This is a genomic window from Streptomyces sp. NPDC096205, assembly GCF_044763135.1.
Taxonomy (GTDB): Bacteria; Actinomycetota; Actinomycetes; order Streptomycetales; family Streptomycetaceae; genus Streptomyces.
The window spans coordinates 1,435,927-1,493,597 of the sequence record NZ_JBIWFS010000001.1 but is presented as its reverse complement, the minus strand read 5'-3'; the positions used below and the strand labels follow the sequence as shown (position 1 = coordinate 1,493,597).

Sequence of the window (57,671 nt, the reverse complement as noted above, 5' to 3'; positions counted from 1 at the left end):
CCTTGGGAAGGGAGAGGATGCCGGCCCGTACGACCTCGGCGAGGACCGAGGCGTTGTAGAGCACCAGGCCCGTGACGACCGCATACAGCGGCCGGTCGTCGGTGCCGACGTCCGTGGAACGGGCGTAGAACTCGTTGGCGAACAGCATCAGCAGCAGGACCGGGATGGCCCGGAAGAACTCGACGACCGCGCCGGCCGGAATGCGGACCCAGCGGTGGTCGGACATGCGTGCGATGCCGAAGATCGCGCCCAGAGGAAGGGCGATGACCATGGCGAGCGCGGCGGCCTTGAGGGTGTTGGTGAGGCCGGGCAGGAGATACGTCGTCCACGCCTCGGACTGGGTGAACGGTTTCCACAGGGCCCACTCCAGCTGGTTCTTGTCGTCCATGACCTGCCAGACGAACCACAGCACCAGGGCGAGTACGGCGAAGAAGGCGATGGACCATAGGAGGTTGCGCCGCTTGGCCTTGGGGCCCGGAGTGTCGTAGAGGACCGAGCTCATCGCTTCACCGCCAGTCGCTTGCTGAGCCAGCCGAGGATCAGGCCGGTGGGAAGGGTCAGGACCACGAATCCGAAGGCGAAGATGGCGCCGATCAGGAGGGTCTGCGCCTCTTTCTCGATCATGCCCTTCATCAGGTAAGCCGCCTCGGCCACACCGATCGTCGCCGCCACCGTGGTGTTCTTGGTCAGCGCGATCAGGACGTTGGCGAGCGGGCCGATGACCGAGCGGAACGCCTGCGGCAGCACGACCAGTCGGAGTACCTGGCTGAAACTCAGTCCGATCGCGCGGGCGGCTTCGGCCTGGCCCACGGGCACCGTATTGATACCGGAGCGCAGTGCCTCGCAGACGAACGCGGCGGTGTAGACGACGAGCCCGAGAACCGCCAGGCGGAAGTCCCGGACCTCGAAGTTGTCCGGCGCCCCCATGCCCACCCGGAAGATGTCCGCGAGACCGAGCGAGGTAAAGACGATGATCACCGTCAGCGGGATGTTGCGGACGATGTTCACGTACACCGCGCCGAAGCCGCGCATCAGCGGGACCGGGCTGACCCGCATCGCGGCCAGCAGAGTGCCCCAGATCAGAGAGCCTAGGCCGGAGAAGACGGTGAGCTGCACCGTCACCCAGAACGCGCCCAACAGGCTCGGGTCGTCGTAGTCAGAAAGAAAGTCGAACACTGTCTCCCGCGCTTCCGGGGTGTAGGGGTGTACGGGTGCGGCGCCCCTGGAGGCGCCGCACCAGTCAGTGACCTCAGCTCTTGATGTCGCCGATCTTCGGAGCGGGCTCGTTCTTGTATTCGGCCGGACCGAAGTTGTCCTTCACGGCCTTGTCCCAGGAACCGTCGCTGACCATCTTCTCGAGGGCCTTGTTGATCTTGTCGACGGTCGCCGTGTCACCCTTCTTCACGCCGATGCCGTAGTTCTCGTTGCTCAGCTTCAGGCCGGCGAGCTTGAACTGACCCTTGTACTGGTCCTGCGAGGCGAAGCCGGCCAGGATCGAGTCGTCGGTGGTCACCGCGTCGACGGCGCCGCTCTGCAGGCCCGCGATGCACTCCGAGTAGGTGCCGTACTCCTTGAGCTGGGCCTTCGGCGCGATGTCCTTCTTGACGTTCTGCGCCGAGGTCGAGCCGGTCACCGAGCACAGCTTCTTGCCGTTGAGGTCGGTGCCCTTGGTGATGTCCGAGTCCTTCTTCACCAGCAGGTCCTGGTGGGCCAGCAGGTACGGACCGGCGAAGTCGACCTTCTGCTTGCGCTCGTCGGTGATCGAGTAGGTCGCGGCGATGAACTTGACGTCACCGCGGGCCAGCGCGTTCTCGCGGTCGGCGCTCTTGGTCTCGACGAACTCGATCTGGTCGGGCTTGTAGCCGAGCTCCTTGGCGACGTAGGTCGCCACGTCGACGTCGAAGCCGGAGAACTTGCCGCCCGGCTCCTTCAGGCCCAGACCGGGCTGGTCGTACTTGATGCCGACCTTGATCGTGTCGCCGCCACCGGAGCCCGAGCCGCTGTCCTTGTCGTCGTCGCCCCCACAGGCCGTCGCGGTCAGGGAGAGGACGAGCGCAGCCGCGGCCGCGGCGGAGACCTTGCGGAGCTTCATGGTGAACATCCTTCGTGTGGTGAGGAGATGCCGTGTTGCCGGATGACGTAGTGCGTCGCGGGAGCGACGTGGCGTCAGTGGTGCAGGATCTTCGACAGGAAGTCCTTGGCGCGGTCACTGCGGGGGTTGCTGAAGAACTGGTCGGGCGCAGCCTCTTCGACGATGCGTCCGTCCGCCATGAACACCACGCGGTTTGCGGCCGATCGTGCGAATCCCATCTCATGGGTGACGACAATCATGGTCATGCCGTCCCGGGCCAGCTGCTGCATGACCTCCAGGACCTCGTTGATCATCTCCGGGTCGAGCGCCGACGTCGGCTCGTCGAAGAGCATGACCTTGGGGTCCATGGCCAGCGCGCGGGCGATGGCGACGCGCTGCTGCTGGCCGCCGGAGAGCTGAGCGGGGTACTTGTCCGCCTGGGTGGCCACGCCGACGCGGTCCAGCAGGGCGCGGGCCTTCTCCTCAGCCTTCTTCTTGTCCGACTTACGGACTTTCATCTGGCCGAGCATGACGTTCTCGAGCACGGTCTTGTGCGCGAAGAGGTTGAAGGACTGGAACACCATGCCGACGTCCGCGCGCAGCCGCGCGAGCGCCTTGCCCTCGGCGGGCAGCGGCCTGCCGTCAATGGTGATGTCGCCGGAGTCGATCGTCTCCAGCCGGTTGATGGTGCGGCACAGGGTGGACTTCCCGGACCCGGAGGGCCCGATGACCACGACGACCTCGCCGCGCGCGATCGTCAGATCGATGTCCTGGAGTACGTGCAACGCGCCGAAGTGCTTGTTGACGCTCTTCAGGACGACCAGTTCGCCACTCGCGGCCACATCTTCCTTGGCCACCGATACTTCGGTCATCGCTCTCTGGCTCCGTCCTCCTCGGTTTCGGAGGACAGTAGTAACCCTACGCGACCAGCGTCATTACATCTGAGGGGAATCTGAGCATCACGATCCGGTTGCAATCGGACACGTGTCGTAGCACTTGCGACCTGGACGCGTATCGGCCGGATAACGGAAGCTCCGCGCAACCGGAACCCTCTTGACGCCGTCCTCATCCATCGGCGTGACTGCCTGGGTGCACGCACGCGCGTGCACGCATTTTTGTCGGACGACACCGTACGCGCGATGAACCGAAGGAGGCCGGGATGAGACTGCTTCTCGTCGAGGACGACAACCACGTCGCCGCCGCCCTGTCCGCGGTGCTGGCGCGGCACGGCTTCGACGTGACACACGCGCGTAGCGGCGAGGAAGCCCTCCAGGCGCTGGTCCCCGGCGGCCCGGGCTTCGGCGTCGTGCTGCTCGACCTCGGCCTGCCCGACCAGGACGGATACGAGGTCTGCGGCAAGATCCGCAAACGCACCAGCACCCCCGTCATCATGGTCACCGCCCGCTCCGACGTTCGCTCCCGCATCCATGGCCTCAACCTGGGGGCCGACGACTACGTCGTCAAGCCGTACGACACCGGAGAACTGCTCGCCCGCATCCACGCGGTCAGCCGGCGCACGGTGCACGAGGACGCGGCCGGAGCCGGCGAGGCCGTGCTGCGCCTGGGTTCCGTACACATCGAGCTGCCCACGCGGAGGGTCAGCGTGGACGGTTCGGTTGTCCAACTGACCCGCAAGGAGTTCGATCTGCTCGCCCTTTTGGCCCAACGGCCCGGAGTGGTCTTCCGCCGGGAGCAGATCATCAGCGAGGTGTGGCGCACCAGCTGGGAGGGGACCGGACGCACCCTGGAGGTGCATGTGGCGTCCCTGCGCGCCAAGCTGCGCATGCCCGCGCTGATCGAGACCGTGCGCGGCGTCGGCTACCGGCTCGTCGCCCCCGCCGCCTAGCGAGCCAGGGTGCGCACTCGACTCCTGCCGCTGCTCATCGTCCTGATGGCTGCCGTGCTCCTGGCGCTCGGCGTGCCGCTCGCCGTCAGCGTGGCCGCGGCGCAGCAGCAGAAGGTCATCGTCGACCGCATCGACGACACCGCGCGGTTCGCCGCCCTCGCGCAGTACGTCACCCCCGCGACGGCCGGCCCCGGCACCACGTCCCCGGACGAGCGCACTCTCAGCACGGAACTGACGAGCTACCACGAGGTCTACGGCATCCGTGCCGGGGTCTTCTACCGCAACGGCACGCCCATGGCGCAGGCGCCGGGCGACTGGCTGCTCCCCGAGAAGGGGGAGGTCCGCAGGGCGTTCGCCGAGGCGCTGCTCAGCCGGCGCAGCCAGGACCCGAAGCAGATCTGGCCCTGGCAGCGACGGACCCTGGTCGTCGCCTCGCCGGTCATCCGGGACGGCGACGTCGTCGCGGTCGTCGTCACCGACTCGCCCACCGGCGCCATGCGCTCGCGCATCCTGCAGGGCTGGCTGGTCGTCGCGGCGGGCGAGGTCGCCGCGATGCTGCTCGCCGTCGGCGCGGCGCTGCGGCTCACGGGGTGGGTGCTCAGGCCCGTACGGATTCTCGACGCCACCACGCACGCCGTCGCCAGCGGCCGCCTGAAGTCCCGCGTCGCGGTGGCGAGCGGGCCGCCGGAACTCAGACGGCTGGCCCGGTCGTTCAACGAGATGGCGGACAACGTCGAGGACGTGCTGGAGCAGCAGCGCGCCTTCGTCGCCGACGCCTCGCACCAGCTGCGCAACCCCCTTGCGGCGCTGCTGCTGCGCATCGAGCTGCTCGCCCTCGAACTGCCCGAGGGCAACGCGGAGATCGCCTCCGTCCAGGCCGAGGGCCGCCGGCTGGCCCAGGTCCTGGACGACCTGCTCGACCTCGCGCTCGCCGAGCACGCCGAGGCCGACCTGGCCCTGACCGACATCGGCGCGCTCACCGCCGAGCGCGTCGCCGCGTGGTCCCCGACGGCCGAGGCGAAGGGCGTACGGCTGGTGGGGGACTGCCCGCCCACCACCGCGTGGGCCGACCCGGTCGCGCTCTCCAGCGCCCTCGACGCGGTGATCGACAACGCGGTGAAGTTCACCCCTGAGGACGAATGCGTGCGCGTCTGCGTCGCGTCCAACGGCGACACTTCGACCATCGTCGTCGCCGACCGCGGGCCGGGCCTCACCGACGAGGAACTCATCCGCGTCGGCGATCGTTTCTGGCGTAGCGGGCGACACCAGAACATCAAGGGCTCAGGGCTGGGCCTGTCCATCTCCCGGGCTCTGCTGGCGGCCGGGGGCGGCTCCATCGCGTACGACCATCACGAGCCGCACGGCCTACGGGTGACGGTGACAGTGCCTCGGTCGGGGCCTGCGCGGTAGGGCTCCCCTGCAGGGCTGGGGCGGTGCACAGGCGCACCCCGGGACAGCCACGTGCGGCTACGGCTTGACCGACCGGTAGTAGCGGCGAGCACCCTCGTGGAGCTGCACCGGATCGGTGTAGATCGCCGTGCGCAGGTCCACGAGCTGGGCGGAGTGGACGTCCGCGCCGATCCTGTCGCGGCTGCGGATGACGGTCCGGGTCAGCCACTCGGTGAGCCGCGCGTCGACGTCCGCGCGCGTGACGAGCAGGTTGGAGACCGCCATCGTGGGCACCGGCGTGCCGTGCTGGACCGCCGGATAGGCGGACTCCGGCATGACCGTGGGCCGGTAGTAGCGGGTGGCGCCGCCCCGGCTCTGCAACCTGGCCACAAAGGCGGCGTCCAGCGGGACGAACCGGAGCTCGAAGTCGTCGGCGAGCTCGGTCAGGCCGTCCGTGGGCAGGCCGCCGGACCAGAAGAAAGCGTCGATCTCGCCCCTCTTGAGCCTCTCGGGGCCGGTGTCGATGCCATCGGGCAGCGGGGTGATGTCCTTGCGCGGGTCGATGCCGGCCGTCTCGAGCACCTGGGTGGCGATCAGCCGCACCCCGGAGTCGGGCAGCCCTATGGCGACCCGCTTGCCCTTCAGGTCCTCCACGGACTCCACGTCAGACGCGCGCGGGACGACGATGTGCACATAGTCGTCGTACAGCCGAGCGACGCCGCGCAGCTGGCCGGCGCCCGGGCCCCCGTCCTCGCGGTACGTCTCCACCGCGTCGGCCGCGGCGATGGTGAAGTCGGCCGTGCCGGTCGCCACCCGCGCCACGTTCTTCTGCGAGCCGTTGCTGAGCTGGAGCCGCACGTCCAGCTCCGGCATGTCCCGCTTGAACGCCTTGCGCAGGAGGCTGCCGTACTTCTGGTAGACCCCGTGCGGCGTCCCCGTGCTGAACGTGATCGTCCCGCTCGGCGGCTCCTCGCCCAGCGGCAGCAGCCACCACAGCAGCAACCCCAGCACCACGAACAGGGCACCCGCGCCTTGCAGCGCACGCCGCCTGCCGAGGCGGGAGAAGAGCTTGGACATGCGCGAGATCCTGCCAGCAGGCACGCGCTGCTGACCAGGGCCACCGGGCAACAGGGGGCCTGTCAGTGGTGGTCGTTAGAGTCGGGGCATGAGTTCTTCCGCTGCCGATCTCGTCCGTGAGTTCCACCTGGCCTTCGGCCTGGACGCCCGCACCACGCCCACCGAGGTCGCGCCGGACCTCGCGGCGCACCGCGGTGAGCTGCTCGCCGAGGAGGCGGCGGAGGTCGCCGAGGTGTCGGTAGCCGGCCCGCTGGACAAGCTCGCGCACGAGCTGGCGGACGTCGTGTACGTCGCCTACGGCACGGCGCTCGTGCACGGCATCGACCTCGACGCGGTGATCGCCGAGATCCACCGCTCCAACATGACCAAGCTCGGCCCCGACGGCCAGGTCGCCCGCCGGGCCGACGGCAAGGTCCTCAAGGGTGAGCACTACGAGGTCCCGGACGTCTCGGCCGTGCTGCGCCGCCAGGGCTGGATACCCGCCGAGCGGGCCTGAGCCACCCGCGCCCGAACACCGGGGCGAGGCTCCTCCGGGACCGCCTACCCTTGAACGCATGACCAGCAGCAGCGACCGGAGCCCGGCAGTGGACGTTCACGGACCCAAGACCTACGAAGTGCGCACCTACGGGTGCCAGATGAACGTCCATGACTCCGAGCGGTTGTCCGGACTGCTCGAAGATGCCGGGTATGTGCGTGCCCCGGAGGGCTCGGACGGCGACGCCGACGTCGTGGTCTTCAACACCTGCGCCGTCCGCGAGAACGCCGACAACAAGCTGTACGGCAACCTCGGCCACCTCGCCCCGAAGAAGGCCGCCCGCCCCGGCATGCAGATCGCGGTCGGCGGCTGCCTGGCGCAGAAGGACCGCGACACCATCGTGAAGAGGGCGCCCTGGGTGGACGTCGTCTTCGGCACGCACAACATCGGCAAGCTGCCGGTGCTGCTGGAGCGCGCCCGCGTTCAGGAGGAGGCGCAGGTCGAGATCGCCGAGTCCCTGGAGGCGTTCCCCTCGACGCTGCCCACCCGGCGCGAGAGCGCGTACGCCGCCTGGGTCTCCATCTCCGTCGGCTGCAACAACACCTGCACCTTCTGCATCGTCCCGGCGCTGCGCGGCAAGGAGGAGGACCGCCGCCCCGGCGACATCCTCGCGGAGATCGAGGCGCTGGTCGGCGAGGGCGTCTCCGAGATCACCCTGCTCGGCCAGAACGTCAACGCCTACGGCTCCGACCTCGGCGACCGTGAGGCCTTCAGCAAGCTGCTGCGCGCCTGCGGCGAGATCGAGGGCCTGGAGCGGGTCCGCTTCACCTCGCCGCACCCGCGCGACTTCACCGACGACGTGATCGCCGCCATGGCCGAGACGCCGAACGTGATGCCGCAGCTGCACATGCCGCTGCAGTCCGGCTCGGACACCGTCCTGAAGGCGATGCGCCGCTCCTACCGGCAGGAGCGCTTCCTCGGGATCATCGACAAGGTCCGCGCCGCCATCCCGCACGCCGCGATCTCCACCGACATCATCGTGGGCTTCCCCGGCGAGACCGAGGAGGACTTCGAGCAGACCATGCACGTGGTCCGCGAGGCCCGGTTCGCCAACGCGTTCACCTTCCAGTACTCCAAGCGCCCCGGCACCCCCGCCGCGACCATGGAGAACCAGATCCCCAAGGAGGTCGTCCAGGCGCGCTACGAGCGCCTCGTCGCCCTCCAGGAGGAGATCTCCTGGGAGGAGAACAAGAAGCAGGTCGGCCGCACCCTGGATGTGATGGTCGCCGAGGGTGAGGGCCGCAAGGACGGCGCCACCCACCGCCTGTCCGGCCGCGCCCCCGACAACCGCCTGGTCCACTTCACCAAGCCGGAGCAGGAGGTCCGCCCCGGTGACGTGGTCACCGTCGAGGTGACGTACGCCGCCCCGCACCACCTCCTCGCCGAGGGGCAGGTCCTGGAAGTGCGCCGTACGCGCGCGGGCGACGCCTGGGCCAAGCGCAACGCCCAGGAGCAGGAGAGGAAGGCCGGCGTCATGCTCGGCCTGCCCAGGATCGGCGCCCCGGCTCCGCTGCCGGTGGCCACGGGAAGCGGCTGCGGCTGCGACTGACCGCCTGGCACCATACGGGAGCATCGCGTGCTGCCGTTCAGGGTCACGTACACCGAAGAGGCCGCCCAGGTCCGCGACAGCCTGTCCGCCAAGCGGCGTGAGGTGCTGGAGCGCGGCCTGGCGATATTGGTGACCGACCCGCGGCACAAGCTCTCCCGCTCCGTCCGCGGCGACTAGGCAACCTGCGCGATCGCGCTGTCCCGCAACCTCTTCGTCGAGTACGCGATCAGCGACGGCAAGCCGGTGGTGCTCGTCCTCACGGTCATCGACCTCACCGACGTGCTGATCGAGGAGTGACGCCCCGGGCGCCTTGGGGGGTTACGCTGCCGATCATGCTTGTCGCCGCCGCCGTCTGCCCCTGTCCTCCGCTGCTGGTCCCCGAGGTCGCCGCGGGTGCCGCCCCCGAGCTGGACCCCGCGCGCACCGCGTGCGCGGACGCCCTGGGGCTGCTCGCCGCAGCCCGGCCCGACCTGCTCGTCGTCGTCGCACCGGCTGACGAGACCGGGCCGGTGCCGTACGCGCAGGGCACACCGGGCTCCTTCAGCGGGTTCGGCGTCGATCGCCAGGTGACCCTGGGGCCTGTGGCCGAGGGCGGGGTGGCCGTCGGCACGCTTCCGCCGTCGCTGGCCGTCGCCGGGTGGCTGCTGGAGCGGGCCGGATGGGCGGATGCCCCGATCGAGGGACTCGCGGTAGGGGAACCTCTGACGGCCGAGCGGTGTATTCAGATCGGAAGCGAAATCGCCGCCCGGGCCGAGCGGGTGGCACTGCTGGTGATGGGCGACGCCAGCGCGTGCCGTACGGTCAAAGCGCCCGGCTACCTCGACGAGCGGGCCGAGCCGTTCGACGTGCAGGTCGCACGGGCACTGGGGGCGGCAGACCTCGCGGCCCTCAAGGGGCTGGACGCCGGCCTAGCCCATGAGCTGAAGGTGTCCGGCCGGGCCCCCTGGCAGGTCCTGGCAGGCGCCGCCGAGGGCGCCGACCTGTCGGGCACCCTGCTGTACGAGGACGCGCCGTACGGCGTGGGGTACCTGGTCGCGACCTGGTCGTAGGGCGGCACCGCGCGCAGAGGCGGCGCTGCACGGAGCGGCCTCCGTAGAGCGGCGCTGCACAAAGCGGTGCTGCGCAGAAACGGCGGCGGCATGAACGGTGCTGCACACATAGCGGTACGGCACACAGCGGTGCAGAAAAACGGCGGACGGCCGGGAGGCGCTGCTCCGCGGCCGTCCGCCGGTAGGTGCGTCGGTGCGTCGGTCAGGTCGCCGGCGGCGGGGAGTCCGGCGGGGTGGCGGGGCGGTCGGCGGCCCCGGTGTCGTCCTTGTGCGCGAGTCGGTCCATGGCCTCCTTGGCCTTGCCCGTGCCCGACTGGATCCTGTCGCTGTACTTGCCCTTGGTCTTCTCGTCGACGACCTTCGCCGCCTTGTCCAGACCGTGCTGGATCTTGTCCCCGTGCTGCTGCGCGAGGCCCGAGACCTTTTCCTTCGCCGGGGAGAGCTTGCCCTTCAAGTTGTCCAGGAGACCCATGGTCCACCTTCCGTCGCGGGGCGGGTTATGTGCGGGCGCCCTCGCCGGCCTCGTTGTCGGCCGCCTCGTCGGCGGACTGCTGCTTGGGGATCCCGACGCCGTCGTCGGCGCTGTCCGTGCCGGTTGCAGGCGCCGACGCCTTCGTCGCCGCCCCGGCGTCGGCCGTGGCCTCGGCCGGCTCCGTCGCAGTCGGCGTCACCGTCGTCGTCTCCGACGTCTTCGTAGCCCCGGAAGCTTCCTCCGCCTCGTCCGCGTCGGCCCCGGTCGCCGGTGCGGCGGCCTGGGCCTCGACGGTCGACGCCTCCTCCGTGGCCTTGGACCTGCGGAGAAGTCGCGCAAAAACGCCCATATCAACTCCATACGTTACTCGTGCGGGGGAAATCCCGCGTTACCCGGAGCGTCCGATTGCGTCGCCCGGGTCACCGCCTTTCGGGAAACGGGCGGCAAGAACCTCGCATCGGGCAACGACCTCGCAAGGCCACCGTCACGTAACTCGTTCGGGGTCACCGCGGGAGGTTTGCGAGACTGGTGCGGTGAGCAGCGCAGCCCCCGCCCCCCGAGTCATCGCCGTCGTCGGACCCACCGCGGCCGGAAAATCAGATCTGGGCGTCTTTCTCGCCCAGCAGCTCGGCGGCGAGGTCGTCAACGCCGACTCCATGCAGTTGTACCGAGGGATGGACATCGGTACCGCCAAGCTGACGCCCGAGGAACGCGGCGGCGTCCCGCACCACCTCCTCGACATCTGGGACGTCACCGTCACGGCGTCCGTCGCCGAGTACCAGCGGCTGGCGCGCGAACGCATCGACGCGCTCCTCGCCGAGGGTCGCTGGCCGATCCTGGTCGGCGGCTCCGGGCTCTACGTCCGTGGCGCCGTCGACCACCTGGAGTTCCCCGGGACCGACCCCGAGGTCAGGGCCCGGCTGGAGGAGGAACTCGCGCTGCGCGGCTCCGGGGCGCTGCACGCCCGCCTCGCCGCCGCCGATCCGGAGGCCGCGCGGGCGATCCTGCCCAGCAACGGACGCCGTATCGTCCGCGCGCTCGAGGTGATCGAGATCACCGGCCGGCCGTTCACCGCCAACCTCCCCGGCCATGACTCCGTCTACGACACCGTCCAGATCGGCGTCGATGTGGCGCGCCCCGAGCTGGACGAGCGCATCGCACGCCGGGTGGACCGGATGTGGGAGGCGGGGCTCGTGGAGGAGGTGCGCGCGCTGGAGGCGCAGGGGTTGCGAGAGGGGCGTACGGCCTCGCGCGCGCTCGGCTACCAGCAGGTTCTCGCGTCTCTCGCGGGCGAGTGCACCCTGGAGGAGGCGCGCGCCGAGACGGTCCGTGCCACCAAGCGCTTCGCGCGCCGTCAGGATTCATGGTTCAGGCGGGACCCGCGGGTGCATTGGCTCAGTGGGGCTGCGGCGGATCTCACAGAACTTCCGCACCGGGCACTGGCGTTGGTCGAACGACCGGTTACAGCCTGATCACGTCATGGCATCGGGACGCTCCGGCCGTCATCGGGGCCTCCGGCGCCGTGCCATCATCGAGCTTCGATCGACCAAGTGGAGTCCGAGTTGGGAGGGCGCGTGGCGATGGAGGCCGGCCCTCGCGACACCGCACAAGACACCGAATCCGTCACCGCCGACAGCGCCGGGGCGGAGCCCGAGGAGCAGCGTCTCAACTCCGACGGGCCCGACGAGACGCCCGACGGTGTGACCGACGACGGCCCCGAGCCCGAGGAGATGTTCGCGGGCGGGCCCGAGGTCGAGGTCGAGCTGCGGCCCCAGCGGCGGCTGCGGATCTGGCAGCTCGCGCCCATCGTCGGCCTAGCCGCGCTCGGCTCGCTGATGTTCGCCTTCCCGCTGGCCTTCGACTTCGGCGACAGCGGCGCCGTGATCGCCATGCTGGGACTGCTGATCTCCTCCTGTGCCGCGGGCTGGGGCATGATGGCCGCCCGCCGCGTCGGCTACACCTGGCCCGGCCTGCCGCAGCGCGGCTCCGGCCGACGGGCCGATTGGCGGGTCGTGCTCGCCTACGTCGTCGTGGTCCTCTCCGTGGTGGTGCTGGCGGTGTGGCGGGTCGCGCGGCTGCGCTGACGCCGATCACCAGCTGATGCCGGTCATCAGCTGATGCCGGTCATCGGCTAACGCCGGTCACCAGGTGATACGGCCCGCCCCGGTGTCGTACCCACCCCGTACGATCGAGGAATGAGCACGCGGATCGCCTTCCTCAAGGGGCACGGAACCGAGAACGACTTCGTGATCGTCCCGGACCCCGAGAACGCCATCGACCTCACCCCGGCCACCGTGGCCGCGCTGTGCGACCGCCGCGCGGGCATCGGCGGTGACGGACTGCTGCACGTGGTGCGCTCCGCCGCGCACCCCGAGGCGCGGTCGATGGCCGACGAGGCCGAGTGGTTCATGGACTACCGCAACGGCGACGGCTCGGTCGCCGAGATGTGCGGCAACGGCGTGCGGGTGTTCGCCCGCTACCTCCAGCGCGCCGGACATGTCACCGAAGGGGACCTCGCGGTCGCCACGCGTGGGGGCGTGAAGACCGTGCACATCGCCAAGGACGGAGACATCACCGTCGGCATGGGCAGGGCGCGCCTCCCCGAAGGGGATGTCACGGTGAGCGTCGGCGAGCGCAGCTGGCCTGCGCGGAACGTGAACATGGGCAACCCGCACGCGGTCGCCTTCGTCGACGACCTCGCCCACGCGGGGCACCTGTACGCACCGCCGCCCTTCGAGCCGGCCTCCGCCTACCCGGACGGGGTGAACGTGGAGTTCGTCGTCGACCGCGGCCCCCGGCATGTGGCGATGCGCGTGCACGAGCGCGGCTCCGGTGAGACCCGCTCCTGCGGCACGGGCGCGTGCGCGGTCGCCGTCGCCACGGCCCGCCGCGACGGCACCGACCCGGCCGTCACCGGCACGCCCGTGACCTACACCGTGGACGTCCCCGGCGGCCGTCTGGTCATCACCGAGAACCCCGACGGCTCCGTCGAGATGACCGGGCCCGCGGTGATCGTCGCCGAGGGCGAGATCGACCCGGAGTGGCTGACCGCCGCCGCGGGCTGATCGCTGCCGCGGGCCGAGCGCGCCGAAGCGGAGTGCGCGCTGCGGCGTGTCAACGTGCGATGCGGAGTGCGTGATTCGGTGTGTCAACGGGCGCGGGTTGTCGGCGTTTGCCGACGCCCGCTTGCCCGCGTCCCCTCCGTGCACCTATGCCCCAGCGGCCCGACACGCCGGAATCCGGGGGAGTGACTGAACGCCGGTTCGACACGGCGTTCGCCGCGCCTTATGCGACCCCCAAACCGTAAACCTCCTCAGCTTCGCTCGAATGGGTGATCCGTTTCACGCTCGGCGAGAGGCGGTCAGCCGGGCGTGATGGGCTCGGTAGCATCAAGCACCGGCCCGGACGGGGACGGTCACCCTTTCCCTGAGCCGTGTCCGCCGCGAGGCACCCCGTCCGCCGGTCCACGCAGCCGGAGGTGCCCATGAGTGCGGAGGCCACGAATCCTGCGACCCCAGGCCCGGTGACCGGAGCCCTGACAGGGCTGCCGACGACCCCGTCGGCGCCCCGCAAGAGGGCCCGCCCCCGGATCGACCTGCGTCGCCTGGGCCGCGCCGCGCTGCTCGGCCCCACCGGCCGTGACCGGCTGCCCGACGCGATCAGCCATGTCGTCGACGCGCACCGCGCCCACCATCCCGACGCCGACATCGAGCCGCTGCGCCGCGCCTACGTCCTCGCCGAGTCCTCGCACCGCGGCCAGATGCGCAAGAGCGGCGAGCCGTACATCACGCACCCGCTCGCGGTCACCCTGATCCTCGCCGAACTCGGCGCGGAGACCACGACGTTGACCGCCTCCCTCCTGCACGACACCGTCGAGGACACCGAGGTGACGCTCGATCAGGTCGGCACGGAGTTCGGCGAGGAGGTGCGCTATCTCGTCGACGGCGTCACCAAGTTGGAGAAGGTGGACTACGGCGCCGCCGCCGAGCCGGAGACTTTCCGCAAGATGCTCGTCGCGACCGGCAACGACGTCCGCGTCATGTCGATCAAACTCGCCGACCGGCTGCACAACATGCGCACCCTCGGCGTGATGCGCCCCGAGAAACAGGCGCGCATCGCCAAGGTCACCCGCGACGTGCTGATCCCGCTCGCCGAACGCCTCGGCGTACAGGCGCTCAAGACCGAGCTGGAGGACCTGGTCTTCGCGATCCTGCACCCCGAGGAGTACGAGCACACGCGCGAGCTGATCGTCGAGAACACCGCCCGCGCGGACGACCCCCTCGCCGAGATCGCCGAAGAGATGCGCACCGTGCTGCGCGAGGCCGACATCACCGCCGAAGTCCTCATCAGGCCCCGCCACTTCGTCTCGGTCCACCGCGTCGCCCGCAAACGGGGTCAGCTGCGCGGCGCCGACTTCGGACGGCTTCTGGTGCTGGTGAACGAGGACGCCGACTGCTACGGCGTCCTGGGCGAACTGCACACCTGTATGACGCCCATGGTCTCGGAGTTCAAGGACTTCATCGCCGTACCGAAGTTCAACCTCTACCAGTCCCTGCACACGGCTGTGGCCCGCTCCGACGGTCAGGTCGCCGAAGTCCTCATCCGTACGCACCAGATGCACAAGGTCGCCGAGGCCGGAGTCGTCGCCCTGGGCAATCCGTACGCGCCCGCCTCCGACGACCCCGCCGAGGGCGAGCGCGCCGACCCGACGCGCCCCGGCTGGCTCTCCCGCCTGCTGGACTGGCAGGAGGCCGCCCCCGACCCCGACACTTTCTGGTCGACGCTGCGCGAGGACCTCGCCCAGGACCGTGAGATCACCGTCTTCCGCCCCGACGGCGGCACCCTAGGCCTGCCCGAGGGAGCGACCTGTGTGGACGCGGCCTACGCGCAGTACGGCGAGGACGCGCACGCGTGCATCGGCGCACGCGTCAACGGGCGCCTGGCCACGCTGAGCACCGTCCTGCGCGACGGGGACACCGTGCAGCTCCTCATGGGCCAGGACCCCGCCTCCGAGCCGTCCAGGGAGTGGCTGGACCACGCCCACACGCCCGCCGCCCGGATCGCCATCCAGCGCTGGATCGCCACCCACCCGACGGCCGCCGAGCCGGAGACGTCCCTCACCGGGAGGCACGGGGCCGCCGCCGACCCCGCCGTACGGGTGCCGGCGCCGGAGCGGTCGTACCGGCCGGAGTCGGACAGGGCTGAGGGAGGGCGACCTGTCACCGCTGCCGAGGAAGGCCGAGCCCTTCCTGACGCCGACGCGCCGGGTGCCCCCGATGTCCTCGTGGCCCGACCTCGCGTACGGTCCTCCGGTGCCGCGGCCGTCGTCGTCGAGAGACCCGGAGCGGCCGTGCGGCTCGCCCGGTGCTGTACGCCCGTACCGCCCGACGAGGTCACCGGGTTCGCCGTACGCGGGGGAGTGGTGACCGTGCACCGGGTGGAGTGCCCGGCGGTGGCGCGTATGACAGGCGCGGGGCGCGCGGAGGTCGCCGTGCGCTGGGGGGACAGCACCGGGTGCCGGGTGACGCTGTTCGCCGAATCGTTCGTCCGCCCCCATCTGCTGGCCGATCTCACCGAGGCCATGGCTCTCGAAGGCGCCGAGATCGTCTCCGCGACGGTCGAACCGCCGAGCCAGCAGCGCGTCCGGCACACGTACACCCTCACACTGCCCGACGCCGCCGGGCTGCCCGCGCTGATGCGGGCGATGCGCAATGTGCCGGGCGTGTACGACGTGAACCGGGCGCAGGCGGATGGGGCGTGAGTGACTTGAGGGGCCGGAGAGGCTGACTCGCTGCGCGACCCCGCCCAGGGTTCCCGCAGGGACCTTGTTCGGGTGGTCGAGGGGCTGAGGCACGCCTGCGCGGCCCGCCCAGGGTTCCCGCAGGGACCTCGTTCGGGTGGTCGAGGGGCTGACACGTCTGCGCGGCCCCGCTCAGGGTTCTCGCGGGGACCTCGTTCGGGTGATCGAGGGGCTGAGGCACACCTGCGCGGCCCTGCCCAGGGTTCCCGCAGGGACCCCGTTCGGGTGGACCCGGCGCGCGTCGTCGCGGCGCGGCACGCGCGCGCTGGTAGCGGTGGTGCATGCTGCTCACTCCCCGCGCCAAGTCCCCTGCGCCCCCGCGGGCCGGGGCTACCCGCGCCCGGCGGTTGAAAGCCGCCTTGCTGGCCTCCGCCGTCTCCGTCTGCCTCGTCGCCGCGAGCGCCCCGCCGACCCCGCTGGGTGTCGGCGACCGTCTCTTCCCGCACCTCGGCAATCCCGGGTACGACGTGGCGGCGTACGACCTGTCCTTCACCTACGCCGGCTCCAACCGCAAGCCGCTCCAGGCCGTCACCACCATCGACGCCTGGACCACGGAGTCCCTCGAGCGCCTGAACCTCGACTTCGCGCACGGCGAGGTCGAATCGGTCGAGGTCGACGGCGAGCCCGCCGACTTCGCGACCGCCGGGGAGGACCTGGTGGTCACGCCCGCGGAACCGCTGGACGAGGGCGACTGGACGCGGATCACTGTGCGGCACACCAGCGACCCGGTCTACGACGAGAAGCGCGAGGGCGGCTGGGTGCGCACCTCCGACGGCCTCGCGATGGCGAACCAGGCCGACGTCGCCCACCTGGTCTTCCCGTGCAACGACCATCCCTCCGACAAGGCCATGTTCACCATCCGCGTCTCCGCGCCCGACGGCTACACGGCCGTCGCCAACGGTCTGCAGATCGGTGTGGACCGCGCGCGCGGGACGACGACCTGGACGTACCGCACCCGTCACCCCATGGCGACCGAGCTGGCACAGGTCTCCATCGGCCGCTCCACCGTGCTGCACCGCACCGGCCCGCACGAGCTGCCCCTGCGTGACGTGGTCCCCACCGAGCACCGCGAGACGCTCGAACCGTGGCTGGAGAAGACCCCCGCGCACATCGCATGGATGGAGGAGAAGGTCGGGCGCTATCCCTTCGAGACGTACGGCCTGCTCATGGCCGACGCGTCGACCGGCTTCGAGCTGGAGACCCAGACGCTCTCCCTCTTCGAGCGGGGCCTGTTCACCGAGCCCGCCTATCCCAAGTGGTACGTCGAGTCGATCATGGTGCACGAGCTGGCGCACCAGTGGTTCGGCGACAGCGTCACCCCGCGTACCTGGTCCGACCTGTGGCTGAACGAGGGACATGCCACCTGGTACGAGGCCCTGTACGCGGAGGAGACGGCCGACCGGCCGATCGAGGCCCGGATGAAGGCCGCGTACGGCGCCTCCGACCGCTGGCGCGCCTCCGGCGGACCCCCGGCCGCCCCCAAGGAGCCCCGGCCGGGCAGCAAGATCAGCATCTTCCGGCCGAACGTCTATGACGGCGCCGCCCTCGTGCTGTTCGCGCTGCGCCAGGAGATCGGCCACCGCGCCTTCGAGCGCCTGGAACGGACCTGGGTGACCGTCCACAAGGACGGCACGGCCGGCACGGCCGACTTCGTCGACCTCGCCTCCGACATCTCCGGACGCGACCTCGGCGGCTTCTTCCAGGACTGGCTGTACGCCGAGAAGACGCCGCCGATGCCGGGGCACCCGGACTGGAAGTCCGCGGCGCCTACCGGGACCCGGAAATAGCCGGGAATCCGTAAGGTCGGGAATCCGTGAGCGCGGGGGAACAGTCGGGAATCCGGAAGCGCGGGGGAACGGTCGGAATCCGGAAGCGCGGGGGAACAGTCGGAATCCGGAAGCGCGGAGGAACAGTCGGGAATCCGGAAGCGGGGGCGGCCGAGAATCAGGAGGCGGAGACAGCCGTGGAATAACGCCGTGACGAGACGTGGCGTCCCGTGCGACCATCTTCGGACGGACACGGCGCCGGGTCCCGGAATCTCCGGGGAGTCCGCGGGAATCTCCCGGGGTACTCGTACGTTGTGACCAGTGAAGAACCCCCATCGACGTAAGGATCCAATGACCTCCTCTTCTTCCCCTTCCCAGGACAACAAGCGCCTCGCGCACAGCTACCCCGAGGGTCTTCGGGCCGATGCCCTGATGGAAGAGGACGTCGCCTGGAGCCACGAGATCGACGGAGAGCGGGACGGCGACCAGTTCGACCGCTCCGAGCGCGCGGCTCTGCGCCGTGTGGTGGGCCTCTCCACCGAGCTCGAGGACGTCACCGAGGTCGAGTACCGACAGCTTCGCCTGGAGCAGGTCGTCCTCGTCGGCGTCTGGACCTCGGGAACCCTTCAGGACGCGGAGAACTCCCTCGCGGAGCTCGCCGCGCTGGCCGAGACGGCCGGTGCCCACGTCCTCGACGGTGTCTACCAGCGCCGCGACAAGCCCGACCCGGCCACCTTCATCGGTTCCGGCAAGGCCCTGGAGCTGCGCGACATCGTCATCGAGTCCGGCGCGGACACCGTGATCTGCGACGGTGAGCTCAGCCCCGGCCAGCTCATCGCCCTCGAAGACGTCGTCAAGGTCAAGGTCATCGACCGTACGGCCCTGATTCTCGACATCTTCGCCCAGCACGCCAAGTCCCGAGAGGGCAAGGCGCAGGTCGCGCTCGCGCAGATGCAGTACATGCTGCCGAGGCTGCGAGGCTGGGGTCAGTCGCTGTCCCGTCAGATGGGCGGCGGCAAGGGCGGCGGCCTCGCCACCCGTGGTCCCGGTGAGACCAAGATCGAGACGGACCGGCGCCGGATCCGCGAGAAGATGGCGAAGATGCGCCGGGAGATCGCGGACATGAAGACCGGCCGTGAGATCAAGCGCCAGGAGCGCAAGCGCCACAAGGTGCCGTCCGTCGCCATCGCGGGCTACACCAACGCCGGCAAGTCCTCGCTGCTCAACCGCCTCACGGGCGCGGGCGTCCTGGTCGAGAACGCCCTGTTCGCGACCCTGGACCCGACCGTCCGCCGGGCCGAGACCCCGAGCGGCCGGCTCTACACGCTGGCCGACACCGTCGGTTTCGTCCGGCACCTGCCCCACCACCTGGTCGAGGCGTTCCGCTCCACGATGGAGGAGGTCGGCGAGTCCGACCTGATCCTGCACGTGGTGGACGGCTCGCACCCGGTCCCGGAGGAGCAGCTCGCGGCCGTGCGTGAGGTGATCAGGGACGTCGGCGCCACCGACGTACCCGAGATCGTCGTGATCAACAAGGCCGACGCGGCCGACCCGCTGACCCTTCAGCGGCTCATGCGGAACGAGAAGCGCTCCATCGCGGTCTCGGCCCGCACCGGCCAGGGCATCGCCGAGCTGCTCGCGCTGATCGACGCCGAGCTGCCGCGGCCCGCGGTGGAGATCGAGGCGCTCGTGCCGTACACCCACGGCAAGCTGGTCGCCCGTGCGCACGACGAGGGCGAGGTGATCTCCGAGGAGCACACCGCGGAGGGCACCCTGCTCAAGGTGCGGGTGCACGAGGAACTGGCGGCGGAACTCACGCCGTACGTTCCGGCCGCGCTCGCCTGAGCCGGGCCAGGCACCGGCCTGAGCCGGACCGGTCGCTCGCCCGAGCGACCAGGCAGTACGACGGAAGGCCCGTCCCCTCACCGGGGGCGGGCCTTCCGTGTGCTCAGGGGGTCACTGCGCGGCGGCGTACTTCTCGCTCACCTCGTTGAAGACGCCCTCGGCGACCTCACCGAGGCGCGGGCCGGCCAGCCAGCCGCCGGTGATCGGGCCGATGGAGGTGTTGGACACCAGCGCCGGCTTGCCGTCCGAGCCCTCGGCGACCCAGCCGCCGCCGGAGGAACCGCCGGTCATGGTGCAGCCGATGCGGTACATCGTCGGGTCGGAGGCGTTCAGCGACAGCCGACCGGGCTTGTCCTCGCACTGGTGCATCGACTGGCCGTCGAACGGCGGCGCCGCCGGGTAGCCGGTGGCGGTGAGGCTGTCGATCTTCGGCACGGCCGGCGCGTTGAAGTCGACCGGCAGCGCCGAACCGACCGTCTCCTCCAGGGACTTGCCCGAGCCGCCCTCTTCCGGCGTCACATGGATCACCGCGAAGTCGTAGCTGGCACCGTCACCGCCGGTCGCGCCGCCCTGCTCGATCCACTGGTCGGAGGTCTGCACCCAGTCGCCCCACCAGACGCCGTACGGAGCGACCTGCTCCTTCGTGGCGTTCTCCAGCTCGGCGGCCGACAGGCCCGAGTCGTTGTACGACGGCACGAACGCGATGTTGCGGTACCAGCCGCCCTTCTTGCCCGCGTGGACACAGTGGCCGGCCGTCCACACCATGTTCGACTTGCCAGGGTGGGCCGGGTCCGTCACGACCGTCGCCGAGCAGACCATCGTGCCCTCGGGGGAGTCGAAGAAGACCTTGCCCGCCACGGGGACGCTCTCGTGGTACGGCGTCGACACCGCCTGCGCGTCCACCGGCTCCGGCTCCGGGTCGGTCACGCCCTGGTCACCGGAGATGTCGTTCTCGTCGACACCCTTGTCCGGGTCCTCGGCGTCCCGCATCCGGTCCGGGTCCCACAGGTCCTCGATGATCGGGTTGACGAAGTCCTCGGCCTCGCGGAGCCAGTCGTCCTTGTTCCAGTTCTTCCAGGCGCCGTTGCGCCACTTGTCGATGTCGATCCCGTGTTCCTTGAGACGCTCCTTGATGTCGTCCGGGATCTTGATCTTGTCGTCGCCGGCCACGGCGCTGGCCGAGGCCTCGCTGCCCGCCGCCTCGTCACCCGTCTCACAGGCCGTGGCAGTCAGCGTGAGCGCCGACACGAGTGCGACGGCGGCCGCGGCACGGACGGGGCCGCGGCGCGTGCTCCCCCCTCGGCGAGCGGTGAACGACGGCCGTATGGAACGCATGTGCTGACTCCCCCTGCTGTGGACGAACGTGGCGCTGCACGCCAGGACGCCCCGCACCGGCGGGGCGTCCTGGAACGGCACCCCACACTATGCGGTCGCTGTGGGGGACTTCCGACGGAACGGCAACGGTTCGGATACAAGCGGCCTGACCTGGGCGGGACTTCGGGGTGACGCCTCTCGGTGCCGCAGTGCTCGTCTCGATATGTGGCGGCTGGGAGTCGGGGAGTGGCGGGCATGGGAAGGCGGAGTTGGGGCGTATTGAGGGGTGCATCCGGGGGATCGGCGGAGGCGTGCATGGGGGCTCCGCCAACTGGTGTGCGCGGACGGGGTGGCGCGCTGTAGTGCCCTCACCGCAGGGATCTCGGGACAACCCGTAACCCGGTCGCCGGAGCGGGGTTGGTAGCGGTGGGCGGGCGATTCGAACGCCGTCGGGCGGCGGGAACGATGAACGGGTTTCGAGCATCGGCATGTGCGTGCCGGTCGCCGGACACCGGGTGCCGGGTGCCGGGTGCCGATTGCCGGGTGCCGGACGCCGGATGTCAGGTGCCCGGGTGGCGGGATCGGGAGGCCGGCGGCCGGACAACGACCGTCCAGGAGCCGGGCGTCGGACGTCGGTGAGCTGGGCTCGAGTTCGGCCGGCTCGTGGGGGAGTTCGGGGCCGGGTGTCGCCAATGGCGGGCCACCAGGCCTTGCTGTGGGGCGGGGGAGCGCGAGCGATGGCTCGGCTTCTGACAGTGGGAGGACGGAGAAGAGTGACCGTGACCGAGGAGACTTCGCGCAGCCGGACGGTGCGCGAATCGGCGGCGCGTACTTATGCGCACGCACTGCCGATCGTGCCGGTCCGGGCACGCGGACTGACCATCGAGGGCGCCGACGGCCGCCGCTACCTGGACTGCCTCTCGGGCGCCGGCACACTCGCCCTCGGCCACAACCACCCCGTCGTACTCGAAGCCATCCGCACAGTCCTCGACTCAGGCGCACCCCTGCACGTCCCTGACCTGAGCACCCCCGTCGAGGACGCCTTCGTCACCGAACTCCTCCGCACCTTGCCCCCCGACCTGGCCGCACATGCCCGCGTACGCTTCTGCGGCCCCTCCCGTACGAGCGCCCTGGAGGGGGCCCGCCGACTCGTACGGTCCGCGACCGGCGGCACGGAGGTACTCACCCTCGGCCCCGCCCGAACGGAAGGCGGTTCGCCGGCCGCTGCCGGGAGCCCGCCCGATCTCGAACTCGCCGAGAGAGAGGGCGAATCGCGTGCCGAAGCCGTCGAGGCCGCTGGCTGCAGCCCTCAGCCCGTCACGGTCTGGCCCGAGTCCGTCCATCCGGCAGGTGTGATCGTCGAGGCCGTCCGGAACGACGACCGGGTCGGCCCCACCCCCGACAGCTGGATGAGGGAAGTCCGCAGACTCACCGCCGACCGGGCCGTCCCGCTGATCGCCGACGAGACCGAGACCGGAGTCGGCCGCACCGGCGCCTTCTGGGCCGTGGAGCACAGTGGTGTCACACCCGATGTGATGGTCCTGTCCAAGGCCATCGGCGGCAGCCTGCCACTGTCCTTGATCGTCCACCACGCCGACCTGGCACCCGACGCCCCGGTGAGCACGGTCCGCGGCAACCAACTGGCCATGGCCGCCGGCACGGCCACCCTCAGGCACGTGCGCGAGAACGGCCTCGCCGAACGGGCAGCCATCTTGGGACGCCGCGTATTGCTTCAACTCGTGGAGTTGTCACGAGAGTTCCCGTGCATCGGTGATGTCCGGGGAAGAGGGCTCCTGACGGGCATCGAGTTCGTCCCACCGGAGTCGGACGCGGCCCTGGCCGCAACCCACGCAACCCCCGTATCCCCTGCCCCCGGCCCCAGCTCCGCCTCAACCGGGGTTCCCTTCCGTTCAACCGCCTCAGAACTGGCCGCCGGCGTCCAGCGCGAGTGCTTGCAGCGAGGCCTGATCGTCGGTCTCGGCGGCACGGACTCGAACGTCGTGCGGCTGCTCCCGCCTCTGACCATCAGCGACGAACAGGCCGAGGCCGTGATCGACCGACTCTCCGAAGCGGTGGCGGCAGCGGCCCGTGACCATCGGGCCGTGTAACCCACCCCAGCCCTGCCGGAACCGCCGTGCCACCCCACCGACGTGCCACCCCGCCGAAGGCATCACCCTGAGGAACCGCGTTGAACACCACCCCTGCTTCTGATCACACCTTCCCTCCCTCTCCCTCGATTCCGGTTTCCGGCTCTACTGAGCCCCGTCCCGATGTGCAGGACCTGACAGTCCCTCGGCAGTACTCCGGCGCTGCCGAGCCGGCTCATTGGCGGCCCGCGACACCCGAGCCCCGCGAACCCGCCGACATCGCCGAGCCCCTTGACCACCCCGACTCCCACATGGCCGCCCAGGCCGCCGCCACGGAGAACCTCCTGCGCTGCTGGGTTCGTGAGACCCGCCTTCCCGCTCCCTCGGACGGCGTCATCCGCATCCCCCTCCCCGCCACCGGCGTGACCCTCCTGGCCCCAGTGCGCTACTGGTCGCCAACCGGCTGGCACCGCTTCGGCCCACCTTCCCTTCTCGGCGTCCCCGCTCATGCGCCGACGATCGACCCGGTCACACTCGCCGCACTTCTCGCGCGGGAGGCGGAGAGCGCGGCGAGCTCGGAGAGCGGGCTTGCTTTGACCGGCGCAGCTGGTCGCGCGGCGGCAGTCAGTGCGTCGGCCTCCAGCGGTTCAGGGGGCGGGCAGTTGGAAGCTGCAGGGGGCGCGCCTGACAGGCCGGCACCTGGTATGTCGGCACCGTGCGGGGCGGCGCCGGAGAAGTCCGCACTCGGCATGTCGGTACCCGGCGGGGCGGCGCCCGACAGGTCCGCGCCGGTCGGTTCGACTCCCAACGACTGTGCATCAGGCCCGTCCACAGCCCACCGGTCCGGTGCCTCCCCTATCTCTGGCCCCTCCGGCACCAGCGAAGCAGCCGACTTGGTCGCCCGCGTCGCCGATTCCGTCCGCCGTACCGCCGCCTTCATCAGTGACCGGCGGAGCCGACCCACTGACGGGCCGGACCTCTTCCTCTCCGCCGAACAGGCACTCGTGCTCGGTCACCCGCTGCACCCCACTCCGAAGAGCCGCGAAGGTCTCACCGAGACCGAAGCGCTCCTCTACTCACCTGAGTTGCGCGGCTCCTTCCCTCTGCACTGGATCGCCGTCTCTCCTTCCGTTCTGGCCACCGACTCCGCCTGGACCGAGCGCGGCCGGCCCATCCCCGCGGCACAACTCACCGCGCGTCTCGCCGGCCCGGGACTGCCACTGCCCGATGGCCACGCCGCGCTGCCCCTGCACCCCTGGCAGATGCGAGAGGTCCGCAACCGTCCCGAGACCGCGCCCCTGTTCGACGCCGGACTCCTCAAGGACCTCGGCACCCACGGTGCTCCCTGGCATCCCACCTCCTCCGTTCGTACCGTCCACCGCACCGCCGCTCCGGCCATGCTCAAGCTGTCGCTGGGCCTGCGGATCACCAACTCCCGCCGCGAGAACCTGCGCAAGGAACTCCACCGAGGCGTGGAGGTCCACCGTCTGCTGCGCAGCGGCCTCGCCCGCCGATGGCACGCCGCCCATCCCGGCTTCGACATCGTCCGGGACCCGGCATGGCTCGCCGTGGACGGACCGGACGGTCACCCCGTGCCCGGACTGGACGTGGTGATCCGGCACAACCCGTTCACCGCTTCGGACGACGTGAACTGCGTCGCCGGACTCGTCGCTCCCCGCCCCTGGGCAGAGTCTTGCGCCGCAGGCAACCGCAGGGGACCCGGCAGCGACAGGGGAGCCGGCAGCTCGGTGGTGCGGTCGCGGCTCGCCGCATTGGTCACCCGGCTCTCCGCTCGGACCGGCCGGCCGCGAGGCGCGGTCGCCGCCGAGTGGTTCCTGCGCTACCTCGAACACGTCGTCCGTCCGGTGCTGTGGCTGGACGCGGAGGCCGGCATCGCCCTGGAGGCGCACCAGCAGAACACACTGCTTCTGCTGGACCCCGACGGCTGGCCCAGCGGCGGGCGTTACCGCGACAACCAGGGCTACTACTTCCGAGCCTCCCGACGCGACGACCTCGACGCCCAGCTTCCCGGCATCGGGGAGCACAGCGACACCTTCGTTTCCGACGAAGTCACCGACGAGCGCTTCGCCTACTACCTCGGCATCAACAACGTGCTCGGTCTCGTGGGCGCGTTCGGATCCCAGTGTCTCGCGGATGAACGGCTGCTGCTCGCCGCTTTCCGCCGCTTCCTCGAAAGCGTCGCCACCGGCCCCGCCCGGTTGCGCACCTCTCTGCCGGCCCGACTGCTCGACTCAACCGACCTGTGCTGTAAGGCCAACCTGCTGACACGGCTGCACGGTCTCGACGAACTCGTCGGCCCGGTGGACACCCAGTCGGTCTACGTCACCATCACCAACCCCCTTCGCTCCTGATGGCCCCTTCGTCATCTGCTGTCACCTACTCCCTTCGCTTTGAGGAACGTGCCTCAGCCCGCCTCCCGAGAGGAGCGTCGTCGTGCCTCCCACCGACCCGAGCGCCGACTCCGGCCACCCGGCCGTCACCGAGCTCACTGACCTCACTGACCTCACCGAGCTCACGGATCTCGATGAGCGAACCGAGAGGCCCGAGCAGGTCCTGGGCGGGGACGTCGAGGACACTCTGGACCTACGGCTTCCGGACGACTTCCTCGCGTGCCTCTCCGGAGAGGCGGGAGGAGCCGGTGCGGCAGGCATTCCCGAGGCGGCCGCGGGGCGGGGCGTCGGCGAGCCGGTCGCGGACCGGGCGGACCTGCTCGACGGGGTCGGTGCATGGGGACCGGCTGTCACCCCCGCGGGCGAGTTCCAGCTGATCCCCGTGCGCCTCGAACGCGACCTGCCGCTCATCGTGCGTTGGATGAACGACCCCGCCGTCGCGGCCTTCTGGGAGCTGTCCGGCCCCCCTCAGGTGGCCGAGGAACACCTGAGGGGCCAGCTCACCGGCGACGGGCGCAGCGTTCCCTGTCTCGGCCTACTGAACGGCAGCCCTATGAGCTACTGGGAGATCTACCGGGCAGACCTCGACCCGCTGGCTCGCCACTACCCGGCCCGACCTCATGACACTGGAGTCCACGTGCTCATCGGCGGTGTCGCCGACCGCGGCCGCGGGCTCGGCAGCACGCTCCTGAGATCCGTCGCCGACCTCGTCCTCGACAGCCGGCCCGCCTGCGCACGTGTCGTAGCGGAACCTGACCTTCGCAACACCCCCTCCGTCTCCGCTTTCCTCACCGCAGGATTCCGGTTCGCCGCCGAGGTCGACCTTCCCGGGAAGCGAGCCGCCCTGATGGTCCGCGACCGGTCCCTGCGTCATCTGCTGTAGCCCTGCGCCACAGCGCCGTCACTTTTGGTACACCGCTCGCGGGGTTGCGGTTCCCATTCACTGAGGACGATTTCCGCCCCTTCCATCCGCGGCGTGCGACGGGGGCCCACGGCGTCTGCGCGGGTGTCTGTCATTCGTCATCGGCGCGGCAAGCGAGCCGACCCTCATCAGCACCAAAGGCACTCCGCCGATCACCAGCACGACACGAGTCGCCGCTTGCCCGCACCGGGCGAGTAGAACTGACCCCACCCCCTCACCCACAAGAGACCCACAGCCTTGATCCCACCCCTCGCATCACCCACGATCACCCGTTTGTCAGTGCCGAGCCGTAGGGTGGTCGCGCTATGACGAAGCCCTCACTCCCCGAACTCCTGCATGCCGCCGTCTCCGCTGTCGGCGGCACGGAGCGCCCCGGCCAGGTGACCATGGCCGAAGCTGTCGCGGAAGCGATCGACGACGGCGCGCATCTGCTCGTCCAGGCCGGCACCGGCACCGGAAAGTCGCTGGGCTACCTCGTGCCCGCGCTCGCGCACGGAGAGAGAGTCGTCGTCGCGACGGCGACGCTGGCCCTGCAGCGCCAGCTCGTGGAGCGGGACCTGCCGCGGACGGTGGACGCGCTGCACCCGCTGCTGCGCCGCCGGCCGGAGTTCGCGATGCTGAAGGGCCGGTCGAACTATCTGTGCCTGCACCGCCTCCACGAGGGCGTGCCGCAGGACGAGGAGGAGGGCCTCTTCGACCAGTTCGAGGCCGCCGCACCCACCAGCAAGCTGGGCCAGGACCTGCTGCGGCTGCGTGACTGGGCGGACGAGACCGAGTCCGGTGACCGGGACGATCTGACGCCGGGCGTGTCGGACCGGGCCTGGTCCCAGGTGTCGGTCTCCTCGCGGGAGTGCCTCGGTGCCACGAAGTGCGCCTACGGCGCCGAGTGCTTCGCGGAGACGGCGCGGGAGCGGGCCAAGCTGGCGGAGGTCGTCGTCACCAACCACGCCCTGCTGGCCATCGACGCCATCGAGGGCGCCCCGGTCCTGCCCCAGCACGAGGTGCTGATCGTGGACGAGGCGCACGAGCTGGTGTCGCGCGTCACCGGCGTCGCGACGGGTGAGCTGACCCCCGGCCAGGTCAACCGCGCGGTGCGGCGCGCCGCGAAGCTGGTCAACGAGAAGGCCGCCGACCAGCTCCAGACGGCCGCCGAGGGCTTCGAGCGGCTGATGGAGCTGGCCCTGCCCGGCCGCCTGGAGGAGATCCCCGAGGACCTCGGCTACGCGCTGATGGCGCTGCGGGACGCCTGCCGCACGGTCATCTCCGGAATCGGCGCGACACGTGACAAGTCCGTGCAGGACGAGGATGCGGTCCGTAAGCAGGCCCTGGCGTCCGTGGAGTCGGTGCACGACGTCGCCGAGCGGATCACGAACGGCTCGGAGTGGGACGTCGTCTGGTACGAGCGGCACGACCGCTTCGGTGCCTCCCTGCGCGTGGCGCCGATGTCCGTCTCGGGCCTGCTGCGCGAGAAGCTGTTCGCGGACCGCTCGGTGGTCCTCACGTCCGCGACGCTGAAGCTGGGCGGCGACTTCAACGGCGTAGGGGCGTCCCTGGGGCTCGCCCCGGAGGGCACCGAGGGCGATGATTTCCCGCAGTGGAAGGGCGTCGATGTCGGGTCGCCGTTCGACTACCCCAAGCAGGGCATCCTGTACGTCGCCAAGCATCTGTCGCGTCCCGCGCGGGACGGCGAGCGCACGGACATGCTCGACGAGCTGACGGAGCTCATCCAGGCGGCCGGCGGGCGCACTCTGGGTCTGTTCTCCTCCATGCGGGCCGCCCAGCTCGCGGCGGAGGAGCTGCGCATGCGCATCCCCGAGTTCCCGATCCTGCTCCAGGGCGAGGAGACCCTGGGCGAGCTGATCAAGAACTTCGCGGCCGACCCGAAGACGTGTCTGTTCGGCACGCTGTCCCTGTGGCAGGGCGTCGACGTCCCCGGCCCCAGCTGTCAGCTGGTGGTGATGGACAAGATCCCGTTCCCGCGCCCGGACGACCCGTTGATGAGCGCCCGCCAGAAGGCGGTGGAGGACGCGGGGGGCAACGGCTTCATGGCGGTCGCGGCGACGCATGCAGCCCTGCTCATGGCTCAGGGAGCCGGTCGTCTCGTGCGGGCGACGGGCGACCGCGGCGTGGTCGCCGTACTCGATCAGCGGCTGGCCACGGCCCGCTACGGCAGCTATCTGAAGGCGTCACTGCCCGACTTCTGGTACACCACGGACCGTAACCAGGTGCGGAGGTCGCTGGCGGCGATCGACGCCGTGGCGAAGCAGGCGGAGGAGAAGTGATCGGTGGGTGGCCTGTCCCGGCGCCGGGACAGGCCACCCACCGATCGAAATGCGCCGGTCGTCGGGCCTGGACAGGGCCCGGACAGCACAGGGCCCCGGAACCGGCGCAGGGGTTCCGGGGCCCGGTCAGGGAGGCGGGTGGTCGGCGGTCCCGCCGGTGGGAGGGTCAGACGCGGCGGAGGACGGCCACGACCTTGCCGAGGATGGTTGCGTCGTCGCCGGGGATGGGCTCGTAGGCCGAGTTGTGCGGGAGGAGCCAGACATGGCCGTCCTCGCGCTTGAAGCGCTTGACGGTGGCCTCGCCGTCGAGCATGGCGGCGACGATGTCGCCGTTCTCGGCGACGGGCTGGCGGCGGACCGTGACCCAGTCGCCGTCGCAGATCGCGGCCTCGATCATGGAGTCGCCGACGACCTTCAGGACGAACAGCTCGCCGTCACCGACGAGCTGCCGCGGCAGCGGGAAGACGTCCTCCACCGACTCCTCGGCGAGGATCGGCCCACCGGCGGCGATCCGGCCGACCAGCGGCACGTACGACGCGGCGGGCTTGCCCGCGGTGTCCGTGGGCTGCACGGTGGCGGCCTGGTCCGAGCCGCGCACCTCGTACGCGCGCGGGCGGTGCGGGTCGCGGCGCAGGAAGCCCTTGCGCTCCAGAGCCATCAGCTGGTGTGCGACCGAGGACGTGCTGGACAGGCCGACCGCCTGGCCGATCTCGCGCATCGACGGCGGGTAGCCGCGGCGCTGCACCGAGTCCCTGATGACCTCGATCACCCGGCGCTGCCGGTCGGTCAGACCGGAGCTGTCCGCCCTGATTCCTGGAGGTCGCCCCGGCAAGGAGCGCTTGTGCCCCTCGGGATTCACGGATTCGTTCATCGCATGCACCGGCTCGAGTCGGCCCTGGGAGCGGTCCTGGGCGGTGATGGTGGCGCTGTCTGTGGTGGTGGTCACGTCGGCCCCTCTCGATTGTCTCCCTGCCCGGACAACGGTAGTTGCTTTCGAAAGGTTGCGCCAAACACACGTTCGAGTGAAAAAACGCGTTTCGCCTGACGTGATCATGTGTCCGGGTGTATGGCTGACGTGCCGTCTAGCGGGCAAAAGGGTGCATTGCTGTACTCTTCACCGCTGGGTCCGCCGCGCGGGTGTTGCCCCAGTCTGCCATCCGTCGCTCCGGTGATCGGGCACCGGCCCTCGCCCTGTGCGGGAGTCTTACATCTCCTCCCTGCGGCGCCCACGCTATCCCTGCCGGCCGCCTTCCTGGGTGCGAGGGCGCCATTCCGGGTGTCCCGGGCGTGCCGTGCGGGCCGTCGGGCGCGGGGTCACCGGGTGTGGCGCGGGCGTCCGTGTGCTGTGGGAGGCTGCGACACGCGGCCTCGCGTGCATGTATGCGCCAATCCCCACATCTAGTGGTTGGATTGCAGCAGCAGCCCACAAGTTGTGTTCCCCCGGGTCTTCAGGCCCTCCGGCATCGCCTATGCTTGTGGCTGCTTCGAGGGGCCCAAGAGGCTCCTGAGGCTATTGAGTCTGCTGTGAGGAGGGTTGGGAGTTCATGCACTGCCCCTTCTGCAGGCACCCCGACAGCCGGGTCGTCGACAGCCGTACGACCGACGACGGCACGTCGATCCGCAGGCGCCGCCAGTGCCCTGACTGCTCCCGTCGTTTCACGACCGTGGAGACGTGCTCGCTCATGGTGGTGAAGCGGTCCGGAGTCACCGAGCCCTTCAGTCGTACGAAGGTCATCAACGGCGTGCGCAAGGCGTGCCAGGGGCGACCTGTCACGGAGGATGCGCTCGCCCAGCTCGGCCAGCGGGTCGAGGAGGCGGTGCGGGCCACCGGAAGCGCCGAGCTGACCACCCATGACGTGGGGCTGGCCATACTCGGTCCGCTACAGGAGCTCGACCTCGTCGCCTATCTGCGGTTCGCCTCGGTCTACCGGGCGTTCGACTCGCTCGACGACTTCGAGGCGGCCATTGCGGAGCTGCGGCAGACGACCTGCCCCGTCGCGGACGAAGAGGACCGCGAGAGCGCCGGCGCGGGGAGCCAGGAAGACGAACGCGGGAGCGGGGAGACCGTGCAGGTCCCCGAGCCCGCGGGTGCCGCCGACTGACGGGCGGGCCGGATCCGGACGCGGCAGTCCGGACCGGCCGGGCCACGGCGGCCAGATGAAGACCTGTTGCGGGCGGCACGCGGGTGCCCGCAACACCAGACAGAACACCGTGCCACGGGAACATTCGGGGCACTTCAGGGCGTTTACGCCCGTACCAGGGAGGCGGCATGACAGAGACGGCGAGCGGTCCGGCACGAGGTTCCCGAGCAAAGGGCGCCAAGGCCACCAAGGGACTGCGCATCGAGCGCATCCACACCACCCCCGGCGTGCACCCGTACGACGAGGTCCAGTGGGAGCGCCGTGACGTCGTCATGACCAACTGGCGCGACGGCTCGGTCAATTTCGAGCAGCGTGGCGTCGAGTTCCCCGACTTCTGGTCGGTGAACGCGGTCAACATCGTCACCAGCAAGTACTTCCGTGGTGCCGTCGGCACCCCGCAGCGCGAGACCGGCCTCAAGCAGCTGATCGACCGCATCGTGAAGACCTACCGGAAGGCCGGCGAGGACTACAACTACTTCTCCTCGCCCGCCGACGCCGAGATCTTCGAGCACGAGCTGGCTTACGCCCTCCTGCACCAGATCTTCAGCTTCAACAGCCCCGTCTGGTTCAACGTCGGCACGCCCCAGCCCCAGCAGGTCTCCGCCTGCTTCATCCTGTCCGTCGACGACTCCATGGAGTCGATCCTCGACTGGTACAAGGAAGAGGGCATGATCTTCAAGGGCGGCTCCGGCGCCGGCCTGAACCTCTCCCGGATCCGCTCCTCCAAGGAGCTGCTGTCCTCCGGCGGCAACGCCTCCGGCCCCGTCTCCTTCATGCGTGGTGCCGACGCCTCCGCAGGAACGATCAAGTCCGGTGGCGCCACCCGCCGCGCGGCCAAGATGGTCATCCTCGACGTCGACCACCCCGACATCGAGGACTTCATCGAGACCAAGGTCAAGGAAGAGGAGAAGATCCGCGCCCTGCGCGACGCGGGCTTCGACATGGACCTGGGCGGCGACGACATCACGTCCGTCCAGTACCAGAACGCCAACAACTCGGTCCGCGTGAACGACGAGTTCATGAAGGCGGTCGAGGAGGGCGGCAAGTTCGGTCTGCGCGCCCGTATGACCGGCGAGGTCATCGAAGAGGTCGACGCCAAGTCCCTCTTCCGCAAGATGGCCGAGGCCGCCTGGGCCTGCGCCGACCCGGGCATCCAGTACGACGACACGATCAACCACTGGCACACCTGCCCGGAGTCCGGCCGTATCAACGGCTCGAACCCCTGCAGCGAGTACATGCACCTGGACAACACGTCCTGCAACCTCGCCTCGCTGAACCTGATGAAGTTCCTGAAGGACGACGGCAAGGGCAACCAGTCCTTCGACGCCGAGCGCTTCGCCAAGGTCGTCGAGCTCGTCATCACCGCGATGGACATCTCCATCTGCTTCGCGGACTTCCCGACCCAGAAGATCGGCGAGAACACGCGCGCGTTCCGCCAGCTCGGCATCGGCTACGCCAACCTCGGCGCCCTGCTGATGGCGACGGGTCACGCCTACGACTCCAACGGCGGCCGCGCCCTCGCCGGTGCCGTCACCTCCCTGATGACCGGCACGGCCTACCGCCGATCCGCCGAGCTCGCCTCGGTCGTCGGCCCGTACGACGGCTACGCCCGCAACGCCGACGCCCACAAGCGCGTCATGAAGCAGCACGCCGACGCCAACGACAAGGCCGTCCGCATGGACGACCTGGACACCCCGATCTGGGCCGCCGCCACGGAGGCCTGGAACGACGTGCTGCGCCTCGGCGAGAAGAACGGTTTCCGTAACTCGCAGGCCTCCGTCATCGCCCCGACCGGCACCATCGGTCTGGCGATGTCCTGCGACACCACCGGCCTCGAGCCCGACCTCGCCCTGGTCAAGTTCAAGAAGCTGGTCGGCGGCGGCTCGATGCAGATCGTCAACGGCACCGTCCCGCAGGCCCTGCGCCGCCTGGGCTACCAGGAGGAGCAGATCGAGGCGATCGTCGCCCACATCGCCGAGAACGGCAATGTGATCGACGCCCCCGGCCTCAAGCCGGAGCACTACGAGGTGTTCGACTGCGCCATGGGCGATCGCTCCATCTCCGCGATGGGCCACGTCCGCATGATGGCTGCGATCCAGCCGTGGATCTCCGGTGCGCTCTCCAAGACGGTCAACCTGCCGGAGTCGGCGACCGTCGAGGACGTCGAAGAGGTCTACTTCGAGGCCTGGAAGATGGGCATCAAGGCCCTCGCCATCTACCGCGACAACTGCAAGGTCGGCCAGCCGCTCTCCGCGAAGACCAAGGAGAAGGAGAAGGTCGAGGAGAAGGCGGTCGAGCCGACCAAGGTCGAGAAGGTCGTCGAGTACCGCCCGGTCCGCAAGCGCCTCCCGAAGGGACGTCCCGGCATCACCACGTCCTTCACCGTCGGTGGCGCCGAGGGCTACATGACCGCCAACTCCTACCCGGACGACGGTCTCGGCGAGGTCTTCCTGAAGATGTCCAAGCAGGGCTCGACCCTCGCGGGCATGATGGACGCCTTCTCCATCGCGGTCTCCGTCGGCCTCCAGTACGGTGTTCCGCTGGAGACGTACGTCTCGAAGTTCACCAACATGCGCTTCGAGCCGGCCGGCATGACGGACGACCCGGATGTGCGGATGGCCCAGTCGATCGTCGACTACATCTTCCGCCGCCTGGCGCTCGACTTCCTGCCCTTCGAGACCCGCTCCGCCCTTGGCATCCACTCCGCCGAGGAGCGTCAGCGTCACCTCGAGACGGGCTCCTACGAGCCGCTGGACGACGAGGACGTCGACGTCGAGGGCCTCGCCCAGTCGGCACCGCGCGCCCAGGAGCTCAAGGCCGTCGCCACCCCCAAGGCCGAGGTCGAGGCGGCCAAGCCCGCCCCGAAGCAGGCCCACACCAGCGCCGAGCTGGTGGAGATGCAGCTGGGCATCCAGGCCGACGCCCCGCTGTGCTTCTCCTGCGGCACCAAGATGCAGCGGGCCGGCTCCTGCTACATCTGCGAGGGCTGCGGCTCGACCAGCGGCTGCAGCTGAACCGCTGAGCTCTGAGTGAGAGGGGCGCCGGCTTCCGTGCCGGCGCCCCTCTTCGCCGTACGGGGCCGGCGCTCGGCCACACGCGTGTGCGCCTTCCATGTGCCCACGCGCGTGTGGCCGTTGTTTTTCGTACGAGCACACGCGCGTGCGTGCGTGAGTCTGGCCAAGTCCATTCGTGCGTAGGCCGCCGCCCTCCTGAGCCGACCGGCGCCTTCGGTGCTAGCCCGATCCGCCTGGGCTCACCGGTTCTCGGTGTCCGCACCCGCGCGCGCCGACCCCGCCGTAGGCTCCGCGCATGCCTGCCTCACATCGATACGACGGTGACGTCCGCGCGCTCGGCGGCGCGGACCGCGCTGCCGCACTGGACGCGCTCGTCGGTGACCTGTGCTCGCCGGATCCGCGCGTCCGGGACGACGGGGCGTACTTCACCGCAGCGCGCTGGATACCCGTACTGGAACAGGCCGAGCGGCGGGAGTTGGGCGACCGTGTGGTCGCGTACTTCGCGCATACGGCCGTACAGGCGCGCGCGTTCGCCCCGCTGGTGCTGGCACGGATCACCGAGGCCGGCGGCTGGCGTGAGGAGTGGTGGCGGCCCTTCGCGCAGTGGTACCCGGCCGAGCGGGACCTGCGCGGATACGACGTCGACCTGGGCTGGCTGCACGCGGTCGCGCACGGCGCCGATCTGCTGGCCGCACTGGCCCGGCAACCCGCCCAGGACCCCGTGCGCCTGGCGAACCTCGCGGTCGACCGGCTGCTGGCGCCGACAGAGCACCTCTTCGACGCCCAGGAGGACGACCGCCTCGCCTACGCGCTCGCGAAGATCCTCAGCCACCCGGACCTCGATCCGGAGGAGTCCACCGCGTGGCTGGGACCCGTCGAGAAGGCCTTCCGGACGGGCGAGCCGGGGCCGGTCCCGCCCTGGGCCTCCAACACCATGCGGACCCTGCGGATGCTCTACATCCTTACCGATCGGGGTCTGCGCACTCGCAACACCGACGAACCACTCCACACGGTCACCCACCGCGAGAGCGTTCTCGACGCCCTCGCGGGGACACTCGCCGTCGTCGCGCCGTACTCGGGGTGAGGATCAGGGGCGGCCGAGCGCGCCCATGGTCTGCGCGAAGGCCGCGGGGTCGTCCTCGAAGCCGCGCACGCCGGGCTGGAAGTCCCAGTTGCCCGCCGCGTCGCGGACGAACTCCGCTACCGTCGCCACCGTCGCTCCCAGGACGCCGCCGAAGTCGTCCTGGGCCAGGTCGGTGTACCCCTCGCGGATACGCAGGCCCGGGTTGGCGACGCTGACGAAGGTCCGCCCCGCCGGACGCTGCTGGACGATGACACCGACCACCACGCGCGCGTAGCGGGCATCCAGCCGGTCGAGCTCCAGCGTCATGACCTCGTCCCAGCCGAAGCCCTTGCCGTCCTTGCTGTCCCGGTTGAGGTGGATCGTGCCGTCGGGGGAGCGGCTGTCGAAGTGCACGAGGTAGTCGGGATCGCCGTACGGGGCGCTCTTGAGGTAGGTGCCCGCCACTATGTCCAGGTCGGTGGGAGGCTGCCCGGCCGGGCTCGGGTCCCACCTCAGGGCCACCTCGACCTTGTGGATGCCCTTGATGAGGTCGTTCACCAGTTTCCCCTTCCCCCTGTGTCCGTGACTCAACTTCCGCGCAGCGGAGGCCGGTTGCCATCCTGCCACGCGCGAGCGTGCCGCTGCCGGGTGGCTGTCCACGCGAGGGCGGCCCTCGCCACGTTCCCTGGCCTTACGATGGCGCGGTGCTGGTCAAGTGGATTCGCTGCACCGTGGTGGACCGCCGCGGTTTCGAGCGGGGGCAGCGGAAGTGGGCGGGGCTGCCCGGCGAACCGGGCTTTCGCGGACAGGGCGGAGGCTGGAGCCGGGGACGGCCGTCGGTGGCCCATGTCTTCGCCTTCTGGGAGAGCCGGGCGTTCTACGACTCCTTCATGGCGCGCTCCCACGACCGGTTGGCGGCCGCCCAGGCCGGCACCTACAAGGACGCCCAGGTCAGGCTGTTCGAGTACCGCTTCGACGTGAAGACCGGGTTCGAACCGCGCTTCACCGACGCGGACCTGATCCGGGTCGCCCTCTGCCGTGTCCACGAGAACCGCGTCGAGAACTTCACCCTGATGCAGGAGAAGGTCTGGAACCCCGCGATGGCCGGCTCGCCCGGCATGATCCGCGGTCTGTTCGCCGAGGCCCCGGGGAACGAGTTCATGGTCATGTCGATGTGGCGGTCGGCCGCCGAGCACGGAAAGTACCGCACCGAGCGGGTGGAACGGCTGGCTCTGCGGGCCCAGACGGAGGCCGACATAGCGGCTCTGACCGGGGACATCGTGGAACTGGAGCCCACCTGGACGGTGTGATCCGCCCACATGTGATCCGCGCGCACTGTGTGTTCGTTGATGTGTGGACCGTGTGACCTACGCCGTATGGAGCCCGTACAGGTGCTCGGCCGGGCCTCGGCCGATCTAGGGTTTTGGCATGGCACGACCACGGCGCATCGTCCTTGTCCGGCACGGCGAGTCAACCGGCAACGTTGATGACACCGTGTACGAGCGCGAACCCGACCACGCGCTCGCGCTGACCGAGCACGGCTGGCAGCAGGCAGAGGAGACGGGAAAGGACCTGCGGGAACTGTTCGGGCGCGAACGTGTCAGCGTCTATGTGTCCCCCTATCGCCGTACGCACGAGACCCTGCGCGCCTTCCACCTCGACCCCGAGCTCATACGCGTACGCGAGGAGCCCCGGCTGCGCGAGCAGGACTGGGGAAACTGGCAGGACCGCGACGACGTACGACTGCAGAAGGCCTACCGGGACGCCTACGGGCACTTCTTCTACCGCTTCGCCCAGGGCGAGAGCGGCGCCGACGTCTACGACCGGGTCGGCGGATTCCTGGAGAGCCTGTTCCGCAGCTTCGAGGCGCCCGACCACCCGCCGAACGTCCTCCTGGTGACCCACGGCCTCGCCATGCGGCTGTTCTGCATGCGCTGGTTCCACTGGACGGTCGCGGATTTCGAGTCGCTGTCCAATCCCGGGAACGGCGAGATGCGGATGCTCGTTCTCGGTGACGACGGGAAGTACACGCTCGACCGGCCATTCGAACGCTGGCGAGATCCGGAACCGTACGGGATCACTGGATAGAGTGGCAGGGCGATGACCGCTGATACCTCTCCTTACGGGCGCCTCGAGCGCGCCCTGGCAAGCCTGCGCGGACTGGCGGTGGGAGACGCGCTGGGCTCACAGTTCTTCGTGCCGGTGAACTATCCGCTGCTCAAGCAGCGCGAGCTGCCGGCCGGCCCGTGGCAGTGGACGGACGACACGGAGATGGCCTGCTCCGTGGTGGCCGTGCTCGCCGCCCACCACCGCATCGACCAGGACGCCCTGGCGCTGTCCTTCGCCGAGCATCATGACTTCGACCGGGGGTACGGCCCGGCCGTCAACCGGCTGCTGCGACTGGTCCGTGAGGGCGGCGACTGGCGCGAGCTGTCCGCCGCGCTCTTCCAGGGCCAGGGCTCGTGGGGCAACGGCGCGGCGATGCGCATCGCGCCGCTCGGTGCCTGGTACGCGGACGATCCCGAGCAGGCCACCCACCAGGCGGAGATCTCCGCCTATCCCACGCACCAGCACCGCGAGGCCGTCGTCGGCGCCATGGCCGTGGCCGCGGCCGCCTCACTGGTGGCCGCGCCGAGCGGGCCGCCCACCCCGGAGGCCCTCCTGGACGGTGTGGTCGACCTCGTGCCGAAGAGCGCAGTGGGGGCCGGTCTGCGCCGCGCCCGGGACATGCTCGACTACGGCGACCCCGCCACCGTCGCGGCTGTGCTGGGCTGTGGACGGCGCACGTCGGCTCACGACACCGTGCCCTTCGCGCTTTGGTCGGCCGCCCGCAGCCTCGGGGACTACGAGGAGGCGTTCTGGACGACGGCTCAGGTCGGCGGGGACGTGGACACCACCTGCGCGATCGTCGGGGGCGTGCTCGCCGCCGGCAAGGCGGGGGCACCGCCCGCCGCATGGGTGGAGCGCACGGAAGCCATGCCGGACTGGGTCCCGACCGCCGGCTAGACCTGCTGGGCGACGAGCGGAGGCCGAGCTTCCGTCGACAGCTCGGAAACTCTCCGTGCACGCCGGGAACTCTCCGTGACCCCGAGGCGTTGTCGTGGTGACCGCTGCACAAGATGGGTGCGGTGGTGACGGCGACAGCAAAGGGGGTGGGCGGTGATGGAGGTCTTGCGCGTGCCGTCCGCGTTCCTTGTTGTGGGGCTGCTGCCGGCTTTCCCCTGGCTCGTGCCTGTACTCGTGGCCCTGTGCTGTGCGGCGGCTTGGGCGGCGCCCCGGAGTGGGCGCGTGCCGACCCTCGCCGCCGCTGCGGGAGCCCCGCTGCGCCCGGCCCGGCCCGGCAGCGCTGGGCGTACCCCCGTAACGCCCGTCGGGGTGCTGCCGGGACCGGGCCGGTGCGCGTCCCTGTCAGCCGGCCATCGGTCCGGCGGTCCCGGCGAGCGCTTCCAGGTCGCTCTTGCGGACGCGGATCACCAACACGGCGGTGAGCAGGGCGAGTACGGCCATCACGGCAGCCGGGATGAAGGCGGTGGCGATGCCCTCGGCGAGCACCTCGTGCCCCCAGGGCGCCGGCAGCTGATGGGTCTGCGCGAGCTCCGCCTTCTGTTCCGGCGTGCTGTTGGCCAGGAAGTCCGGCATCTGCTTCTTCGCCTCGTCCGAGCTGGCCGTGCCGAAGACGGTCGTCAGGATGGACAGGCCGAGCGAACCGCCGACCTGCTGAGTGGCGTTGAGCAGGCCCGACGCGGCGCCCGCCTCGTGCTGGGCGACCCCGGAGACCGCGGTCACGGTTACCGTGACGAAGTTCAGCCCCATGCCGAAGCCGAACACCAGCATCGGACCGAGCACCCCGCCCGCGTAGGAGCTGTCCGGGGTGATCAGGCTCTGCCAGGCGAGGCCCAGCACCACGAGGGTGGAGCCCGTGACCATGAAGGGCTTGGGCCCCAGCACCGGCAGGAACCGCTGCGACAGCCCCGCGCCGACCGCGATCGCGACCGTGACGGGCAGGAAGGCCAGACCCGCCTTGATCGGGCTGTAGCCCAGCACGTTCTGCACGAACAGCACGATGTAGAAGAACATGCCGAACATCGCGGCGGCCAGACTCAGCATGATCACGTATGTGCCGGAGCGGTTGCGGTCGGCGAACATCTTGAGCGGGGTGATCGGCTCCTTGGCCCGCATCTCGATGAACACGAAGGCGAGCAGCAGCACGACCGCGGCCCCGAAGGAGCCCAGCGCCAGGCCGTCACGCCAGCCTTCCTCGGCGGCCCGGATGAAGCCGTAGACCAGCGAGGCCATGCCCGCGGTCGAGGTGAGCGCGCCCGCGATGTCGAACCGGCCGGGGTGCCGTTCGGACTCGTTGATGTACAGCGGGGTCAGCACGGCGATCAGCACACCGATGGGCACGTTGACGAAGAGCACCCAGCGCCAGTCGAGCCATTCGGTCAGCATGCCGCCGGCGAGCAGTCCGATGGCGCCGCCGCCCGCGGACACCGCGGCGAAGACGCCGAACGCGCGGTTGCGTTCGGGGCCCTCGGGAAAAGTGGTGGTGATCAGCGCCAGCGCGGTGGGCGAGGCGATCGCTCCGCCCACACCCTGCAGGGCGCGCGCCGCCAGCAACTGCCACGGCTCCTGGGCGATCCCGCCGAGGAGCGAGGCGAAGGTGAAGAGCAGGATGCCGGTCATGAACACCCGGCGGCGGCCCAGGATGTCACCGGCGCGGGCGCCCAGGAGCAGCAGGCCGCCGAAGGTGAGCGTGTAGGCGCTGACCACCCAGGTGAGATCGGTGGTGCTGAAACTGAGCGCGGCTTGAATGTGCGGGAGTGCGATGTTCACAATCGTCGCATCGAGGACCACCATGAGTTGGCAGGCCGCGATGACGGTGAGCGCGACGCCGGGATGCCCCTCCCGGCGTGCCGCACCTGGTTTCTGCTTCTGGGTCAACTGAGAGGTCGTCACTATGGGTCCCCCACAAGTGCGTTAGTGAACGCTTGCGTTCACTGTCACGTCCACGGTAGTGAGCCTCCCGTAGTGAACGCAAGCGTTCACTGGGGTCGCCTCGGTGTGTCGTGTCCCCCGTCGTCGTCGGACGACGCGTCCCCGTTGTCCCGGCCCGCCGCCGGGATCCCCGCTTCTGCTCGCTGGAGAAGACTCGATGGTTACCTCGCGCTGGACGGCCGCCCCCGCTCGGTCGGCCTCGCTCCGTCGGCGCGGCGCGGTGCTCGAACGCGCGATCCTCGACGCCGCCCTGGATCAGCTCAGCACGGTCGGCTGGAACGGCCTCACGATGGAAGGCGTCGCGGCCGGCGCCCAGACCGGGAAAGCTGCCGTGTACCGCCGCTGGCCCTCCAAGGAGGACCTCGTCGCCGACGCACTCCAGGCGGGCCTGCCCCACCTGGAAGGGGCGCCCGATCTCGGAACGGTCCGGGAGGATCTGCTGGCCCTGTGCCGTCAGGCGCGGGACGCAATGTTCTCGCGCCCCGGTCACGCCCTGCGAGCGGTCATTCACGAATGTGATCCCACGCAGGCCGAGCGCTTCCACGGCGTGATCTTCGAAGGAGTCGTGGAGCCCACGATCAGGATGCTCCGTGAGGTCATCACCCGCGGAATAGAGCGCGGCGAGGTGCGGAGCGACGCGGCCAACGGCTACGTCTACGACGCCATTCCGGCGATGATGATGTACAGGTCCAAGATGTGCGCCAGCGAATGGAACGATCAGGATCTCGAGGGGCTGATCGATCAGCTGATGATGCCGCTGCTTCGGCCGGTCGGTGACTGACAGGGGTCTTCGACACGGATCACGTCCGCCAGGGGAAACCGGGGTGTCGCGGCGGGTTCCGGGCGTCGTAGGCTAAGCACGCCATGCCGTACGAACCACCTACTCACACCGTCGAGCGCTCCCTTCGCGCCACGACCGGAGCGAAGATCATTGCCGGTGTCGACGAGGTGGGGCGGGGCGCCTGGGCCGGACCCGTCACCGTCTGCGCGGCGGTCACCGGTCTTCGCCGGCCCCCCGAGGGTCTCACCGACTCCAAGCTGATCACCGTCAAACGGCGGACCGTGCTCGCCGCGGAACTCCAGAAATGGGTGACCTCCTACGCCCTGGGGCACGCCTCTCCCGAGGAGATCGACGACCTGGGGATGACAGCAGCCCTGCGGCTCGCCGCGGTACGCGCGCTGGACGCCCTGCCGGTCCTCCCCGACGCGGTCATCCTCGACGGCAAACACGACTACCTCGGTACTCCGTGGAGGGTCCGAACGGTGATCAAGGGCGACCGGTCCTGTGTGGCCGTCGCCGCGGCCTCGGTGATCGCCAAGGTTCAGCGCGACAAAATGATGGCCGAACTGGGTATCGACCATGCACACTTCGGTTTTGCGGACAACGCCGGGTATCCGTCACCGGTGCACAAGGCCGCACTGGAGGAATGGGGACCCACTCCCTTCCACCGGTTGTCGTGGGCGTATCTTGATGCGCTGCCCCAGTGGCGGCACCTCAAGAAGGCCCGCAGCTGGGCGGACGGAAGCGTTCCGGAAATCGAGGGTCAACTCGGCTTCGATTTCTGACCGTTCTGCTCGCATGTACGTGCCACCCGCCGACGCGAGCCGCACCAACGTTTGATAAATATCAAGTCATGCCTCTCATCCCCGAGGAGCCTCAGATTCACGAGAGTGCCCAGGGTCCCCGCGCCACTCCGGCCAGCGGCCGCACCGCGCCGACCCCCCGCCCCGTACCCGGCCCCCGCCCCGTGGCGCCGGCGCGCCCCGGCCGCCCCGGGCCGCTTCGGCCGACGCCGCCGGCCCAGCGCACCCCGCGCGACGTGACGGCGGCCAAGCCCGGTCCTTCGGACCCCGCCCCCGCAGCTTCCGGCCAGGCCCCGGCCTCGCCGCAGATCCAGCTGATCCCGGCCTCCGTCGAAGGCGCGCTCGACGCCGCCGAGGAAGCCGTGGATCTGCTCCTGGACTCGGGCCGAGCCCCGGGTGACGTGCTGGTGATCACCACCGGCGAACAGCACCCGTGGGCCGTGCACGAGCTCTCCTTCGGAGCGACCTCCTACTGGGCTCAACACGACGCGGGCGACGATGTCTTCTACGCCGATGCCGCCGCCGCGGACCGTGCCGCTTCCCGCCCTGTGGTCGTGGTCGCGATCAACGGTGGCTCCGACGCCGTGGCCGCCCAGGCGCTGCCGCTGGCCCTCAAGCGGGCCGGTGCCCTGCTGATCGTCTGCGGTGACCCGCAGGAGATCAACTCGCTTCTGGGCGCCGGCGTCTGAGCCGGGCCCTGGGGCGTCCGGGGGGACGAGGCGGGCTCTGAAAGCCCGCCGCCTCGACGGTCACCGCACGGGGGCCGCTACGCGGATGACCGGAGGCGCGCAATTTTGCGTGCCTCCGTCTGTGCGTGTTCTGGTGTTGCGCAGTTGCGGGGGCTGCCTGCCGTGCCGAGTGCTCACCACGGCCCCGGTGTCTCGCGCGTGGACGTCCATGGTCGGGTTGAGCCGGGATGCCTCGTCTCAGCGGAGCGGCGTAGCCCCCTTTGCGGTCCGGGCACCGCGGAGGTAGCCGCGACGGCCGACGAGTCGCCGCCGCGGACAACTTCAGCGCAGGGACCCTCAGCGGGCCGCCACACGGCGCAGGTCGCCGGACGCCGCTCCGCCGGTGTGCGGCAGGGACGGTGGTGCCCCGGGGGCGCCGAAGGGCTCGGGCGCCGAATCAGCGCTCGGCCGGCGGCCACCGCGGCCCTCACCGAGCACCTGCCAGCCGTCCTGGGTCAGCGTGATGTACGCCCCACAACGCAGCCCGTGCAGCGTGCAGGCATCGCGCAGCCCCCACATCCACGCGCCGTCCTCCTCGGTCCAGCGCGCGTCGCCCTCCCGGCAGTAGAGCAGGACGGCGGTACGCACCGGGGTGCGGCGCCGCAGGTCGTGCGGGATGACCCGGCGCAGCTGGGAGAGCAACGCGTTACGGAACATCCAGCCGTCGGCCGGTGCCGTGCGGCGGGTGAACGAGGCGCTGGCGCGCAGCCGTTCGTCGGGATCCAGCACGGCCACGATCGCCGTCGCCGGCTCGGGACGGTGCCGGGCGTGCAGCCCGCTGACGACTTCTCGGGGGTTGCGCAGCAGGGGGATCCCGGCTGCGGCCCACTCCGCGGGCTCGAGCACCCGAGTGGCGGAAGCGGTGGACAGGTCGGCGGACGTCGACGTCGATGCCGTGGGAGACGGAGGGAATCCGAAGGTCACGATCCTCCCTTCGGCTACGCGCCCACACTGCGGGCGGGGTCGGATTAGGGGGAGCGCGCACCGCAGTGAAGCCCTTCCGGATCACGGCCGAGCGTGCGGGGAGCGGACCTCAATTCTTCCTGTCGAACTGGGATGCGGCAACGAGCAATTGGGGCCACCGCCCCTTATCTGGCGATCCGTGTCTTATATCTCTACCCAGTGGGTCTCCGGGTGATGCCGGGACGGCAGACGCCCGCCCGTCGCCTGCCTGTTCAGAGACGGAATTCCAACCGACCGCGACCCCCTCAGCCCTGGACGGCGAGGACCAGAGGCAACACCCCGGCGGCACCTGCCTGCCGGAGCATCCGCGCCGCGACCGCGAGGGTCCAACCGGTCTCGGTGAAGTCGTCCACCAGAAGCACGGGTCCCTGCGCCTCGGCGAGCGCCGCCCTGAGCTCCGGCGGTACGACCAGGGCTCCGTCGAGCGTCTTCAGGCGCTGGGCGCTGTTGCTCCGGGGGATGTGCGACACGTCGTGCGCGTACTCCAGGGAGCCCAGCAGGGGCAGCCGACCGACCTCGGCGATATGAGCTCCCAGGGAGCCGATCAGCTGCGGGCGGGTGTGTGAGGCGATGGTGACCACACCCACGGGCCGTGGCTGCGCGTCCGCAGCGCCACTCGCCCAACCGCCGGGGCCCCTGGCCCAGTCGGCCAGGACGTCCACGACCGCGCGCGCCACGTCGTCGGGCACCCGACCGTCCGCCGCCCGGGGCGCGAACATCGGCCGGAGCCGGTTGCCCCAGCCGATGTCGGACAGCCGCCCCAACGCCCGCCCGGGCGCGGCCTGCTCCCCGGCCGGAATGCGCCCCTTGAGGTTCACTCCGATCGCGGGAAGACCTGTCGGCCACATACGACGGGGCTCCACCTCGACTCCGGCCCGCCCCAGATCGACGCGCGCGGCGTCCACCGAGGCGCTGGAGGTGTCCGCGGTGAACCGCGCCCCCGCGCAGTTGTCACAGCGGCCGCAGGGATGGGCGGCCTCGTCGTCCAGCTGGCGTTGCAGGAATTCCATACGGCAGCCCGTCGTCGACGCGTACTCCCGCATGGCCTGCTGCTCGGCCGCTCGCTGCCGCGCGACCCACTCGTAGCGCTCGCCCTCGTACGTCCACGGCTGACCGGTCGCGATCCAGCCGCCCTTGACCCGCCGGACCGCCCCGTCCACGTCGAGGACCTTCAGCATGGTCTCCAGCCGGGATCGGCGCAGTTCCACCAGCGGCTCCAGCGCGGGCACGGACATCGGTCCGTCAGCGCGCCCTAGGACGTCCAGGGTGCGGCGTACCAGGTCCTCCGACGGGAAGGCCAGGGACGCGAAGTACTCCCAGATCGCCTCGTCCTCCTTCCCGGGCAGCAGCAGCACCTCGGCGTGCTCGACGCCGCGGCCGGCGCGGCCGACCTGCTGGTAGTAGGCGATGGGGGAGGACGGCGAGCCGAGGTGCACGACGAAGCCGAGATCGGGCTTGTCGAAACCCATCCCGAGGGCGGAGGTGGCGACCAGCGCCTTGACCTTGTTGTTCAGCAGGTCGTCCTCGGCCTGCTGGCGGTCGGCGTTCTCGGTCTTGCCGGTGTACGAGGCGACGGTGTGGCCCCGTTGCCGGAGGAAGGCGGTGACCTCCTCGGCGGCGGCCACGGTGAGCGTGTAGATGATGCCCGACCCCGGCAGCTCGTCGAGGTGGTCGGCTAGCCAGGCCATGCGGTGCGCGGCGTCCGACAGACGCAGCACCGAGAGGCTCAGACTCTCCCGGTTCAGCGGGCCCCGAAGCACCAGCGCGTCCGATGTACCGCCCGTCCCCAGTTGTTCGGCGACATCGGCCGTCACCCGTGCGTTCGCGGTGGCGGTGGTCGCCAGGACGGGCACACCCGGCGGAAGATCGGTGAGCATGGTCCGCAGCCGCCGGTAGTCCGGACGGAAGTCATGGCCCCAGTCGGAGATGCAGTGCGCCTCGTCGACGACGAGCAGTCCGGTGGCGGCCGCCAGCTTGGGCAGCACCTGGTCGCGGAAGTCCGGGTTGTTGAGCCGCTCGGGGCTGACCAGCAGGACGTCGACCGCGCCGGCCGCGATCTCGTCCTGGATCGAGTTCCAGTCCTCGGTGTTCGACGAGTTGATCGTGCGTGCGTGGATACCGGCCCGGGCGGCGGACTCGACCTGGTTGCGCATGAGCGCGAGCAGCGGCGAGACGATCACGGTGGGGCCCGCGCCCCGCGAACGCAGCAGTGACGTGGCGACGAAGTACACCGCGGACTTGCCCCAGCCCGTGCGCTGCACGACCAGTGCTCTGCGCTTGTCGGCGACCAGTGCCTCGATGGCCCGCCACTGGTCCTCGCGCAGCCGGGCCGTGCCGGTGGCGTCCCCGACGAGACGTGCGAGGACCGTGTCGGCCTCCGCCCGCAGATCCGCGTTGCTCGTGTGCTCCATGCGTCCATACAACAGGACGCCACTGACATCGCGAGCCCGTCGGAGGTCGAGGCAGGTCCGCCTGGGGCCCTGTGACGTGTCCCTGATCGGAGTTATCCACAGGCTCCAGCGGGACATCGCGATCCGCGAGATCGTCTGCGCATGACGAATCACAGCGAAACGACTGGATCCTTCGGAAACGACGACATCGCCGGGCGGGACGGACAGATCCGACCGGGCCGCGGTCGGGTAGACGGCGCGTCCGCGCCGTCCGGCGACGGCATTCCGTCCGCGGATCGCGTGCCGTCCGGCGACCGCACCGCGCCCGGGGATCGCCTGCCGCCGAACGGCTGTACGGTGCCCACGGATCGCATGCCGTCCGGTGACCGCACTCCGCCCGGGGATCGCCTGCCGCCCAACGGCCGCACGGTACCGGCGGATCCCGTGCCGTCCGGTGACCGCACTCCGCCCGCGGATCACGTGCCGCCCAACGGCCGTACGGGGCCCACGGGTCGCGTGCCGTCCGGCGACCGTACGTCGCCCACGGGGCCCATGCCGCCCCTGGACCCCACCCCGTTCATCGACCACGCACAGCCGACCGATCTTGCGCGTCCCCTCACCGCGGGGGACCCCGTGGGCCCGCACCAGGTCACCCTGCGCACCCCGTCCGAGCTGGCCGACGCCCTGCCCTATCTGCTGGGTTACCGGCCCGAGGACAGCATCGTGATGGTCGCCCTGCACGACCGGGACGGACGCAGCAGGTTCGGCGGCCGGGCCCGCCTGGGCATCCCCGCGAACGAGGAGGACTGGCCCGCAGCAGCCAAACAACTCGCCCACGGCCTTGTCATGGGCGGCGAGCGGCGCGGCGCCCGCCCCGAGCAGATCGTCGTCTTCCTCTGCCAGGAGCCAGAGACAGGGGAGACGGGCCGGCAGGTCAAGGAGCGGCTGAGCCCACTGGCCCATCAGCTGCGCGTCGAGTGCGGCCGGCTGGACGTGCCGGTCGTCGAGGCGCTGTGCATCTCGGGCAGCCGGTTCTGGTCGTACTGCTGTGACGAGGAGGCCTGCTGCCCGTCCGATGGCCGGCCGATGGGCCTGCCCGGCACGTCGGTGCTGGCCGCCGCCGCGACGTACGCCGGCCTGCAGGTGCGCGGCACGCTGCGGGAGCTCCGGGCCCGGCTGCAGCCCTGGGAGACCTCGGCCGCGCTGCAGCAGGAGATCGCCCTGGACGCCGCCGGCATGGCGCTGGTGCCCAGGATTCTCGACGAGGCGAGCCGCGCAACCGTCACCGAGGAGACGCTGGAGCTGGCCCGGCAGGCGATGGGCCGGCTCGCGGAGGCACCGCCCGTCTCGGGTGCTTTCGCCGCGGACATGCGTGACGACGAGCTGCTCGGCCACGACGAGGCCGCCACCCTGATCCTCGGCCTGCAGGACCGCCTCACGCGCGACCGCGCCGCCGAGTGGATGGAAGGAGACGAGGCGGTTCCCGCCCTCCGGCTCTGGCGGTCCCTGGCCAGGCGCTGTGTCGGCCCCTACGGCGAGCATGCCGCGGCTCCGCTGACCCTGGCCGGCTGGGTCGCGTGGTCGACCGGCGACGAACTCGAAGCCCGCGAGGCCCTCGCCATGGCCTTGGGCGCCGACCCCGGCTACCTCTTCGCCCGCCTCCTGCACCAGGCCTGCAACGAGGGCCTCGACCCTGAGTCCCTCCGCCGCTGCCTGCGCGCGGAACGCGCCGACCGGGAACGTGGCCTGGTTGCCCGGTCCGGGCAGACCAAGAACCTCACGCCGAGGAACACCACCGGCACCGAGTCCAGCCCCTTCGACGAGGCCCAAGGCGCGGAGCTTGCGGAACGAGGGGGCGCCGAGCGAGGAGATGCGCGTCCCGAGTTGGAATCCCGCCCGCCATCAGTCCGGAGCCGGCCGTCCCGCCCCCAGTACCAAGCCCACCCCCAGAACCAAGCCCACCCCCAGAACCAAGCCCACCCCCAGAACCAAGCCCACCCCCAGAACCAAGCCCACCCCCAGCACCAAGCCCACCCCCAGAACCAAGCCCACCCCGGCTCTCAAGGAGCCGACAGCACCCCCACACGAGGCGCGACCCGCGAACCCAGCGGCACCCCTGTCCCCCGTCCGCGCACACCGGGCATGCGCAGCGCAGGCACAACGCCCGAGGGAGCCCCGCGCACATGCCCGTTGCGCCCCACGACCCCGGGCCGCTCCGGAGCAGGAGCCACGCGTCCGAGCACAACCTCCGCACGCGGCAGGGGTCCGGCCTCCGCACGACCGGACAGCACCCGTCCCTCACGCACTTCGGCCAAGGACGCAGCAGGACGCCGAGGCTCCTGCTCGGCTCCCCGGCCCGCAGACGGCAAGGAGGGCAAACCGTGACCCTGTGCCGCACGGGATCCTCTGGTCGGTGCGGGGCCGTCGCCGGGTGGCTCGCGCGAGCGGTCGGCGGTGCCCGTGCCTGGCTGGGCCGCGCTTGGGTTCAGTCGTGCCGTGTGGGGCGCGACCAGGGACAGCGCGCCCGTGCCGGTGCGCGGCTGCGCCGCCATCCAGTTCGATCGTGCGCTCCGGACCGTGGTCAGAGGAAGCGCGACCGCGCGGGCGTGTGTCTGGGTCGCCATTCGATTTGGTCGTGCCTTTCGCGGCGTGACCGGAACGTGCCCGACCCAGCCAAGCCACGCCGCCATCCGACTTGGCCGTGCCCTCCGGCGCATGACCAGGTAGAGCCCGACCGAGCCCTGCTGCGCCGCCATTCGGCTCGGTCATGGCTCCCGAGGCGTGACCAGAGGAAGCCCGGCCCAGTTCACCTGAGTGGCGGAACGCCCTGCAGGTCAGGCCGGACCGCCGCCGCCCCTCCCACACCCCTTCGGAACCCTCACCCGCCGCCGGACCCGCCCGAGGCGAACCCAGCGCAGAAAAGCCGCCGCATGCATCAGCCGCCCCAGCCCGCCGCCGACGACGGCCGTGCCACCGCCAGAGGCCCCCGCCCTTTCATGGGGGAGGGAGCAAGTCCGCGTGCAGACGGCACGAGCAGGCACCCGCTGTCGCCCACACTCGGCGGGGGCCGGCCGGGTGCACAGGCGGCCGGACGCGTCACGGCCCGAACCGCCCGTTCATCGGCTCCCTCCGCCCCGCCCTCCGGCACGTTTCCGCCGCCCCGCACCCCGGCCGAACTGCCGCCCGCACACACGGTCATGATCTGCGTCGCTCTTCCCGGCCTCGCCGTCTCCACCGAACAAGGGCAACTGAACGGCCACGGACTGGAGGGGATCTACCACGCGGGCAGGCGCGTCCTGTCGCGCTGCCAGGTGCGAGTGGCCGGACGCGAACCGCTTGCTGTGCGGGGCCAGATGATCGCGGCAGACAGCGTGCGCTTCGTGGGCACGCTGCGCACGTCGCCGCACGCCGGCCCGGACCCGGACGTGGTGGTCGAACGCATCCGGCACGCCGACGGCAGAGAGCGGATCACCCTGCACAGCGCGGCCCCCCGCCCGCTGCGACTGCCCGTCGAGGTCGCCCTCGGCGCGGACCTCGCCCTGCTGGGCACGATCGTCGCCGGCCGCCCCGGACCCGAACTACCGGCCAGCGTCCATGACTCCGGCCTGCGCTGGACCGGTGCCGGAGGTGGCTCATCGATCACCGCCGACCCGCCGCCGGCCGATGCCCTGGCCTCCGCCGGACTGCTGCGCTGGGAGTTCGCGATCCCGCCGGGCGGCAGCGCCATTCTCGAACTGCGGGTCAGGCCGGACGGCGCGGGCGCCACCCGCCCGGTCGGACGTACGGCGGTCAGTCCGCTCACCACCGCGGAGGCGACCGGCGACGATCCTCGGGTCACGGCCCTGCTGCGCACCAGCATGGAGGACCTCCAGGCCCTCCTGCTCCGGGACCCGGCGCACCCTGCCGACACCTATCCGGCAGCCGGTGCCCCCTGGCGCTGCGGCCTCGCCCCGGCCGAGGCGCTGTCGGCCGCCCGGATGGCGTTGCCCCTGGGCACGAAGCTCGCCGCGGGCACCCTGCGTGCCCTCGCCCGCACCCAACTCACCGGTGTGGGCCCGGAGTCCGGCATGATTCCCGGGCCGCGACGGGACGCGGGCGGCCACCTGCCGCCCAGCTGCACCGGCACCGAGGCGACGCTGCTGTTCCCCGTCCTCCTGGCCGAGGCCCGCCGGTGGGGACTGCCGGAGCAGGAGACGGAGGAACTGCTGCCCGCGGCCGAACGCTGCCTGGCCTGGCTGCGCAGAACCGTCGGCGACGGCGTCTACCTGCCCGACCCGCGGCCCGGCGGCCCCGCCCGCTGCGAGACACAGGCCCACGCCCACCGGGCCGCCCTCCTGGGCGCCGACCTTCTCGACGCCTGCGGCAGACCGGGCGGTGCCGGGCTGCGGGAATGGGCGCAGACACTGAGGACGGCGTTCCGCCACGAGTTCTGGATCGAGGACCGGGCAGGAGGCCGCCCGGCCGCCGCCCGAGCCCCCGACGGGCGCCTTGTCCCGCGTCTCGGCGCCACCGCCGCGCACCTCCTCGACACCGGGCTCCTCGGCGGAGGCCGGCTCGCCGACGGGCTGCTCGGCAAGGTGCAGACCGAGCAGCTGGCACGGCTGCTGGGCAGCCCGCCATGGGACTCCGGCTGGGGCCTGCGCACCCTCGGCGCGAAAGAGGCCGGGTACAACCCCTTCGGCCACCGCACCGGAGCCGTCCGCGTCCACGAGACGGCGGTGGCCGTCGCAGGCCTCGCCACCGCGGGCTACGAGAAGGAGGCGACCGCGCTGCTGAGAGGCCTGCTGGCCGCGGCCGAGGCCTTCGGTCACCGGCTGCCGGAGATGTACGCGGGGGAGCAGCGCACCGCAGCGGGTGCTCCGCTTCCCCATCCCGCGGCGTGCCGCCCCGCCGCCACGGCCGCCGCCTCCGGTGTCCTGCTGCTGACCGCGCTCGCGGGGGTCCGCCCCGACGCCCCGGCCGGGACCGTCACGCTGCGCCCCCTGCGTGGTGCTCCCCTCGGCGAGCTCTGCCTGACCGGCCTGAGGATCGCCGGTGCCCCCTTCTCCGTAAGGGTGAGCCGGCTCGGCCTCGCGATGGTCGAGGAGGCGGCCGACGGACTGCAACTGGGAGGGTGACCGGGCGAAGCCTCGAGGCTGCCGGCCCGTGCGACTCACAGGGCTGTGACCTCGTACGACGACCAGGATCGTGCCGTACGACAACTCCGACCGCGACGTCGTACGACGACGCCCCGCACACCGCCCGACTCCGTGAGCCGCACGTCGGACCGGTAACGATCAACCATCGATGCGGCCGAGGAAGGGAGTGTTTATCGTCAGGAAGACGACTATGATCGCGGCATGCCCTACGACCCGTCAGCCTTTCCGCCCTTCGCTGTCACCGTGGACCTGGTCGTGCTGACCGTGCGCCGCCATGCCCTGTGCGCGCTGGCGGTACGCAGGGGAGAGCCGCCGTTCCAGGGGTGCTGGGCGCTGCCCGGCGGCTTCGTGCGGGACGACGAGGACCTGGCGCAGGCCGCGGCGCGCGAGCTGGAGGAGGAGACCGGGCTGCACGCCCACGACCCGTCCGCGCCCGTCCAGGACAACGGCGCCCACCTGGAACAGCTCGCGACGTACGGCGACCCCAAGCGTGACCCCCGCATGCGCGTGGTCAGCGTCGCGCACCTGGCGCTCGCCCCCGACCTGCCCGCGCCGCGCGCCGGAGGGGACGCCAGCAACGCCCGCTGGGCCCCCGTCGAGGAGCTGTTGGAGCAGGGCGGTTTCGGGCGCGACGACGAGCCCGTGGCACCACTCGCCTTCGACCACGCGCAGATCCTCGCGGACGGGGTCGAGCGAGCACGGTCCAAGATCGAGTACTCGTCGCTGGCGACGGCGTTCTGCCCGCCGGAGTTCACCGTCGGCGAGCTGCGCCGGGTCTACGAGGCCGTGTGGGGCGTGGCGCTCGACCCGCGGAACTTCCATCGCAAGGTGACGGGCACGCCGGGCTTCCTGGTGCCCACGGGCGGTACGACCACGCGCCAGGGCGGCCGTCCCGCCCAGCTCTTCCGGGCCGGCGGTGCCACGCTGCTCAACCCGCCCATGCTGCGCCCCGAGGTATGAGCCGAGCCCGGCCGACCTGAGGGTCGAGGGGCGAACAAGAAGGCGGGCATCGTCGTCGCACCCTGGCAGTAGATCGCCCGGTGCCCGAAAAAACGGATATAGCGCGCTATCTTGCTGCGGGTGATCCAGGCCTTCGGACTGACCAGCAACTCCCGCAAGGACCTTCCGCCCGCCGTCGACGACGTCTCCTTCGAAGCGCGGGCGGGCCATCTCACCGCGCTGCTCGGAGGGCCGGGCGCAGGCAAGACGACCGCGCTCAGGCTGATGCTCGAACTCCAACAGGGCCGCGGAATCACCTACTTCAGAGGCAGACCGCTGCACCGCATCGCCCATCCCTCGCGCGAGGTCGGCGTGCTCCTGGGGGATGTGCCCGGTCATCCGGCCCGCAGCGTCCGAGGGCACCTGCGGATGCTGTGCGCCGCAGCGGGCGTACCGGTGCGGCGTGCCGACGAAGTGCTCGAAGTGGTGGGCCTCGTCAGCCTCCGCGACGAACGCCTCGGCACGCTCTCCCGCGCCATGGACCGCCGGCTGGGCCTCGGCTGTGCCCTGCTGACCGACCCGCACACCCTGGTCCTCGACGAGCCCGCCGACGGGCTCTCCGCACGCGAAAGCCGTTGGCTGTACGGCGTTCTGCGCGCCCACGCGGAACAGGGCGGCACCGTCCTGTACACCGCCGCCGACCCCAAGGAGGCGGCTCGCACGGCCGACCGCGTCATCAGCCTGGAAGAAGGCAGGGTCGCCGCCGACCAGGAGGCCGAGGCCTTCGCCCGCACCCGGCTGCGGCCCCGCGTCGCCGTCCGCACCCCTCACGCCGCCCGCCTCGCGGCCCTGCTGGCCAAGGAGGCCCGCACCTCGCGACGCTCCGTGGAAGTCGTACGTGAGGACGGCAACCGCCTGCTCGTGTACGGCAGCAGCTGTGCCGACGTGGGGGAGACGGCCTTCCGGCACGACATCCTCCTTCACCAACTCGCCGACGAGATCGGCGACATGGGTGCGCGCGGCGCCCAGTCCTCCACCGATAGCCCGCTCGGCTCGGGTCCTGTGGACGCCACCCCGGAGCCCGGACCTATGAGCGCCACCCCCGAGGCCGAGCCCGCCCGTACTGTGCCCGTGACCCGGTCGACCAGCGACGACGGGGAGACTCCCGGCCCTGCCGAGGGCACGCGCGTGCCGGAGGGCGAGGCCGGCGAGGAGTCGGACCCGGTCGAGGGGCAGGCGCGCTCCGCCTCTGATGAGGCCACGCCCGAGCCCCCTCCCTCCCCCCGCCCCGCCCCCTCCCTCCCCTCCCTCCCACCCCCCATCTCCGTCCGCTCCGCCCCCAGCCCCCTGCGGCCCCTTCGCTACGAGCTGCGTCGGGCGGCCGGGGTCGGGACCGGGTTTGTGACCGGTGCCGCGGTGCTGGTCGTCTCCGCGTTGACCGCCGTGTTCGTGGCGCGCGTGGGGCACACCCCGCAGGCGCGGCTTCTCGCGGCCTGGCCGCAGGAGCTGCCGCTGCCGCCTGCCGCGTTCGGGGCGGGGCTGCTCGGTGCGCTCGCCTTCGGGGACGAGTTCCGCCACCCCGCGCTGGCGGCGGATCGCGGCACGGTGCCCCGCCGGCTGGGGCTGCTCGCCGCCAAGCTGCTCGTCGCCGCGGCCACCGCTGTGGTGCTGGCTGCCCTGACCGTGGGGTGCGACGCCGAAGTGCTGTACCTCGTATACGGACGGGAGCTCGCGAGGGTTCCCGCGGACTGGCTCTCCTCGGGCGCGAGTTGGATCGGGCTCGTGGTCGGCTGCGCCTGGGCCGGGGTGCTGGCGGCCGGGATCTTCCGGTCGACGACGGCCGGGCTCGCCGCCGTCGTCGCCGTGCCGGTCGTCGTCGTACCGCTCGTACAGAAGGCCTTGGAGGGGCCGTCCGTGCGAACCGCGGCGGGGTTCCCGCTGCGGCTGCGGGAGCTGCTGCTGTCGCAGTGGCCCTTCGGCGGGGAGCGTTATGTGGCCGGGGTGGCGCGGATGATCGCCCAACCTGTGGGCGGGGCGCTGACGTTGTCGCTCACCGCGTTGTTCTGCGCGTATGTGTTCATGACCCTGCGGAGCCGGGTGCGCTGAGGGCCGGCGAGCCGTTCCGGACACGGGCTGCGCACAACTCCTCGGGGAACGCCCATTTCTTTCCGATAAGGCGTCAATTGCGACGGGGTGAGCGATCACCCTTTCGTGTGCTTTTCACCAAAGCCCTCAAGGGAGTTGAGGCCAGCGCCGACAAAAGATCCGTGAGTACCCTTGCGCACACCATGATGACCCCCGCCCGCACTGCCGACGCCGGCCTCGCCGGTCCGGGCGATCTAGACCGCTACCCCTACGCGGAGGCCCCCGGCGCCGACCGTGTCGGGCCGCCCGCCTGGGAGAGCGCGGACCCTGAGCTGGGCCGCGTGGGCCGGCGCACCGCGGGCAGCCGCGGGCGTGGCCTCCACGGCCAACTCGTCCAGCAGCTGGGTCAGATGATCGTCTCGGGCGATCTGGGCGCCGACCGCCCACTGGTGCCCGAGGAGATCGGCCAGCGTTTCGAGGTGTCCCGCACCGTCGTCCGCGAGTCGCTGCGCGTCCTGGAGGCCAAGGGCCTGGTCAGCGCCCGCCCGAACGTGGGCACGCGCGTGCGTCCCGTCAGCGACTGGAACCTGCTCGACCCGGACATCATCGAATGGCGCGCCTTCGGGCCGCAGCGCGACGACCAGCGCCGTGAGCTGAGCGAGCTGCGGTGGACGATCGAGCCGCTCGCCGCGCGCCTGGCGGCCGGGCACGGCCGTGAGGAGGTCCAGCAGCGGCTGGCCGACATGGTCGAGATCATGGGGCACGCGATGGCGCAGGGCGACGCGCTGACCTTCTCGCGCGCGGACGCCGAGTTCCATTCGCTGCTCATCCAGGTCGCGGGCAACCGCATGCTCGAGCACCTGTCGGGCATCGTCTCCGCGGCCCTCCAGGTCTCCGGCGGTCCGGTCACCGGCTGTGACCGGCCGACCGAGGTGTCCCTGGTGCACCACGGCCGGATCGTCGACGCCCTCGCCGCCGGCGACGGCACGGCGGCCGAGACCGCGATGCGTCAGCTGCTCACCGTCCACCCGGAGGTGGAGCGCGTCGTGCCCGCCCCGCGCGAGCACTGATCGCGTCCCACGGGCGGTTCCGCCCGGGGATGCCTCCCCCCTCCTGTGGCATCGCCGGACGCCGAACCGCTCCCCGTCGGACCCCGCAGGACACTGGTTCCTGCGGGGTCCGACGGCGCAACGGTGCGGCTTGCTCGCTGATCGAGGCTCGATCGCGCACCTCCGCTGGCCTGCTTTGATTACTTCTGACCGTTTTTGAGTGCTTACGGGGTGTGACTCGGGCCACGCAGATTGGGCGTAACGCTCATGGAAACTGCGCGATGACCTAAGAGGTGACAGCCGCGGAGGGAATACGGACGCCATAGAAGGCGCTGTGCATCTTCCCGGCCCCCGCCCGCGCCGTCGGCCCAATCCCCAAGCCGGCGGTCGGCTCCTGTCCACAGTGGACGGGGCCGGAAGCCGTTTTCCAACGTTCCGAGAGGTTGTTCGTGTCGGCCAGCACATCCCGTACGCTCCCGCCGGAGATCGCCGAGTCCGTCTCTGTCATGGCGCTCATTGAGCGGGGAAAGGCTGAGGGGCAGATCGCCGGCGATGACGTGCGTCGGGCCTTCGAAGCTGACCAGATTCCGGCCACTCAGTGGAAGAACGTACTGCGCAGCCTCAACCAGATCCTCGAGGAAGAGGGTGTGACGCTGATGGTCAGTGCCGCAGAGCCCAAGCGCACCCGCAAGAGCGTCGCAGCGAAGAGTCCGGCCAAGCGCACCGCCACCAAGACGGTCGCGGCGAAGACGGTGACCACGAGGAAGGCCACCGCCACGACGGCCGCTGCCCCGGCCGCGCCTGCCGCCGACCCCGCCGTCGACCCTGCCGAGGAAGCCGAGCCCAAGAAGGCCGCGGCGAAGAAGACGACCGCCAAGAAGGCGGCCGCGAAGAAGACCGTCGCCAAGAAGACCGCGGCGAAGAAGACCGCGTCCAAGAAGGACGACGCCGAGCTGATCGAGGAAGAGGTCCTCGAGGAAGCCAAGCCCGGTGACGAGCCGGAGGGCACCGAGAGCGCCGGCTTCGTACTGTCCGACGAGGACGAGGACGACGCGCCCGCGCAGCAGGTCGCCGCCGCGGGTGCCACCGCCGACCCGGTCAAGGACTACCTGAAGCAGATCGGCAAGGTTCCCCTGCTCAACGCCGAGCAGGAGGTCGAGCTCGCCAAGCGCATCGAGGCGGGTCTGTTCGCCGAGGACAAGCTGTCCAACGCCGACAAGCTCGCCCCCAAGCTCAAGCGCGAGCTGGAGATCATCGCCGAGGACGGCCGCCGCGCCAAGAACCACCTGCTGGAGGCCAACCTCCGTCTGGTGGTCTCCCTGGCCAAGCGCTACACCGGCCGCGGCATGCTCTTCCTGGACCTCATCCAGGAGGGCAACCTCGGTCTGATCCGCGCGGTCGAGAAGTTCGACTACACCAAGGGCTACAAGTTCTCCACGTACGCCACCTGGTGGATCCGTCAGGCGATCACCCGCGCGATGGCCGACCAGGCCCGCACCATCCGTATCCCGGTGCACATGGTCGAGGTCATCAACAAGCTCGCGCGCGTGCAGCGCCAGATGCTCCAGGACCTGGGCCGCGAGCCCACCCCGGAGGAGCTGGCCAAGGAGCTCGACATGACCCCCGAGAAGGTCATCGAGGTCCAGAAGTACGGCCGTGAGCCCATCTCCCTGCACACCCCGCTGGGCGAGGACGGCGACAGCGAGTTCGGTGACCTCATCGAGGACTCCGAGGCCGTCGTTCCGGCCGACGCGGTGAGCTTCACGCTCCTCCAGGAGCAGCTGCACTCCGTGCTCGACACCCTGTCCGAGCGCGAGGCGGGCGTCGTGTCCATGCGCTTCGGTCTCACCGACGGTCAGCCGAAGACCCTCGACGAGATCGGCAAGGTCTACGGCGTCACGCGTGAGCGCATCCGCCAGATCGAGTCCAAGACGATGTCGAAGCTGCGCCACCCGTCCCGTTCGCAGGTGCTGCGCGACTACCTCGACTAGGTCGCCGTTCGGACTGTCGTACGACCATCAGGGCCCGGCTCTTCCCGTCAGGGGGAGCCGGGCCCTTGTGGTGTGCGCGGGTGCGGTGTCCTCGCTGCTGGAACACTCTGGGTGTCTCAACGAACACCACAGAGTGAGGAGCGCGTATGCGTCGCCCTTTTGCCCGGGCGCTGACCCGGCCGCTGGTCCTGGCGGCCGCGGTGGCCGCGATACCGCTGGCGTCCGCCGCCCCCACAGCCGCCGACAGCGTGGTCGTGGGCGGCTTTGCGGTCGATGTCTCAGAAGGTCCCTGGACGGTCGCGCTGTCCAGCCGTGACCGGTTCGGGGGTACACGCGCGGGACAGTTCTGCGGGGGCGTGGTGGTCGGGAGGACCACTGTCCTCACCGCGGCCCACTGCATGGGCGAGGAGGTGCTCGGTGCTCCGCCCGACCGTGTGCGTGACCTCAGGGTGATCGCGGGCCGCACCGATCTGCGCTCGCGGGAGGGCCAGGAGATCCCGGTGCGGGACGTATGGGTGAACCCGGAGTACGACAGCGTCAGCAACGCCGGGGACTTCGCGGTGCTGACCCTCGCCGAGCCCGTGGCGGAGGACGCGGCCGTCCCGATGGCAGGCGAGGGCGACCCGGCGTACACGCCGGGGACGGCGGCCCTGGTCTACGGGTGGGGTGATGTCACGGGAGCCGGGGACTATGCCTACCGGTTGCGTGCGGCACGCGTGCATGTGCTGGCCGACGAGGCGTGCACCGAGGCCTATCCAGGCGGCGCCGAGGGAACCTACCGCGCCGACCGGATGCTGTGCGCCGGGGAAGCGGAAGGCGGCCCGGACGCCTGTCAGGGGGACAGCGGGGGGCCGCTGGTCGCCCAGGGGCGTCTGATCGGGCTGGTGTCCTGGGGCAGCGGCTGTGGTCGGGCCGGCAGCCCGGGGGTGTACACGCGGGTGTCGGACGTCGTCCGCACCTTGGGGTGGAGCGCCGCGGAGAACGCTGAAGGGGCCCAGGAGGGCTCCTGAGGGGGTCTGACCGCCTCACACGGTCCACACGGTCCACGAGCACGGGCGGGGGGGCCGGGGGGGGGGGGGCCCCCCCCCCCCCCCCCCCCCGCCGGGGGGGGGGGGGGGGGGGGGGGGGGGGGGGGGGGGGGTGGAAGGACGCGGGGGGCGGCGGGGCGCGGGAGCG

The 57,671-nt window shown here is 70.8% G+C and carries 45 protein-coding genes (1 of these 45 running past the window's edge); 32 read left to right on the top strand and 13 right to left on the bottom strand.

The window, feature by feature from the left end; all coding sequences use genetic code 11:
- The 4 genes from ACIQ6Y_RS06255 to ACIQ6Y_RS06240 all read right to left on the bottom strand — a co-directional run.
- Positions 1-502 carry the 5' portion of an amino acid ABC transporter permease gene (locus tag ACIQ6Y_RS06255; protein WP_404033571.1) on the bottom strand. 401 nt of this gene lie to the left of the window's left edge, so 502 of the gene's 903 nt are visible here — the first part of the coding sequence; it begins with the start codon at positions 500-502; the stop codon falls past the left edge of the window.
- A complete protein-coding gene (locus ACIQ6Y_RS06250) occupies positions 499-1,176 on the bottom strand; it encodes an amino acid ABC transporter permease (protein ID WP_404033569.1) in 678 nt (225 codons plus the stop codon). Before ACIQ6Y_RS06250 ends, ACIQ6Y_RS06255 begins: the two co-directional genes overlap by 4 nt.
- A 73-nt stretch (positions 1,177-1,249) precedes the next feature.
- On the bottom strand, positions 1,250-2,092 hold the full coding sequence (locus ACIQ6Y_RS06245; RefSeq protein ID WP_404033567.1) for a glutamate ABC transporter substrate-binding protein: 843 nt from the start codon (positions 2,090-2,092) through the stop codon (positions 1,250-1,252).
- Between the two features lie 74 nt (positions 2,093-2,166).
- A complete protein-coding gene (locus tag ACIQ6Y_RS06240) occupies positions 2,167-2,943 on the bottom strand; it encodes an amino acid ABC transporter ATP-binding protein (protein ID WP_404033565.1) in 777 nt (258 codons plus the stop codon).
- 287 nt (positions 2,944-3,230) lie between these two features.
- Here ACIQ6Y_RS06240 and ACIQ6Y_RS06235 point away from each other — a divergent pair, with 287 nt between their 5' ends.
- Entirely contained in the window at positions 3,231-3,917 is a 687-nt protein-coding gene (locus tag ACIQ6Y_RS06235) for a response regulator transcription factor (protein ID WP_404033563.1), read from the top strand.
- 9 nt (positions 3,918-3,926) lie between these two features.
- The gene (locus tag ACIQ6Y_RS06230; protein WP_404033561.1) at positions 3,927-5,327 is read left to right on the top strand and encodes an ATP-binding protein; all 1,401 of its coding nucleotides are present in this window, start codon (positions 3,927-3,929) and stop codon (positions 5,325-5,327) included.
- A 57-nt stretch (positions 5,328-5,384) separates the two neighbouring features.
- Here ACIQ6Y_RS06230 and ACIQ6Y_RS06225 read toward each other — a convergent pair whose 3' ends face one another.
- Entirely contained in the window at positions 5,385-6,383 is a 999-nt protein-coding gene (locus ACIQ6Y_RS06225) for a TAXI family TRAP transporter solute-binding subunit (protein WP_404033559.1), read from the bottom strand.
- Positions 6,384-6,471: 88 nt separating this feature from the next.
- On the opposite strand from ACIQ6Y_RS06225, the gene ACIQ6Y_RS06220 reads away from it, so the two are divergent.
- From ACIQ6Y_RS06220 to ACIQ6Y_RS06205, 4 genes are all read left to right on the top strand, one after another.
- Positions 6,472-6,879: a MazG nucleotide pyrophosphohydrolase domain-containing protein gene (locus ACIQ6Y_RS06220; protein WP_404033557.1), complete on the top strand. Its 408-nt coding sequence runs from the start codon at positions 6,472-6,474 to the stop codon at positions 6,877-6,879.
- A gap of 58 nt (positions 6,880-6,937) precedes the next feature.
- Positions 6,938-8,467, top strand: coding sequence for a tRNA (N6-isopentenyl adenosine(37)-C2)-methylthiotransferase MiaB (miaB, locus tag ACIQ6Y_RS06215; RefSeq protein WP_404033555.1), 1,530 nt, complete (start codon positions 6,938-6,940; stop codon positions 8,465-8,467).
- Between the two features lie 27 nt (positions 8,468-8,494).
- On the top strand, positions 8,495-8,644 hold the full coding sequence (locus ACIQ6Y_RS06210; protein ID WP_404033553.1) for a hypothetical protein: 150 nt from the start codon (positions 8,495-8,497) through the stop codon (positions 8,642-8,644).
- A 155-nt stretch (positions 8,645-8,799) separates the two neighbouring features.
- On the top strand, positions 8,800-9,516 hold the full coding sequence (locus tag ACIQ6Y_RS06205; protein ID WP_404033551.1) for a class III extradiol dioxygenase subunit B-like domain-containing protein: 717 nt from the start codon (positions 8,800-8,802) through the stop codon (positions 9,514-9,516).
- Positions 9,517-9,718: 202 nt separating this feature from the next.
- On the opposite strand, the gene ACIQ6Y_RS06200 is transcribed toward ACIQ6Y_RS06205, so the two are convergent.
- Entirely contained in the window at positions 9,719-9,988 is a 270-nt protein-coding gene (locus ACIQ6Y_RS06200) for an antitoxin (RefSeq protein WP_404033549.1), read from the bottom strand.
- A gap of 25 nt (positions 9,989-10,013) precedes the next feature.
- A complete protein-coding gene (locus tag ACIQ6Y_RS06195; protein WP_404033547.1) occupies positions 10,014-10,337 on the bottom strand; it encodes a hypothetical protein in 324 nt (107 codons plus the stop codon).
- A gap of 184 nt (positions 10,338-10,521) precedes the next feature.
- Between ACIQ6Y_RS06195 and miaA the strand changes: the two genes are divergently transcribed.
- The 6 genes from miaA (at position 10,522) to hflX (ending at position 19,399) form a co-directional block, all read left to right on the top strand.
- Positions 10,522-11,460, top strand: a complete 939-nt coding sequence (miaA, locus tag ACIQ6Y_RS06190; protein ID WP_404033545.1) for a tRNA (adenosine(37)-N6)-dimethylallyltransferase MiaA — start codon at positions 10,522-10,524, stop codon at positions 11,458-11,460.
- A gap of 108 nt (positions 11,461-11,568) precedes the next feature.
- A complete protein-coding gene (locus tag ACIQ6Y_RS06185; protein ID WP_404033733.1) occupies positions 11,569-12,072 on the top strand; it encodes a hypothetical protein in 504 nt (167 codons plus the stop codon).
- Between the two features lie 111 nt (positions 12,073-12,183).
- A complete protein-coding gene (gene dapF / locus ACIQ6Y_RS06180; RefSeq protein WP_404033543.1) occupies positions 12,184-13,053 on the top strand; it encodes a diaminopimelate epimerase in 870 nt (289 codons plus the stop codon).
- 419 nt (positions 13,054-13,472) lie between these two features.
- The gene (locus ACIQ6Y_RS06175) at positions 13,473-15,749 is read left to right on the top strand and encodes a RelA/SpoT family protein (RefSeq protein ID WP_404033541.1); all 2,277 of its coding nucleotides are present in this window, start codon (positions 13,473-13,475) and stop codon (positions 15,747-15,749) included.
- Positions 15,750-16,069: 320 nt separating this feature from the next.
- Positions 16,070-17,575: a M1 family metallopeptidase gene (locus ACIQ6Y_RS06170; protein ID WP_404033539.1), complete on the top strand. Its 1,506-nt coding sequence runs from the start codon at positions 16,070-16,072 to the stop codon at positions 17,573-17,575.
- Positions 17,576-17,905: 330 nt separating this feature from the next.
- Positions 17,906-19,399, top strand: coding sequence for a GTPase HflX (hflX, locus tag ACIQ6Y_RS06165; protein ID WP_404033537.1), 1,494 nt, complete (start codon positions 17,906-17,908; stop codon positions 19,397-19,399).
- A 111-nt stretch (positions 19,400-19,510) separates the two neighbouring features.
- On the opposite strand, the gene ACIQ6Y_RS06160 is transcribed toward hflX, so the two are convergent.
- Positions 19,511-20,734, bottom strand: a complete 1,224-nt coding sequence (locus ACIQ6Y_RS06160; protein WP_404033535.1) for a trypsin-like serine peptidase — start codon at positions 20,732-20,734, stop codon at positions 19,511-19,513.
- A 716-nt stretch (positions 20,735-21,450) separates the two neighbouring features.
- Here ACIQ6Y_RS06160 and ACIQ6Y_RS06155 point away from each other — a divergent pair.
- The 4 genes from ACIQ6Y_RS06155 (at position 21,451) to ACIQ6Y_RS06140 (ending at position 28,415) form a co-directional block, all read left to right on the top strand.
- The gene (locus ACIQ6Y_RS06155) at positions 21,451-22,821 is read left to right on the top strand and encodes an aminotransferase class III-fold pyridoxal phosphate-dependent enzyme (protein ID WP_404033533.1); all 1,371 of its coding nucleotides are present in this window, start codon (positions 21,451-21,453) and stop codon (positions 22,819-22,821) included.
- A gap of 290 nt (positions 22,822-23,111) precedes the next feature.
- A complete protein-coding gene (locus ACIQ6Y_RS06150; RefSeq protein ID WP_404033731.1) occupies positions 23,112-25,172 on the top strand; it encodes an IucA/IucC family protein in 2,061 nt (686 codons plus the stop codon).
- Positions 25,173-25,254: 82 nt separating this feature from the next.
- A complete protein-coding gene (locus tag ACIQ6Y_RS06145; protein ID WP_404033531.1) occupies positions 25,255-26,094 on the top strand; it encodes a GNAT family N-acetyltransferase in 840 nt (279 codons plus the stop codon).
- A gap of 344 nt (positions 26,095-26,438) precedes the next feature.
- Positions 26,439-28,415, top strand: coding sequence for an ATP-dependent DNA helicase (locus ACIQ6Y_RS06140; protein ID WP_404033529.1), 1,977 nt, complete (start codon positions 26,439-26,441; stop codon positions 28,413-28,415).
- 166 nt (positions 28,416-28,581) lie between these two features.
- On the opposite strand, the gene lexA is transcribed toward ACIQ6Y_RS06140, so the two are convergent.
- Complete coding sequence (gene lexA / locus ACIQ6Y_RS06135; protein WP_404033527.1) at positions 28,582-29,361, bottom strand: transcriptional repressor LexA; 780 nt, start codon at positions 29,359-29,361, stop codon at positions 28,582-28,584.
- Positions 29,362-29,959: 598 nt separating this feature from the next.
- Here lexA and nrdR point away from each other — a divergent pair.
- From nrdR to ACIQ6Y_RS06120, 3 genes are all read left to right on the top strand, one after another.
- Entirely contained in the window at positions 29,960-30,517 is a 558-nt protein-coding gene (gene nrdR, locus ACIQ6Y_RS06130) for a transcriptional regulator NrdR (RefSeq protein WP_404033525.1), read from the top strand.
- 167 nt (positions 30,518-30,684) lie between these two features.
- The gene (locus ACIQ6Y_RS06125; RefSeq protein WP_404033523.1) at positions 30,685-33,570 is read left to right on the top strand and encodes a vitamin B12-dependent ribonucleotide reductase; all 2,886 of its coding nucleotides are present in this window, start codon (positions 30,685-30,687) and stop codon (positions 33,568-33,570) included.
- 295 nt (positions 33,571-33,865) lie between these two features.
- A complete protein-coding gene (locus ACIQ6Y_RS06120) occupies positions 33,866-34,654 on the top strand; it encodes a DUF2785 domain-containing protein (protein WP_404033521.1) in 789 nt (262 codons plus the stop codon).
- Between the two features lie 3 nt (positions 34,655-34,657).
- On the opposite strand, the gene ACIQ6Y_RS06115 is transcribed toward ACIQ6Y_RS06120, so the two are convergent.
- Positions 34,658-35,191, bottom strand: coding sequence for a TerD family protein (locus ACIQ6Y_RS06115; RefSeq protein WP_404033520.1), 534 nt, complete (start codon positions 35,189-35,191; stop codon positions 34,658-34,660).
- Positions 35,192-35,337: 146 nt separating this feature from the next.
- On the opposite strand from ACIQ6Y_RS06115, the gene ACIQ6Y_RS06110 reads away from it, so the two are divergent.
- The 3 genes from ACIQ6Y_RS06110 to ACIQ6Y_RS06100 all read left to right on the top strand — a co-directional run bounded on the left by ACIQ6Y_RS06110 (position 35,338) and on the right by ACIQ6Y_RS06100 (position 37,639).
- Positions 35,338-35,943, top strand: coding sequence for a YdbC family protein (locus ACIQ6Y_RS06110; protein WP_404033518.1), 606 nt, complete (start codon positions 35,338-35,340; stop codon positions 35,941-35,943).
- 118 nt (positions 35,944-36,061) lie between these two features.
- The gene (locus ACIQ6Y_RS06105) at positions 36,062-36,721 is read left to right on the top strand and encodes a histidine phosphatase family protein (protein WP_404033516.1); all 660 of its coding nucleotides are present in this window, start codon (positions 36,062-36,064) and stop codon (positions 36,719-36,721) included.
- A gap of 12 nt (positions 36,722-36,733) precedes the next feature.
- On the top strand, positions 36,734-37,639 hold the full coding sequence (locus ACIQ6Y_RS06100) for an ADP-ribosylglycohydrolase family protein (RefSeq protein WP_404033514.1): 906 nt from the start codon (positions 36,734-36,736) through the stop codon (positions 37,637-37,639).
- A gap of 402 nt (positions 37,640-38,041) precedes the next feature.
- Here the strand turns inward: ACIQ6Y_RS06100 and ACIQ6Y_RS06095 are convergent, their stop codons facing one another.
- Positions 38,042-39,589: an MFS transporter gene (locus ACIQ6Y_RS06095; protein WP_404033512.1), complete on the bottom strand. Its 1,548-nt coding sequence runs from the start codon at positions 39,587-39,589 to the stop codon at positions 38,042-38,044.
- A 196-nt stretch (positions 39,590-39,785) separates the two neighbouring features.
- On the opposite strand from ACIQ6Y_RS06095, the gene ACIQ6Y_RS06090 reads away from it, so the two are divergent.
- The 3 genes from ACIQ6Y_RS06090 (at position 39,786) to ACIQ6Y_RS06080 (ending at position 41,901) form a co-directional block, all read left to right on the top strand.
- Positions 39,786-40,409, top strand: a complete 624-nt coding sequence (locus tag ACIQ6Y_RS06090; RefSeq protein ID WP_404033510.1) for a TetR/AcrR family transcriptional regulator — start codon at positions 39,786-39,788, stop codon at positions 40,407-40,409.
- Between the two features lie 83 nt (positions 40,410-40,492).
- A complete protein-coding gene (locus tag ACIQ6Y_RS06085) occupies positions 40,493-41,194 on the top strand; it encodes a ribonuclease HII (RefSeq protein WP_404033508.1) in 702 nt (233 codons plus the stop codon).
- A 68-nt stretch (positions 41,195-41,262) separates the two neighbouring features.
- Positions 41,263-41,901, top strand: coding sequence for a hypothetical protein (locus ACIQ6Y_RS06080; RefSeq protein WP_404033506.1), 639 nt, complete (start codon positions 41,263-41,265; stop codon positions 41,899-41,901).
- Between the two features lie 336 nt (positions 41,902-42,237).
- On the opposite strand, the gene ACIQ6Y_RS06075 is transcribed toward ACIQ6Y_RS06080, so the two are convergent.
- Positions 42,238-42,864: a hypothetical protein gene (locus tag ACIQ6Y_RS06075; protein WP_404033504.1), complete on the bottom strand. Its 627-nt coding sequence runs from the start codon at positions 42,862-42,864 to the stop codon at positions 42,238-42,240.
- Between the two features lie 284 nt (positions 42,865-43,148).
- Positions 43,149-45,314 carry a RecQ family ATP-dependent DNA helicase gene (locus ACIQ6Y_RS06070; RefSeq protein WP_404033502.1) on the bottom strand — a complete coding sequence of 722 codons (2,166 nt, stop codon included), beginning with the start codon at positions 45,312-45,314 and terminating at the stop codon, positions 43,149-43,151.
- Positions 45,315-45,845: 531 nt separating this feature from the next.
- On the opposite strand from ACIQ6Y_RS06070, the gene ACIQ6Y_RS06065 reads away from it, so the two are divergent.
- The 7 genes from ACIQ6Y_RS06065 (at position 45,846) to ACIQ6Y_RS06035 (ending at position 57,505) form a co-directional block, all read left to right on the top strand.
- Complete coding sequence (locus tag ACIQ6Y_RS06065) at positions 45,846-47,678, top strand: DUF4192 family protein (protein WP_404033500.1); 1,833 nt, start codon at positions 45,846-45,848, stop codon at positions 47,676-47,678.
- 812 nt (positions 47,679-48,490) lie between these two features.
- Entirely contained in the window at positions 48,491-50,410 is a 1,920-nt protein-coding gene (locus ACIQ6Y_RS06060) for a glycogen debranching N-terminal domain-containing protein (RefSeq protein WP_404033498.1), read from the top strand.
- 222 nt (positions 50,411-50,632) lie between these two features.
- Positions 50,633-51,391 (top strand): NUDIX domain-containing protein, encoded by a 759-nt coding sequence (locus tag ACIQ6Y_RS06055; RefSeq protein ID WP_404033496.1) that lies wholly within the window; start codon positions 50,633-50,635, stop codon positions 51,389-51,391.
- A gap of 120 nt (positions 51,392-51,511) precedes the next feature.
- Entirely contained in the window at positions 51,512-53,476 is a 1,965-nt protein-coding gene (locus ACIQ6Y_RS06050) for an ATP-binding cassette domain-containing protein (RefSeq protein ID WP_404033494.1), read from the top strand.
- 161 nt (positions 53,477-53,637) lie between these two features.
- The gene (locus tag ACIQ6Y_RS06045) at positions 53,638-54,525 is read left to right on the top strand and encodes a FadR/GntR family transcriptional regulator (RefSeq protein ID WP_404033493.1); all 888 of its coding nucleotides are present in this window, start codon (positions 53,638-53,640) and stop codon (positions 54,523-54,525) included.
- 428 nt (positions 54,526-54,953) lie between these two features.
- Positions 54,954-56,495 (top strand): RNA polymerase sigma factor, encoded by a 1,542-nt coding sequence (locus ACIQ6Y_RS06040; RefSeq protein WP_404033491.1) that lies wholly within the window; start codon positions 54,954-54,956, stop codon positions 56,493-56,495.
- A 146-nt stretch (positions 56,496-56,641) separates the two neighbouring features.
- Entirely contained in the window at positions 56,642-57,505 is an 864-nt protein-coding gene (locus ACIQ6Y_RS06035) for a serine protease (RefSeq protein ID WP_404033489.1), read from the top strand.
- The last annotated feature ends 166 nt before the right edge of the window (positions 57,506-57,671 follow it).

What these genes read in the sequence shown, in the direction of transcription:
- ACIQ6Y_RS06245 (WP_404033567.1), bottom strand. Translation starts at nt 2,092, where the DNA reads ATGAAGCTCCGCAAGGTCTCCGCCGCGGCCGCGGCTGCGCTCGTCCTC.
- ACIQ6Y_RS06240 (WP_404033565.1), bottom strand. Translation starts at nt 2,943, where the DNA reads ATGACCGAAGTATCGGTGGCCAAGGAAGATGTGGCCGCGAGTGGCGAA.
- ACIQ6Y_RS06235 (WP_404033563.1), top strand. Translation starts at nt 3,231, where the DNA reads ATGAGACTGCTTCTCGTCGAGGACGACAACCACGTCGCCGCCGCCCTG.
- ACIQ6Y_RS06225 (WP_404033559.1), bottom strand. Translation starts at nt 6,383, where the DNA reads ATGTCCAAGCTCTTCTCCCGCCTCGGCAGGCGGCGTGCGCTGCAAGGC.
- ACIQ6Y_RS06220 (WP_404033557.1), top strand. Translation starts at nt 6,472, where the DNA reads ATGAGTTCTTCCGCTGCCGATCTCGTCCGTGAGTTCCACCTGGCCTTC.
- miaB (WP_404033555.1), top strand. Translation starts at nt 6,938, where the DNA reads ATGACCAGCAGCAGCGACCGGAGCCCGGCAGTGGACGTTCACGGACCC.
- ACIQ6Y_RS06205 (WP_404033551.1), top strand. Translation starts at nt 8,800, where the DNA reads ATGCTTGTCGCCGCCGCCGTCTGCCCCTGTCCTCCGCTGCTGGTCCCC.
- ACIQ6Y_RS06200 (WP_404033549.1), bottom strand. Translation starts at nt 9,988, where the DNA reads ATGGGTCTCCTGGACAACTTGAAGGGCAAGCTCTCCCCGGCGAAGGAA.
- ACIQ6Y_RS06195 (WP_404033547.1), bottom strand. Translation starts at nt 10,337, where the DNA reads ATGGGCGTTTTTGCGCGACTTCTCCGCAGGTCCAAGGCCACGGAGGAG.
- ACIQ6Y_RS06185 (WP_404033733.1), top strand. Translation starts at nt 11,569, where the DNA reads ATGGAGGCCGGCCCTCGCGACACCGCACAAGACACCGAATCCGTCACC.
- dapF (WP_404033543.1), top strand. Translation starts at nt 12,184, where the DNA reads ATGAGCACGCGGATCGCCTTCCTCAAGGGGCACGGAACCGAGAACGAC.
- ACIQ6Y_RS06175 (WP_404033541.1), top strand. Translation starts at nt 13,473, where the DNA reads ATGAGTGCGGAGGCCACGAATCCTGCGACCCCAGGCCCGGTGACCGGA.
- ACIQ6Y_RS06170 (WP_404033539.1), top strand. Translation starts at nt 16,070, where the DNA reads ATGCTGCTCACTCCCCGCGCCAAGTCCCCTGCGCCCCCGCGGGCCGGG.
- hflX (WP_404033537.1), top strand. Translation starts at nt 17,906, where the DNA reads ATGACCTCCTCTTCTTCCCCTTCCCAGGACAACAAGCGCCTCGCGCAC.
- ACIQ6Y_RS06160 (WP_404033535.1), bottom strand. Translation starts at nt 20,734, where the DNA reads ATGCGTTCCATACGGCCGTCGTTCACCGCTCGCCGAGGGGGGAGCACG.
- ACIQ6Y_RS06155 (WP_404033533.1), top strand. Translation starts at nt 21,451, where the DNA reads ATGGCTCGGCTTCTGACAGTGGGAGGACGGAGAAGAGTGACCGTGACC.
- ACIQ6Y_RS06150 (WP_404033731.1), top strand. Translation starts at nt 23,112, where the DNA reads ATGGCCGCCCAGGCCGCCGCCACGGAGAACCTCCTGCGCTGCTGGGTT.
- ACIQ6Y_RS06140 (WP_404033529.1), top strand. Translation starts at nt 26,439, where the DNA reads ATGACGAAGCCCTCACTCCCCGAACTCCTGCATGCCGCCGTCTCCGCT.
- nrdR (WP_404033525.1), top strand. Translation starts at nt 29,960, where the DNA reads ATGCACTGCCCCTTCTGCAGGCACCCCGACAGCCGGGTCGTCGACAGC.
- ACIQ6Y_RS06125 (WP_404033523.1), top strand. Translation starts at nt 30,685, where the DNA reads ATGACAGAGACGGCGAGCGGTCCGGCACGAGGTTCCCGAGCAAAGGGC.
- ACIQ6Y_RS06120 (WP_404033521.1), top strand. Translation starts at nt 33,866, where the DNA reads ATGCCTGCCTCACATCGATACGACGGTGACGTCCGCGCGCTCGGCGGC.
- ACIQ6Y_RS06105 (WP_404033516.1), top strand. Translation starts at nt 36,062, where the DNA reads ATGGCACGACCACGGCGCATCGTCCTTGTCCGGCACGGCGAGTCAACC.
- ACIQ6Y_RS06100 (WP_404033514.1), top strand. Translation starts at nt 36,734, where the DNA reads ATGACCGCTGATACCTCTCCTTACGGGCGCCTCGAGCGCGCCCTGGCA.
- ACIQ6Y_RS06090 (WP_404033510.1), top strand. Translation starts at nt 39,786, where the DNA reads ATGGTTACCTCGCGCTGGACGGCCGCCCCCGCTCGGTCGGCCTCGCTC.
- ACIQ6Y_RS06085 (WP_404033508.1), top strand. Translation starts at nt 40,493, where the DNA reads ATGCCGTACGAACCACCTACTCACACCGTCGAGCGCTCCCTTCGCGCC.
- ACIQ6Y_RS06080 (WP_404033506.1), top strand. Translation starts at nt 41,263, where the DNA reads ATGCCTCTCATCCCCGAGGAGCCTCAGATTCACGAGAGTGCCCAGGGT.
- ACIQ6Y_RS06070 (WP_404033502.1), bottom strand. Translation starts at nt 45,314, where the DNA reads ATGGAGCACACGAGCAACGCGGATCTGCGGGCGGAGGCCGACACGGTC.
- ACIQ6Y_RS06065 (WP_404033500.1), top strand. Translation starts at nt 45,846, where the DNA reads ATGCCGCCCCTGGACCCCACCCCGTTCATCGACCACGCACAGCCGACC.
- ACIQ6Y_RS06060 (WP_404033498.1), top strand. Translation starts at nt 48,491, where the DNA reads ATGATCTGCGTCGCTCTTCCCGGCCTCGCCGTCTCCACCGAACAAGGG.
- ACIQ6Y_RS06055 (WP_404033496.1), top strand. Translation starts at nt 50,633, where the DNA reads ATGCCCTACGACCCGTCAGCCTTTCCGCCCTTCGCTGTCACCGTGGAC.
- ACIQ6Y_RS06035 (WP_404033489.1), top strand. Translation starts at nt 56,642, where the DNA reads ATGCGTCGCCCTTTTGCCCGGGCGCTGACCCGGCCGCTGGTCCTGGCG.